The 56289-nt window shown below is 69.1% G+C and carries 57 protein-coding genes (2 of these 57 only partly in view); 11 read left to right on the forward strand and 46 right to left on the reverse strand.

Features of this window, described 5'->3' with window-relative positions; genetic code table 11:
- The 10 genes from ABZY89_RS04205 to pafA all read right to left on the reverse strand — a co-directional run.
- A protein-coding gene (locus tag ABZY89_RS04205) for a ferrochelatase (RefSeq protein ID WP_355224884.1) crosses the window boundary here: on the reverse strand, positions 1-112 show its beginning. Its footprint begins 995 nt before the window's first position; 112 of the gene's 1107 nt are visible here — the first part of the coding sequence; its start codon is at positions 110-112; its stop codon lies off the left edge, out of view.
- Between the two features lie 56 nt (positions 113-168).
- Complete coding sequence (locus ABZY89_RS04210; RefSeq protein WP_355224886.1) at positions 169-630, reverse strand: PH domain-containing protein; 462 nt, start codon at positions 628-630, stop codon at positions 169-171.
- A gap of 137 nt (positions 631-767) precedes the next feature.
- A complete protein-coding gene (locus ABZY89_RS04215) occupies positions 768-3560 on the reverse strand; it encodes a DEAD/DEAH box helicase (protein ID WP_355224887.1) in 2793 nt (930 codons plus the stop codon).
- A 30-nt stretch (positions 3561-3590) separates the two neighbouring features.
- Entirely contained in the window at positions 3591-4490 is a 900-nt protein-coding gene (locus ABZY89_RS04220) for a YegS/Rv2252/BmrU family lipid kinase (RefSeq protein WP_355224889.1), read from the reverse strand.
- A 17-nt stretch (positions 4491-4507) separates the two neighbouring features.
- Positions 4508-5353 (reverse strand): twin-arginine translocase subunit TatC, encoded by an 846-nt coding sequence (gene tatC, locus ABZY89_RS04225; protein ID WP_355224891.1) that lies wholly within the window; start codon positions 5351-5353, stop codon positions 4508-4510.
- An 8-nt stretch (positions 5354-5361) separates the two neighbouring features.
- Complete coding sequence (gene tatA / locus ABZY89_RS04230; protein WP_141804833.1) at positions 5362-5655, reverse strand: twin-arginine translocase TatA/TatE family subunit; 294 nt, start codon at positions 5653-5655, stop codon at positions 5362-5364.
- Between the two features lie 38 nt (positions 5656-5693).
- On the reverse strand, positions 5694-6701 hold the full coding sequence (locus ABZY89_RS04235) for a WYL domain-containing protein (protein WP_355224892.1): 1008 nt from the start codon (positions 6699-6701) through the stop codon (positions 5694-5696).
- Positions 6698-7654, reverse strand: coding sequence for a WYL domain-containing protein (locus ABZY89_RS04240; RefSeq protein WP_355224894.1), 957 nt, complete (start codon positions 7652-7654; stop codon positions 6698-6700). The genes ABZY89_RS04235 and ABZY89_RS04240 overlap by 4 nt, the downstream gene beginning before the upstream one ends.
- Positions 7655-7705: 51 nt before the next feature.
- Complete coding sequence (locus ABZY89_RS04245; protein WP_355224895.1) at positions 7706-8686, reverse strand: FKBP-type peptidyl-prolyl cis-trans isomerase; 981 nt, start codon at positions 8684-8686, stop codon at positions 7706-7708.
- A gap of 99 nt (positions 8687-8785) precedes the next feature.
- Entirely contained in the window at positions 8786-10147 is a 1362-nt protein-coding gene (gene pafA, locus ABZY89_RS04250; protein WP_350658726.1) for a Pup--protein ligase, read from the reverse strand.
- A 169-nt stretch (positions 10148-10316) separates the two neighbouring features.
- Between pafA and ABZY89_RS04255 the strand changes: the two genes are divergently transcribed.
- Positions 10317-11828 (forward strand): SulP family inorganic anion transporter, encoded by a 1512-nt coding sequence (locus ABZY89_RS04255; protein WP_355224898.1) that lies wholly within the window; start codon positions 10317-10319, stop codon positions 11826-11828.
- Between the two features lie 110 nt (positions 11829-11938).
- The gene (locus ABZY89_RS04260; RefSeq protein ID WP_355224900.1) at positions 11939-12379 is read left to right on the forward strand and encodes a VOC family protein; all 441 of its coding nucleotides are present in this window, start codon (positions 11939-11941) and stop codon (positions 12377-12379) included.
- A 69-nt stretch (positions 12380-12448) separates the two neighbouring features.
- On the opposite strand, the gene prcA is transcribed toward ABZY89_RS04260, so the two are convergent.
- The 4 genes from prcA to dop all read right to left on the reverse strand — a co-directional run bounded on the left by prcA (position 12449) and on the right by dop (position 15953).
- The gene (gene prcA, locus ABZY89_RS04265; RefSeq protein WP_355224902.1) at positions 12449-13291 is read right to left on the reverse strand and encodes a proteasome subunit alpha; all 843 of its coding nucleotides are present in this window, start codon (positions 13289-13291) and stop codon (positions 12449-12451) included.
- Positions 13288-14124 (reverse strand): proteasome subunit beta, encoded by an 837-nt coding sequence (gene prcB / locus ABZY89_RS04270; protein WP_355224903.1) that lies wholly within the window; start codon positions 14122-14124, stop codon positions 13288-13290. The genes prcA and prcB overlap by 4 nt, the downstream gene beginning before the upstream one ends.
- 3 nt (positions 14125-14127) lie before the next feature.
- Complete coding sequence (locus ABZY89_RS04275) at positions 14128-14325, reverse strand: ubiquitin-like protein Pup (protein ID WP_008356645.1); 198 nt, start codon at positions 14323-14325, stop codon at positions 14128-14130.
- A 116-nt stretch (positions 14326-14441) separates the two neighbouring features.
- Positions 14442-15953, reverse strand: coding sequence for a depupylase/deamidase Dop (gene dop, locus ABZY89_RS04280; RefSeq protein ID WP_355021332.1), 1512 nt, complete (start codon positions 15951-15953; stop codon positions 14442-14444).
- Positions 15954-16120: 167 nt separating this feature from the next.
- On the opposite strand from dop, the gene ABZY89_RS04285 reads away from it, so the two are divergent.
- Positions 16121-16747, forward strand: a complete 627-nt coding sequence (locus tag ABZY89_RS04285) for a GNAT family N-acetyltransferase (protein WP_355021331.1) — start codon at positions 16121-16123, stop codon at positions 16745-16747.
- 6 nt (positions 16748-16753) lie between these two features.
- Complete coding sequence (locus ABZY89_RS04290) at positions 16754-17377, forward strand: class I SAM-dependent methyltransferase (RefSeq protein ID WP_355224905.1); 624 nt, start codon at positions 16754-16756, stop codon at positions 17375-17377.
- Positions 17378-17394: 17 nt separating this feature from the next.
- Here the strand turns inward: ABZY89_RS04290 and ABZY89_RS04295 are convergent, their stop codons facing one another.
- The 7 genes from ABZY89_RS04295 to ABZY89_RS04325 form a co-directional block, all read right to left on the reverse strand.
- Entirely contained in the window at positions 17395-17736 is a 342-nt protein-coding gene (locus ABZY89_RS04295; protein ID WP_355224906.1) for a hypothetical protein, read from the reverse strand.
- Positions 17737-17755: 19 nt separating this feature from the next.
- Entirely contained in the window at positions 17756-17908 is a 153-nt protein-coding gene (locus ABZY89_RS04300) for a hypothetical protein (RefSeq protein ID WP_355224908.1), read from the reverse strand.
- An 89-nt stretch (positions 17909-17997) separates the two neighbouring features.
- Complete coding sequence (locus tag ABZY89_RS04305; RefSeq protein WP_355224910.1) at positions 17998-18987, reverse strand: zinc-binding dehydrogenase; 990 nt, start codon at positions 18985-18987, stop codon at positions 17998-18000.
- Entirely contained in the window at positions 18984-19505 is a 522-nt protein-coding gene (locus ABZY89_RS04310; protein ID WP_355224912.1) for a PadR family transcriptional regulator, read from the reverse strand. The genes ABZY89_RS04305 and ABZY89_RS04310 overlap by 4 nt, the downstream gene beginning before the upstream one ends.
- A 145-nt stretch (positions 19506-19650) precedes the next feature.
- A complete protein-coding gene (gene arc / locus ABZY89_RS04315) occupies positions 19651-21414 on the reverse strand; it encodes a proteasome ATPase (protein ID WP_355224913.1) in 1764 nt (587 codons plus the stop codon).
- Between the two features lie 136 nt (positions 21415-21550).
- A complete protein-coding gene (locus ABZY89_RS04320; protein ID WP_355224915.1) occupies positions 21551-22540 on the reverse strand; it encodes a tRNA (adenine-N1)-methyltransferase in 990 nt (329 codons plus the stop codon).
- Between the two features lie 45 nt (positions 22541-22585).
- Entirely contained in the window at positions 22586-23758 is a 1173-nt protein-coding gene (locus tag ABZY89_RS04325; RefSeq protein WP_355224917.1) for a site-2 protease family protein, read from the reverse strand.
- Positions 23759-23835: 77 nt separating this feature from the next.
- Between ABZY89_RS04325 and ABZY89_RS04330 the strand changes: the two genes are divergently transcribed.
- On the forward strand, positions 23836-24717 hold the full coding sequence (locus tag ABZY89_RS04330) for a PD-(D/E)XK nuclease family protein (protein WP_355224919.1): 882 nt from the start codon (positions 23836-23838) through the stop codon (positions 24715-24717).
- A gap of 91 nt (positions 24718-24808) precedes the next feature.
- Positions 24809-27079: an acyltransferase family protein gene (locus tag ABZY89_RS04335; protein ID WP_355224920.1), complete on the forward strand. Its 2271-nt coding sequence runs from the start codon at positions 24809-24811 to the stop codon at positions 27077-27079.
- A gap of 3 nt (positions 27080-27082) precedes the next feature.
- On the opposite strand, the gene ligD is transcribed toward ABZY89_RS04335, so the two are convergent.
- Positions 27083-28066, reverse strand: a complete 984-nt coding sequence (gene ligD / locus ABZY89_RS04340) for a non-homologous end-joining DNA ligase (protein WP_355224922.1) — start codon at positions 28064-28066, stop codon at positions 27083-27085.
- Between the two features lie 103 nt (positions 28067-28169).
- On the opposite strand from ligD, the gene ABZY89_RS04345 reads away from it, so the two are divergent.
- The gene (locus tag ABZY89_RS04345) at positions 28170-28685 is read left to right on the forward strand and encodes a SigE family RNA polymerase sigma factor (protein ID WP_355224924.1); all 516 of its coding nucleotides are present in this window, start codon (positions 28170-28172) and stop codon (positions 28683-28685) included.
- Positions 28682-29488 (forward strand): hypothetical protein, encoded by an 807-nt coding sequence (locus tag ABZY89_RS04350; protein WP_355224926.1) that lies wholly within the window; start codon positions 28682-28684, stop codon positions 29486-29488. The genes ABZY89_RS04345 and ABZY89_RS04350 overlap by 4 nt, the downstream gene beginning before the upstream one ends.
- Before the next feature lie 4 nt (positions 29489-29492).
- Here ABZY89_RS04350 and ABZY89_RS04355 read toward each other — a convergent pair whose 3' ends face one another.
- From ABZY89_RS04355 to ABZY89_RS04425, 15 genes are all read right to left on the reverse strand, one after another.
- Positions 29493-30953: a transcription antitermination factor NusB gene (locus ABZY89_RS04355; RefSeq protein ID WP_355224928.1), complete on the reverse strand. Its 1461-nt coding sequence runs from the start codon at positions 30951-30953 to the stop codon at positions 29493-29495.
- Positions 30937-31857 (reverse strand): methionyl-tRNA formyltransferase, encoded by a 921-nt coding sequence (fmt, locus tag ABZY89_RS04360; RefSeq protein WP_355224930.1) that lies wholly within the window; start codon positions 31855-31857, stop codon positions 30937-30939. Before fmt ends, ABZY89_RS04355 begins: the two co-directional genes overlap by 17 nt.
- A complete protein-coding gene (gene def, locus ABZY89_RS04365; protein ID WP_355224932.1) occupies positions 31857-32402 on the reverse strand; it encodes a peptide deformylase in 546 nt (181 codons plus the stop codon). Before def ends, fmt begins: the two co-directional genes overlap by 1 nt.
- Before the next feature lie 55 nt (positions 32403-32457).
- The gene (locus ABZY89_RS04370) at positions 32458-34536 is read right to left on the reverse strand and encodes a primosomal protein N' (protein ID WP_355224934.1); all 2079 of its coding nucleotides are present in this window, start codon (positions 34534-34536) and stop codon (positions 32458-32460) included.
- A 167-nt stretch (positions 34537-34703) separates the two neighbouring features.
- Entirely contained in the window at positions 34704-35903 is a 1200-nt protein-coding gene (gene metK, locus ABZY89_RS04375; protein WP_355224936.1) for a methionine adenosyltransferase, read from the reverse strand.
- 129 nt (positions 35904-36032) lie between these two features.
- Positions 36033-37244: a bifunctional phosphopantothenoylcysteine decarboxylase/phosphopantothenate--cysteine ligase CoaBC gene (coaBC, locus tag ABZY89_RS04380; protein ID WP_355224937.1), complete on the reverse strand. Its 1212-nt coding sequence runs from the start codon at positions 37242-37244 to the stop codon at positions 36033-36035.
- Between the two features lie 70 nt (positions 37245-37314).
- A complete protein-coding gene (gene rpoZ / locus ABZY89_RS04385) occupies positions 37315-37641 on the reverse strand; it encodes a DNA-directed RNA polymerase subunit omega (RefSeq protein WP_160022984.1) in 327 nt (108 codons plus the stop codon).
- A gap of 7 nt (positions 37642-37648) precedes the next feature.
- Positions 37649-38284, reverse strand: coding sequence for a guanylate kinase (gmk, locus tag ABZY89_RS04390; RefSeq protein ID WP_355224939.1), 636 nt, complete (start codon positions 38282-38284; stop codon positions 37649-37651).
- Positions 38281-38601 carry an integration host factor, actinobacterial type gene (mihF, locus tag ABZY89_RS04395; protein ID WP_168381123.1) on the reverse strand — a complete coding sequence of 107 codons (321 nt, stop codon included), beginning with the start codon at positions 38599-38601 and terminating at the stop codon, positions 38281-38283. The genes gmk and mihF overlap by 4 nt, the downstream gene beginning before the upstream one ends.
- A 163-nt stretch (positions 38602-38764) precedes the next feature.
- A complete protein-coding gene (locus ABZY89_RS04400; protein WP_355224941.1) occupies positions 38765-39214 on the reverse strand; it encodes a hypothetical protein in 450 nt (149 codons plus the stop codon).
- Positions 39215-39226: 12 nt separating this feature from the next.
- On the reverse strand, positions 39227-40054 hold the full coding sequence (gene pyrF, locus ABZY89_RS04405) for an orotidine-5'-phosphate decarboxylase (RefSeq protein WP_355224943.1): 828 nt from the start codon (positions 40052-40054) through the stop codon (positions 39227-39229).
- On the reverse strand, positions 40051-41091 hold the full coding sequence (locus ABZY89_RS04410) for a quinone-dependent dihydroorotate dehydrogenase (protein ID WP_355224945.1): 1041 nt from the start codon (positions 41089-41091) through the stop codon (positions 40051-40053). The genes pyrF and ABZY89_RS04410 overlap by 4 nt, the downstream gene beginning before the upstream one ends.
- Positions 41088-44423, reverse strand: coding sequence for a carbamoyl-phosphate synthase large subunit (carB, locus tag ABZY89_RS04415; protein WP_355224946.1), 3336 nt, complete (start codon positions 44421-44423; stop codon positions 41088-41090). Before carB ends, ABZY89_RS04410 begins: the two co-directional genes overlap by 4 nt.
- Positions 44424-44426: 3 nt before the next feature.
- A complete protein-coding gene (gene carA, locus ABZY89_RS04420; RefSeq protein WP_355224948.1) occupies positions 44427-45578 on the reverse strand; it encodes a glutamine-hydrolyzing carbamoyl-phosphate synthase small subunit in 1152 nt (383 codons plus the stop codon).
- Between the two features lie 156 nt (positions 45579-45734).
- Entirely contained in the window at positions 45735-46712 is a 978-nt protein-coding gene (locus tag ABZY89_RS04425) for an AIM24 family protein (protein ID WP_355224949.1), read from the reverse strand.
- 109 nt (positions 46713-46821) lie between these two features.
- On the opposite strand from ABZY89_RS04425, the gene ABZY89_RS04430 reads away from it, so the two are divergent.
- Both ABZY89_RS04430 and ABZY89_RS04435 read left to right on the forward strand, forming a co-directional pair.
- Positions 46822-47355 (forward strand): endonuclease V, encoded by a 534-nt coding sequence (locus tag ABZY89_RS04430; RefSeq protein WP_355224951.1) that lies wholly within the window; start codon positions 46822-46824, stop codon positions 47353-47355.
- Between the two features lie 166 nt (positions 47356-47521).
- Positions 47522-48523, forward strand: a complete 1002-nt coding sequence (locus ABZY89_RS04435; protein ID WP_355224953.1) for a PDDEXK nuclease domain-containing protein — start codon at positions 47522-47524, stop codon at positions 48521-48523.
- A gap of 3 nt (positions 48524-48526) precedes the next feature.
- On the opposite strand, the gene ABZY89_RS04440 is transcribed toward ABZY89_RS04435, so the two are convergent.
- Positions 48527-49114: an NUDIX domain-containing protein gene (locus tag ABZY89_RS04440; RefSeq protein WP_355224955.1), complete on the reverse strand. Its 588-nt coding sequence runs from the start codon at positions 49112-49114 to the stop codon at positions 48527-48529.
- A 157-nt stretch (positions 49115-49271) separates the two neighbouring features.
- Here ABZY89_RS04440 and ABZY89_RS04445 point away from each other — a divergent pair, with 157 nt between their 5' ends.
- Positions 49272-49463 (forward strand): type II toxin-antitoxin system VapB family antitoxin, encoded by a 192-nt coding sequence (locus ABZY89_RS04445; RefSeq protein WP_350715045.1) that lies wholly within the window; start codon positions 49272-49274, stop codon positions 49461-49463.
- On the opposite strand, the gene ABZY89_RS04450 is transcribed toward ABZY89_RS04445, so the two are convergent.
- From ABZY89_RS04450 to ABZY89_RS04485, 8 genes are all read right to left on the reverse strand, one after another.
- Positions 49447-49881: a hypothetical protein gene (locus ABZY89_RS04450; protein WP_355224957.1), complete on the reverse strand. Its 435-nt coding sequence runs from the start codon at positions 49879-49881 to the stop codon at positions 49447-49449. The genes ABZY89_RS04445 and ABZY89_RS04450 overlap by 17 nt on opposite strands.
- 106 nt (positions 49882-49987) lie before the next feature.
- Positions 49988-51610 carry an ABC-F family ATP-binding cassette domain-containing protein gene (locus ABZY89_RS04455; RefSeq protein WP_355224959.1) on the reverse strand — a complete coding sequence of 541 codons (1623 nt, stop codon included), beginning with the start codon at positions 51608-51610 and terminating at the stop codon, positions 49988-49990.
- Positions 51611-51736: 126 nt separating this feature from the next.
- Complete coding sequence (locus tag ABZY89_RS04460; RefSeq protein WP_256328404.1) at positions 51737-52087, reverse strand: DUF2200 domain-containing protein; 351 nt, start codon at positions 52085-52087, stop codon at positions 51737-51739.
- A 10-nt stretch (positions 52088-52097) separates the two neighbouring features.
- Positions 52098-52859 carry a methyltransferase domain-containing protein gene (locus ABZY89_RS04465; RefSeq protein WP_355224961.1) on the reverse strand — a complete coding sequence of 254 codons (762 nt, stop codon included), beginning with the start codon at positions 52857-52859 and terminating at the stop codon, positions 52098-52100.
- Positions 52860-52870: 11 nt separating this feature from the next.
- Entirely contained in the window at positions 52871-54160 is a 1290-nt protein-coding gene (locus tag ABZY89_RS04470; RefSeq protein WP_355224962.1) for a dihydroorotase, read from the reverse strand.
- Positions 54157-55098, reverse strand: a complete 942-nt coding sequence (locus ABZY89_RS04475) for an aspartate carbamoyltransferase catalytic subunit (protein ID WP_355224963.1) — start codon at positions 55096-55098, stop codon at positions 54157-54159. Before ABZY89_RS04475 ends, ABZY89_RS04470 begins: the two co-directional genes overlap by 4 nt.
- On the reverse strand, positions 55095-55670 hold the full coding sequence (pyrR, locus tag ABZY89_RS04480; RefSeq protein WP_355224965.1) for a bifunctional pyr operon transcriptional regulator/uracil phosphoribosyltransferase PyrR: 576 nt from the start codon (positions 55668-55670) through the stop codon (positions 55095-55097). The genes ABZY89_RS04475 and pyrR overlap by 4 nt, the downstream gene beginning before the upstream one ends.
- Positions 55671-55732: 62 nt before the next feature.
- Positions 55733-56289 carry the 3' portion of an NADPH:quinone reductase gene (locus ABZY89_RS04485; RefSeq protein WP_355224967.1) on the reverse strand. Its footprint extends 454 nt past the window's final position, so 557 of the gene's 1011 nt are visible here — the last part of the coding sequence; its start codon lies off the right edge, out of view; it ends in the stop codon at positions 55733-55735.

Here is a 56289-nt window from a genome sequence, read left to right on the forward strand (position 1 = left end):
GCGGGATCCCCCGCCCCCGGGTCACGTTCTCCAGGAACGGCACCACGTCCTCGGTCTTCTCCGGCCCCCCGAAAGAGACGAACAGCAGAGCATCGTAGGGAGAGACATCCACCCGCTCATGCTATTTCACCAGGTACGCCACCGACGAAACGGCCACGTCCGGCGCGGTCATCCGCCTCTGCTCGCTGGACCCGCGTACCAGAGCCGGGTGGCCAACTCTTGGTTGTCTCGCTGGATCTGGTGCTGCAGGCGTGGGTAGAGCCTCGAGGACGTCAGCCGCACCGTCGCACGACCAGCAGCATCGCGGCAACGTACCCACTGCCAGGCCCAGGACGGCTCGACGACGGTGAGATCCGACCAGGGAATCACCCGTGAACCCAACGGACCAGACAGCCGCAGCCCCTCGGCATCGATCTCCAACCGGGATCGGGAGGCCAGGTACCACAGCGTGAAGATGACAGCACCTGCGACGAAGAGGATCCCCATCACGGGGCCCAGCGAGAACGCGACCACGCCGCGGGATGCGAGGAACATCACCGTCCAGATCGCCATTCCCCACGCAAGCCCGACGCCGAGATGGACCGCCCACGATCGTCCGACGAAGGCGACCACCTTCTCTTGCTTCTGCACGCGCTGACCCTAGCCATCCCAGTGATCGGTGTCCTCGGAACGCAAGACCTCGCCGAGGCGTCAGAAATCGGGCGCCAAGAGTCGATTCTCCGCGCCCGGGAATCGACTTCTCGGCGTCAGAAACTGACGTCTCGGCGTTATTCGACGACGGATGAGTAGGCGACTACGCCTCGCTTGATCAGGTCCATGGTCTGCCTTGCGGTGCGGCGGAGGGGGGTGTCGCCGGCGGCGTCGGCGACCTGGCCGCAGAGGTCGATGAGCTGCTTGACCCAGCGGACGAAGTCGCCGGCGGCGAGCTCGACCTCGCTGAGGACGTCGTCGAGCTCGTCGCCCTCGGCCCACCGGTAGGCGGCCCAGGCGAAGCCGAGGTCGGGCTGGCGGAGGAAGTCGAGCTTGTGGTCGCGCTCGAGGGCGTCGAGCTGGCCCCACAGCCGTACGGTCTCGGCGATGACGTCCTTGACCCGGCCGCCGGGGAGGCGGGGCGGGGTGGCGTCGTCGGCGCGACGGGCCTCGTAGACCAGCACCGAGAGGGCAGCGGCGAGCTCGGAGGGGGTCAGGTCGTCCCAGAGGCCTTCGCGGAGCGCCTCGGCAGCGACCAGGTCCATCTCGGAGTAGAGCCGCATCAGGTGGGTGCCGCGCTCGGTGACCGTCTCACCCTCGAGGTAGTCGAGCGCGACCAGCACCTCGCAGACCCGGTCGAAGGTGCGAGCCACCGTGTTGGTGCGCGCTTCCACCCGGCGGCGCAGCGTGTCGGTGTCGCGCGACAGCTTGAACCAGCGCTCGGCCCAGCGGGCGTGGTCCTCGCGGTCGGGGCAGTCGTGGCAGGGGTGCATCTTCAGCTCGCGCCGCAGCGCGGAGATCTGGGTCTCGGCCGAGCTCTTGCGCTCCTTGCGGGCGGTCGGCGAACCCTCATACGGCACCGGTCGCAGGTCGCGGGTCTTCTCCCGCAGCCGGGAGGCCATGTCGCGGCGCATCTGCGGGTTGCGGCCGTTGAACGACTTCGGCACCCGCAGCCGGGTCTGGGCGACGATCGGCACGTTGAAGTCCATCATCGCCAGGCGCCGGGCCTGCCGGTCCTGGGTGATCACGTAGGGACGCGGCCCTTCGGGGTCGAAGCCCGGGTCGACGACGACGGCATAGCCGGCGAACTTGCCCGTCGGCACGTCGATCACGTCACCGATCTTCAGCTTCGAGAGCGACTCGATGATCTCGTCGCGTCGGTCGGCACGCCGCTCGCGGGAGGAGGACTTCTCGACGTCGGAGATCTTGCGGCGGATCGCGGCGTACTCCATGAAGTCACCGCGGTCACACGTCGCCGCCTCCTGGTAACCGTCGAGCGCGTCCTCCGCCTTCCTCACCTGGCGGGCCAGCCCGACGACCGCCTTGTCGGCCTGGAACTGAGCGAACGACTGCTCCAGCAGCTCGCGCGAGCGCGCCCGGCCAAACTGGTGCACCAGGTTGACCGCCATGTTGTACGACGGCCTGAAGCTCGACCGCAGCGGATAGGTGCGCGTCGATGCGAGGCCAGCGAGCTCGCGCGGGTTGAGCCCCTGCTGCCAGAGCACGACGCCGTGGCCCTCGACGTCGAGGCCGCGACGGCCGGCACGGCCGACGAGCTGGGTGTACTCCCCCGGCGAGAGGTTGACGTGGGCCTCGCCGTTCCACTTCGAGAGCTTCTCGATGACCACCGTGCGGGCGGGCATGTTGATGCCCAGCGCGAGGGTCTCGGTGGCGAAGACAGCCTTCACCAGGCCGCGCAGGAACAGCTCCTCGACGACCTGCTTGAACGCCGGCAGCAGCCCGGCGTGGTGGGCGGCGACGCCGCGGGAGAGGCCGTCGATCCAGTCGTGGTAGCCGAGGACGTGCCGGTCCTCGTCGGGCAGGTCGGCGCAGGCCTCCTCGACGTAGGCGAAGATCTCGTCGCGCTCGTCGGGCGTGGTCAGCCGCAGGTTGGCCTGGATGCACTGGCCGACCGCGGCGTCGCAGCCGACCCGGGAGAAGACGAAGTTGATCGCGGGGAGCAGGTTGTCACGCTGCAGGGCAGTGATGACCTCCACGCGCGACGGGATCCAGACCCGCCTCCCGTTGCCCACGCGCCGGTTGCCCCCAGAAGAGTCACGGCCCTTGCGCTTGTCCTTGGGCGTACGCCGGTCGGTCATCCGTCCGGCCGCCCAGTCGTCGCGCGCCAGCCTCATCAGCTCGCCGTTGACCGGGGCGCCCTCCTTGACGAACCCGGCCGCCGCGTCGACGTCGGAGGAGGCGAACAGATCCATGATCCGCCGGCCGGCCATCACGTGCTGGTAGAGCGGAACCGGCCGCTTCTCCTCGATGATCGTGGTGGTCTCACCACGCACCGTGGTGAGCCACTCTCCGAACTCCTCGGCGTTGGAGACGGTCGCGCTCAGCGAGACGACCGAGACCGACTCGGGCAGGTGGATGATGACCTCCTCCCAGACCGCGCCGCGGGAGCGGTCGGCGAGGTAGTGGACCTCGTCCATGACCACGAACCCGAGTCCCATCAGGGTCTGCGAGCCCGCGTAGAGCATGTTGCGCAGCACCTCGGTGGTCATCACCACGACCGGCGCCTCGCCGTTGACGACGTTGTCGCCGGTCAGCAGGCCGACCTGGTCGGGGCCGTAGCGCTTGACCAGGTCGTTGTACTTCTGGTTGGAGAGCGCCTTGATCGGGGTCGTGTAAAACGCCTTGCGGCCGGTCGCGAGCGCCAGGTGGATGGCGAACTCACCGACGATCGTCTTGCCCGACCCGGTCGGCGCGGCGACCAGAACGCCCTTGCCTTGTTCGATCTCCTTGCACGCCTCGACCTGGAAGTCGTCGAGCCCGAAGTCGTAGAGCGAGGCAAAGTCCCGGAAGACGGGGAAGTCCTTGTCACGCTTGAAAGCGGCGTACTTCTCCGCTGGCGAGGCGTCCATGGCCCCGAGCCTATCGACCGACACCGACAATCAGGCGCGCGGTGGCACCAGTACGCCGAGAGCGGACGGCACGCACTCGACGTCGAGCGGCAGCGGCCCGAGGCGCTCCCCGTCGCTGTAGGCGATCACACCGGGAGCCGAGGCCTTGATCCGGCGTGCGCGGATGCGTTCGAAGGCCGGATGGGTGAGGTGCTTGGCCTGGCGTACGCCCGGGAAGACGCGCAGGAACTCCAGCCGCGAGACCGGCTTGATGAGGATGGCGTCCAGCAGGCCGTCGGCTGGGTCGCAGTCCGCCGCGATCCGCAGGCCTCCCCCGTACGACTCGGTGTTGGCGATCGCCAGCAGCATCGCCTCCTGCTCGCGGACCGCGGTCGCGCCGGTCGCGTCCTCGATCTCGAGCCGGTAGGGCACCGGCTTCCAGCTGCGGATCACCGACAGCGCGGCGAGCGTGTAGCGAAGGTCGCCGTGGGGCCACCTCATCGCGTTGGCCCGCTCGTTGACCGCTGCGTCGAACCCGGCCGCCAGGACGGTCGCGAACCAGGTGTCCCCGCTGCGACCCAGGTCGATGCGACGGGGGTGGTTGCGTACGACCACGTCGGCGGCCGCCAGCGGGTCTCCGGCCGGGATCCCGAGCGCCCGCGCGAAATCGTTGCCCGTCCCGAGCGGGACGACGCCGAGGCTGACCTCGGTCTCGGCCAGTGCCTGGACCGCGACGTGGACCATGCCGTCGCCGCCGAGGGTCACGACCGTGTCGACCCCGTCGGCCGCCGCCTTCCGGGCCAGCTCGAGAGCATGCTCGGCGTCGTCGCCGATCAGGTGCTCGACCGTGGCCCCCGAGGCCACCAGCCTCGCGGTGACCGCATCGAGGATCTGGTCGGCGTGGCCACGGCCGGCGGTGGGATTGGCGAGCAGGGCGATCTGGCGCGTCACCCGGTGAAGACTAGTGGTCAGATCACCGACGGGACGTCAGGATCCCCGATCATGTCCTTGCGCTTGCTGGCCTTCCGCTTGTCGTGCGCCCGGGCGATGACCTCGGAGATCCCGAAGAGAACGACCATCGGGCCCGCCATGATCGTCATCGTGAACGGGTCACCCGACGGCGTCGCGACGGCGGCGAAGACGAAGGAGCCGACGATGATCCAGGCGCGATACTTGCCCAGGGCGGCACCGGGCAGGACCCCGATCCGGTTGAGCAGGATCACGAAGACCGGGATCTCGAAGGCGATGCCGAAGACCAGCAGCGTACGGCTCAGGAAGCTGAGGTATTCGCTGAACTCGACGATGTTCGTCAGGCCGTCAGGGACGAAGGCGAACAGGATCTCCAGGCCCTTGGGCAAGGTGACGTAGCCGAGCAGGACACCGAGGAGGAAGAGCGGGCCGGCGACGGCCACGAAGATCCTCGACATCTTCTTCTCGTGGGCGTGCAGGCCGGGCATCAGGAACGCCCAGATCTGGTAGAGCCAGATCGGCGCGGTGCCGATGAACGCGGCCAGGCCGCACAGCTTCAGGTAGAGCATGAAGCCGCCTGCGGCGCCGTTGACGGAGCTCAGCGAGGCGGCGCCGCCCTCCTGGTCCATCATCTTGACGGCCTGGAGGTACGGGTCCATGACCAGGTCGAAGAGCTGCTCGAAGAAGAACAGCGCGACGACGAACCCGACGACCAGGGCCAGGGATGCCTTGATCACCCGCGCGCGGAGCTCACGCAGGTGGTCGGAGAGCGCCATCCGGCCGTCGTCGCCGATGGGGTGCTTGGGGGTGCCGCTGAAGATCGCGACAACACCGGCGATGGACAAGGTCGGCCTCAGTTGCCGGAGAGGCGCTCGCGCTCGGCCTTGATCTCGGCCTCACGACGCTCGAGCTCGGCGATCCGCTCCTGCTCGGAGGCGGTCAGCTCGGCCGGCTTCTCGGCCTTGTCGCCCTTCTCCTTCTCGTCCTCGTCGCGAAGCCCCTTGGTCTCGGTCTTGAAGATACGCAGCGCCTGACCGGTGCCGCGGGCGAGCTCAGGAAGCTTGGCGGCGCCGAAGACGAGGATGACGATCGCCAAGATGATGAGCCACTCGGCTCCCTGCGGCATACCGATCAATGGAGTGAACATGAACTACCTCATCTACGTCTAGGGGGAACGCCAGAAGTCTACGCGCCCGTACGGTACAGGCCGAGTGCCTGCCGCGCAGACGCGGCAAACGATTCAGTGAACTCTTCCTGCTCGATCATCTCGGCGTAGGGCGCGAGCCGGAGCAGGAAGCGGGTGAGCCAGCGCTGGTCGTAGACCCGCAGCCCCACCTCGAGCCCGCCGTCGGGCAGCTCGACCGGGTCGATCACCGAGTAGTACTCACCGACCCAGCGGGCCTCCGGAGCCAGCCGCACCCGGACGACCGTGCCGTAGTCCGTACGCTCCAGCAACCCGGCCGCGTCCTCGGCGCTCGCGCCGTCCTCCGGGTCGGTGGCCACCGGGGTGTCGAGCACCTCGGCGCCTCTGATCCGGTCGAGGCGGAAGCTGCGCGGCGCCTCGGCGGTGTGACACCAGGCGTCGAGATACTCGATGTCGCGGATCGAGACCAGCGCGCGCGGATCGATGACCCGCGAGGACTCCTCGTCGCGTGCCGGGACCCAGTAGTCGATGCGTACCTGGCGGCCCTGGTCGATCGCGGTCGCGATCGCGGCATGGATCTGGACGAGCGAGGTGTCGACCAGCTCCTCGCCGGGGTCGACGCGCGCCGCGGCGCCCTCGGCGGCCGCCTGCTCGAGCTTGGCCAGCGTACGGTCGACGACCTCCTTCGTCTCCGCGCTCACCGCTCCGCCGCGCAGCGCGCGCAGCGCGACGATCACGGCGGTGGCCTCGATCGGGGTCAGCCGCAGCTGGCGGTCGAGGTAGTCGGCGTTGGAGATCCGGATGACCCGGTCGCCGTCGGGCTCGGTCAGCGCGTCGATGTCGACGTCGATCAGGTCGTCGGGATAGCCGCCGGGCAGGCCGCACATGAAGAGCACCTGCAGATCCTTGACCAGCTGCTTCTCCTCGACGCCGAGGTCGGCGGCCGCCTTGTCGAGGCGTACGTCGTCCTCTTGGGAGTAGAGGTAGGGCACCAACGTCAGCAGACGCCCGACCTGGCCCTTGGCACCGCTCGCACCCGTCGCACTCATCCTGCGGCTCCGTCCAGGCGCGCGACCAGCTGCTCCAGCCGCGTCCCGACCTCGCGGCGCAGGTCGTCGGGCTCCTCGACGTAGGCGTCGGGGCCGTGCCCCAGCACCGCCCCGACCAGGTCGGCCGGGACCCGGGTCAGCACGACGCGGTCCCAGTCGTCGCTGCCGTCGGGTCCCGTCACCCCGGACTCGGTGGAGTCGGCCGCCCTGCGGAGGGTGTAGCCGCTCCCCTGCCGCAGCAGCAGGACGGCCTTCCCCGTAGGCGGTGCCGGCGCCAGAGTCCGTGCGATATCGCGTACGTCCACCTCGCCCGGCACCTCGAAGGCATCGAACTCGCCGGCCGCCCGAGCCTCCCCCAGGACGCGGGAGAGCCGGAAGATGCGGGTGTCGTCGCGGTCGACGTCGTGGCCGACGGCGTACCAGCGGCCCGAGTAGCGCACCACGCCCCACGGCTGCAGCCGTCGATGGGAGGGCTCGGCCGCCCGCGACCCGCGGTAGTCGAACTCGACGATCTGCCGGTCCTGGGTCGCGGCCACGAAGACGTCGAAGGAGCCCTCCTCCGCGGCCAGCCGGGGCTGGACGATCTCCAGCGCCGAGACGTCGGTCTCGAGCCCGGCGGCGTTGAGCTTGCGTACGGCCTCCGTGGTCGCCTCCGCCATCGAGGCGTTCTCCCAGACCCTGGTGGCCAGGGCGACCACGGCGAGCTCGTCGGCCTCGAGGGTGATCGGCGGCAGCGCGAACTGCTCGGGGCTGACCCGGTAACCGATCTCGTCCTCGAAGAAGGAGTCGATCACCCCGGTCTCGATCGGCACACCGAGGCTGCGCAGCTCCTCCTTGTCGCGCTCGAACATCTTCTCGAACGCCTCACCGTGGGACGACGGGTAGAGGACCTCGCGGATCCGCTCCTTCGACACGTTGTCACGCTGCACGAGCAGCATGATGAGCAGGTTCATCAACCGCTCGGTCTTACCCGCCGCCACGGTGTTCTCCCCCTAGAGACTCTTCTACTGCGGCGCCGGGGTGGCTTCGGCCTTGACGACGTCGATGACGAAGTAGAGCGTGCTGTTGGCCGGGATCCCCGGCGTGCCGCCCTGGCCCGGCTTCTCCTCTGCACCGTAGCCCAGCTCCGGCGGGATCTGCAGCAGAACACGGCTGCCGACCTTGACGCCCTCCAGGCCGTTGGTCCAGCCCGCGACCACCTGGTTGAGGGCGAACGGCACGGCCTCCTTGCTGAAGCTCTCGTCGAAGGGCTTCTTCGCGCCGTAGGTCATGCCGAGGTAGTTGGCGGTGACCGTCTGGTCGGTGGTGATCTCCTCGCCGTCGCCCTCGGTGACGATGGCCCGCTTGAGCCCGTCGTCGGCCTTCGGCTTGGCGATGCCGGTGAAGTCGAACCCGGTCGGCTTGCCGTTCTTCTCGACGACCTTCGGGAACTCGGAGGCGTCGACGTCCTCCGGCGTCTTGTCGGCGGCAGGCTTCACCACGTCGACGACGACCAGCAGCGTGTCGTGGTTGCCGATGCCCATCTGCGGGTTGCCGCCCTCGCCGAGCAGATCGGCCGAGCCGACGATGGCCTCGATCCTGTCGCCGACCTTGGCGTCCTTCAGGATCGTGCTCCACGGCTTCTCCGCCGGGAGCTCCTCACCCTCGGGCGCCTGGCTCTCGTAGGCCCACTCCTTGTCCAGGGTGGTGGCGTTGCCGATGTAGATCTTGGCGAACACGCCGCGACCCTCCGGGATCTCCTCACCCTTGCCCTCGGTCAGCGTCTTGACCTTGGGGTCCTTGGGGTAGGCGATCGCGGACTCCCACTTCAGCGTGGGCGCCTTGTCGACCGAGGCCGAGACCGTGGCGCCGTCGAAGCCGGAGACGGTCTCGTCGCCGTACCCCGTCTTCTCCTCGCCGCCGCAGGCGACCAGAGCCGGGATGAGCAGGGTGACGGCCAGCGCGCTCAGCGCGTGGCGCAGACGAGGCCGAGGAGCAGTGGGCACAGTGCAAACCTTCGTGACGTGAAATAGAGATAGACGACAGCGGAGCACACCATATCCGCCCGGTGGTTACCCCGCAGCGAAGCCACCCCGGCAGAGGTGTCACATGCCGTCGATCAGCCGCTGGACGCGCTCGTCGTACGCCTTGAGCGGGTCCTTGCACAGCACGGTGCGCTGGGCCTGGTCGTTGAGCTTGAGGTGGACCCAGTCGACGGTGAAGTCGCGGCGGCGCTCCTGCGCCTTCTTGATGAACTCGCCGCGGAGCCGCGCACGGGTGGTCTGCGGCGGCACCGACTTGGCCTCGAAGATCTTCAGGTCGGTGGTCGCCCGCTTGACCGCGCCCTTCTTCTCCAGCAGGTAGTAGAGGCCGCGGTTGCGGTGGATGTCGTGGTAGGCGAGGTCGAGCTGAGCGACGCGCGCGTGGCCAAGCGGAAGGCCGTGCTTGGCGCGGTAGCGGTCGATCAGCTTCCACTTGATCACCCAGTCGATCTCGCGGTCGACCAGCGAGAGGTCGTCGGACTCGATCGCCTTCAGGCCGCGCTCCCACAGGTCGAGGGCGGCGATCATGGTCGGGTCGGTGATCTCCCGGCGGTCGACGAACTCGCGCGCCTTGGAGAGGTATTCGTTCTGGATGTCCAGGGCGCTGGCCTCGCGGCCGTTGGCCAGCCGCACCTTGCGGCGGCCGGTGAGGTCGTGGGCGATCTCGCGGATGGCGCGGATCGGGTTCTCCATCGTCATGTCCCGCATGACGACGCCCTCCTCGATCATCCGCAGCACCAGGTGGCAGCTCGCGATCTTGAGCATCGTGGTGGTCTCGGACATGTTCGAGTCACCGACGATGACGTGCAGGCGCCGGTACTTCTCGGCGTCCGCGTGCGGCTCGTCGCGGGTGTTGATGATCGGCCGGGACCTGGTTGTCGCCGACGACACGCCCTCCCAGATGTGCTCGGCACGCTGGGAGACCGCGAACCCGGCACCCCGCGGGGTGTGGGTGACCTTGCCGGCGCCGACGATCAGCTGGCGGGTGACCAGGAACGGGATGAGCACGTCGGCGAGCTTGGAGAACTCCCCGGCGCGGCTGACCATGTAGTTCTCGTGGCAGCCGTAGGAGTTGCCGGCCGAGTCGGTGTTGTTCTTGAACAGGTAGATGTCGCCGGCGATGCCCTCGTCGTGCAGCCGCTGCTCGGCGTCGAGGAGCAGGCCCTCCAGGATCCGCTCCCCCGCCTTGTCGTGGGTGACGACCGAGACCACGTCGTCGCACTCGGGCGTGGCGTACTCGGGGTGGGAGCCGACGTCGAGGTAGAGCCTCGCGCCGTTCCTGAGGAACACGTTCGAGCTGCGGCCCCAGCTCACGACCTTGCGGAAGAGATAGCGGGCCACCTCGTCCGGGCTCAGCCGCCGCTGGCCGCGGAACGTGCAGGTCACGCCGTACTCGTTCTCGATGCCGAAGATGCGCCTGTCCATACCTGAAACCCTAGACCGTCGACGGTCACTCCGGAGGCGTTCAGAGGTACGACACGGCGGGGCGCGCCGTCCACCGGCACGCCCCGCCGCGAGCCGGCGCCGGAAGGGTCGAATCTCACATCGCTCACAAAGCCGGCGACGAGGACGGCCAGCCCTAGGATTGCGGCTCGTGCCCTCACCGCCGTCTTCGTCCTCCGCCGGCAACCAGCCGGGCGTCCTCGCTGCGCTGCGTTCGCCGCGGCTGCTGCGTACGGAGGTACTGGCGGGTCTCGTCGTCGCACTCGCGCTGATCCCCGAGGCGATCTCGTTCTCGATCATCGCCGGGGTCGACCCACGGGTCGGGCTGTTCGCCTCGTTCACGATGGCGGTGGCCATCTCCTTCCTCGGCGGGAGGCCGGCGATGATCTCGGCGGCCACCGGCGCGGTCGCGCTGGTGATCGCGCCGGTGATGCGGGACCACGGCTATGACTACCTGATCGCGACGGTGCTCCTGGGCGGCCTGATCCAGATCGGGCTGGCGCTGGCCGGGGTGGCCCGGCTTATGCGCTTCCTCCCCCGCTCGGTGATGGTCGGCTTCGTCAACGCGCTCGCGATCCTCGTCCTCGAGGCGCAGATCGTCCACATGGTCGACGTGCCCTGGGCGGTCTACCCGATGATCGCCGTCGGCATCGCCGTCATCGTCGGATTCCCGCGGATCAACAAGGTGATCCCGGCCCCGTTGGTAGCGATCGTCGCGCTCACCGCCTTCACCGTCATCGGCGCGGTCGACGTGCCGAACGTCGGCGACCAGGGCAAGCTGCCCGACAGCCTGCCGACCTGGTTCCTCCCCGACGTACCTCTCACCCTCGACACCCTTCAGATCATCGCCCCTTACGCCCTCGGCATGGCGCTGGTCGGCCTGCTCGAGTCGCTGCTGACCGCCAAGCTCGTCGACGACATCACCGACACCCACTCCGACAAGACGCGCGAGGCCGGCGCCCAGGGTCTGGCGAACCTGATCACCGGCTTCTTCGGCGGCATGGGCGGCTGCGCGGTGGTCGGTCAGACGATGATCAATGTGAAGGTCTCCGGCGCCCGTACGCGCCTGTCCACCTTCCTCGCCGGCGTCTTCCTGCTCATCCTGGTCGTCGGCTTCGGCGACACCGTGGCGCTGATCCCGATGGCCGCCTTGGTCGCGGTGATGATCATGGTCTCGGTCAGCGCCTTCGACTGGCACTCGGTCCGGCCCGCCACCCTGCGGCGGATGCCGCTCTCGGAGACGGTGGTGATGCTCACGACCGTTGCGGTCACCGTCGCGACCCGCAACCTCGCGATCGGCGTCATCGTCGGGGTCCTGGTGGCGATGACCCTCTTCGCGCGCCGCGTCGCCCATCTGACCCACACGCACCGGGAGCTCGTCGAGGACGCCGACGGCAGCATGAGGGCCGTCTACCGGGTCACCGGCGAGCTCTTCTTCGCCTCCAGCAACGACCTCTACACCCAGTTCGAGTACGCCGACGACCCCGACGAGATCGTCATCGACCTCTCCGACTCCCACATCTGGGACGCTTCAACGGTCGCGACGCTCGACGCGATCACCCACAAGTACGAGGCCAAGAACAAGTCCGTACGCATCGTCGGCCTGAACCCGTCCAGCGCCGATCGGCACGAGCGGCTGACCGGTCAGCTCAGCGGTCGCTGACCTCGGCACTCGAATTCGTGCCGCGCACCATGTAGAGATCGGCGCGCCGGCCTCGTTCCCTCGTCGAAGGCACCCGCCACAACGACGAGCACAGTACGAGGATGGCAGTCATGACACACCTGTTGAAGTTCGACCACATCGGCATCACCGTCGCCGACATCGACCTGGTCACGGATTTCTTCGTCGGCCTGGGCCTGGAGATCGAGGGACGTACGTTCGTCGAGGGCGAGTTCATCGACACCGTCTGCGGGATCCCCGGGGCACGCTGCGAGGTCGTGATGCTGCGCCCTCCGGGCGGCGACACCACTCTCGAGCTCGCCCGGTTCGTACGTCCCGACGATGTGCCCGGCACGCCCGAGGCGATGGCCAACATGCTGGGTCTGCGCAACGTCTGCTTCCAGGTCGACGACCTCGACGCGGTCCTCGCGGAGCTGGCGAAGGACGGCTACGGGTTGGTCGGCGGGGTCGGCGTCTACGAGGACATCGTGCGGATGGCGTACGTCCGCGGACCCGAAGGCATCGTCGTCTCACTCTCGGATCAGATCGGCTGACGCCTGGAAATGCGACGTGGGAGTGCTGAGGCCACACCAGGTGACCGCAGCACTCCCACGTCTCTGGACTCAGTCGAGCGGCGGGGCGATCGGCGGCTCGCCGTCGTCGTCGGCCGGCGGGGCCAACGGCGCGTCGCTGACCGGCTTCTCCGCCGGCTTGTCGGCGGGCGGCTCGACGGCGGCCGGCTCGGCCGGCTCGACCACCGGGGTCGCGACGGCAGCGCCGAGGATCTCGAGCAGCGTCGCCGGTCGGATCCTGCGGAACTTGCGCGGCTGGGTGCGGTTGCGGTCGAGGACCGCGACCTCGAGGTCCTTGGCGGCGATCTCGCGGTCGTCGGTGTCGGTGTGACCGAGCGCGGCGACCGCCAGCTTGATGGCGTCCTCGAGCGAGGCACCCTCGGTGTAACGCTCCTTGAGATATCCACCCACAGCCTCGGCGGCACCACCGATGGCGGCGAAGCCGTGCTCGTCGACGACCTGGCCGTCGTAGGTGAGCCGGTAGAGCTGGTCGTCCTCGGCGGAGTCACCGATCTCACCGACGAAGAGCTCGACCTCGTAGGGCTTCTCCCCACCCGAGGAGAAGATCGTGCCGAGGGTCTGGGCGTAGGCGTTGGCCAGGCCACGGCCGGTGACGTCGCGCCGGTCGTAGGCATAGCCGCGCATGTCGGCCAGCCGCACCCCGGCGATACGGAGGTTCTCGAACTCGTTGTAGCGCCCGACCGCCGCGAAGGCGATCCGGTCGTAGATCTCGCTCACCTTGTGCAGCGCCGCCGAAGGGTTCTCGGAGGCGAACACGATGCCGTCGGCGTACTGCAGCGAGACCAGCGCCCGCCCCCGGGAGATGCCCTTGCGCGCGAAGTCCGCGCGGTCGCGCATCAGCTGCTCAGGGGAGACATAAAAAGGAGTGCTCATCGGCCACCCTCCAGCTCGGCGATGGGACCGTCGGGCCGCTGCAGCCTGCCGGTGATGACGGCCTCGGCAACCGCCGCGACGTCGGCGTCGGGCAGCGTGCGCCCACCGTCGGCGGTGATCACGTGGACCAGCGGGAACAGCTTGCGGGACAGGTCAGGGCCACCGGTGGCCGAGTCGTCGTCGGCCGCGTCGTAGAGCGCCTGGACCAGAACCGCGACCAGCGTGGCCTCGTCGAGGTCGGGTCGGTAGAGCTTCTTGAGGGCACCCTTGGCGAACAGCGAGCCCGAGCCGACGCCGGAGTATCCGGTCTGCTCGTAGCGGCCGCCGGTCGGGTCGTACCCATAGATCCTTCCTTCGCCGGCCTCGGGGTCGAACCCGACGAAGAGCGGCACCACGACCAGGCCCTGCATCGCCATCGGGAGGTTGCCCCGGACGAGGGCGGAGAGCCGGCTGGCCTTGCCCTCGATCGAGAGCGTGGTGCCCTCGATCTTCTCGTAGTGCTCCAGCTCGGTCTGGAAGAGCTTGACCAGCTCGACCGCGAGCCCCGCGGAGCCGGCGATGCCGACCGCGGAGTATTCGTCGGACGGGAAGACCTTGCGCATGTCGCGCTCGGCGATCAGGTTGCCCTGGGTCGCCCGCCGGTCACCGGCGATGATCACGCCACCGGGGAAGGTGGCCGCGACGATCGTGGTGCCGTGCGGGGCGATGTCGCTCAGATTGCCCGGAACGGCGTCGCGTCGCGGGAGCAGCTCTGGGGACTGGGCCGTCAGAAAATCGGCAAAGGACGAGGTGCCCGGCGTCATGTAGGCAGCCGGGATACGGGATTCGGACATTCCTTACTGCCCGCCCTTCTGGATGAAGGACTTCACGAAGTCCTCGGCGTTGGTCTCCAGGACGTCGTCGATCTCGTCCAGGATGTCGTCGACGTCGGAGTCAAGCGCTTCCTTGCGCTCATTCACATCGGTCTCGGGCGCGGTCTCGACGGACTCCTCCGTCTCGGAGGACTTCTTCGGCTGCTTCTGCTCCTGTGCCATGTCTTCAACCTATCCACTAGCACCGACAAACCTGAGGAAACAATGCCCGATTTCGCTACGGGAGGAAGCAGAAGTCGAACGTTGGGCCGAGATGTGGCACGAGTCGCAATCGACGCTCAGGAACCGGTCAGCCGGTTGAACAGGTCGACGGCGGTCTCGGAGGAGTCGAGCAGGCCACCCACGTGCTTCTTGGTGCCCCGTAGCGGGTCGATGGTCGGCACCCGCTGCAGCGACTCGCGCCCGGGCAGGTCGAAGATGACCGAGTCCCAGCTGGCCGCGGCGACGTTCTCGGAGTACTTCTCCAGGCAGCGGCCGCGGAAGTAGGCCCTGGTGTCGGTCGGCGGCTCGTGCATCGCCTTCTCCACCAGGTCGTCGGTCAGCAGACGCTGGATCCGCCCGGCGCGGACGAGGCGCTGGTAGAGGCCCTTCTCGGGGCGGATGTCGGCGTACTGCAGGTCGATCAGGTGGAGCTTTGGGTCGTCCCACTCCAGACCGTCACGGTCGCGGTAGCCGAGGAGCAGCTTGTACTTGGCCACCCAGTCGAGCTCGGTGGCGCACTCCATCGGGTCGCGCTCGAGGCGGTCGAGCACCGACTCCCAGCGCTCCAGGACGTCCTTGGTCTGATAGTCGGCGTCGGAGCCGTAGCGCTCCTCGACGAACTTCTTGGCCAGGTCCAGATACTCCATCTGCAGCTGGACACCGGTCAGCTTGCGACCGTCCTTGAGCGTGATCAGCGTCTTCAGCGACGGGTCGTGGGAGACCGCGCGCAGCGCCGAGACCGGGCCGTCGACGCTGAGATCGCGGGTGATGTAGCCGTCCTCGATCATGGCGAGCACCAGCGACGTACTCCCGAGCTTGAGGTACGTGGAGATCTCGGCGAGATTGGCGTCGCCGAGGATCACGTGGAGGCGGCGGTACTTCTCCGGGTCGGCGTGGGGCTCGTCGCGGGTGTTGATGATCGGCCGCTTGAGTGTGGTCTCCAGCCCGACCTCGACCTCGAAGAAGTCGGCGCGCTGAGAGATCTGGAAGCCGTGCTTGGGGCGCTCCTGGCCGATCCCGACCCGCCCGGCGCCGGCGAAGACCTGCCGGGAGACGAAGAACGGGGTCAGGTGCTTGACGATGTCGGCGAACGCGGTCGAGCGGCGCATGAGGAAGTTCTCGTGCGCACCGTAGGAGACACCCTTGTTGTCGGTGTTGTTCTTGTAGAGGTGGATCTGCGGGTTGCCCGGCAGCCGCGCGGCAGCGCGGGAGGCGTCGAGCATCACCTGCTCACCGGCCTTGTCCCAGCGCACCGCGTCCAGCGGGTTGGTCACCTCGGGGCAGGAGAACTCCGGGTGGGCGTGGTCGACGTAGAGCCGGGCGCCGTTGGTGAGGATGACGTTGGCCAGCCCGAGATCCTCGTCGGTGAGCTGGCTGGGATCGGCCACCTGCCGCGACATGTCGAAGCCGCGCGCGTCGCGCAGCGGCGACTCCTCCTCGAAGTCCCAGCGCGCTCTCCTCGCCTTCAATGTCGAGGATGCGTACGCATTGACGACCTGGCTCGAGGCCACCATCGGGTTGGCCTGGGGCTGTCCGGCCACGGAAATTCCGTATTCGACCTCCGTGCCCATCACCCGTCGTACGCTCATGCCTGCAAGGCTACCGGCCACGTGCACGAAGGCACGTGAGCATCCATACGCCACGCTGAGGTTTGCCCGAGGTTGTTCGGCTGGGCGGCACCAGGAGGAGACCGCTAGTGAAACGCGATGTCCGGGGGTATGTCGTCGGCGGAAGCGGGTCATGGTGAGGTTGGGCCATGGGAACTCCTGAGATCCGGCGGGCAACCGCCGACGACCTCGACGACATCTTCTCGATCTGCCTGCTCACCGGGGCATCGGGCGAGGACGCCACCGAGTTCTACGACGACCCCCGACTGCTGGGGAACATCTACGCCGCTCCCTACATCGTGCTGCGTCTCGGGCTCGGGTTCGTGGCGGTCGACTCCGAGGGCGTGGTGGGCTACGTCGTCGGCACCCCGTTCACCCGCGCCTTCGAGAAGGAGTGCGAGGAGGACTGGTGGCCCGCGCTCCGCGTCGTCAACCCCGATCCGGGGCCCGATCACGACCGGAACGACTGGAACGCCCGGCTCCGCTCCCAGATCCACCGCCCGCCGCGGATGCTGGGCGAGATCCTCAGCGAGTTCCCGGCACACCTGCACATCAACCTGCTCCCCCGCGCCCAGGGCCAGGGCGTCGGCAAGGAGCTGATCGGGATGATGCTCGGCGCCTTCCACGTCGCCGGCGTACGCGGCGCGCACCTCGGCGTCGCTGCCGGCAACACCCGCGCGATCGGGTTCTACCGGCGCATCGGCTTCACGACGCTCGTCGAGGGCGAGGATTCGATGCTGCTCGGTGTCCAATGGACCGGAGAGATGGAAGAGTGAGCTCTCATGGGACTCTGGGAAGCGCGGGTGGTGCCACACATCGTGGACCGCACCTGCGGGATCGAGCAGCTCGAGCCGCTGCGCCAGCAGGCCTGTGACGGTCTCCGCGGCCAGGTCGTCGAGATCGGCTTCGGCAGCGGGAGCAACATCGGCCTCTATCCACCCGCGGTCACCGAGATCATCGCCGTGGAACCGTCCGACGTCGCCTGGAAGCTCTCGGCCACGCGTCGTTCGGGCTCATCGGTCCCGGTGAGCCGCGTCGGCCTCGACGGCGCCCGGCTCCCGCTCGCCGACGCCTCGGTCGACACGGGGCTGGTGACCTTCTCCCTGTGCACCATTCCCGACGTCACCGGCGCCCTGGCCGAGCTTCGCCGCGTCCTGCGCCCCGGCGGCACCATCGGCTTCGCCGAGCACGGCCTCTCCCCCGACCCCGGCGTCGCCCGCTGGCAGCACCGCCTCGACGGCCTCCAGCAGCGCCTCTTCGGCGGCTGCCACCTCACCCGCGACATCCCGCGGCTCGTCGAGGCCGCCGGCTTCACCCTCGACCGCCTGGAGCAGTCCTACCTCCCCGGGCCGTCGCTCTCGCGGCCGTGGGGGTATCTCTCGGTCGGGCGCGCGGTTCCTTCGTAAAGGCGCGCTCAGCGCTGTCAGCGTTTCCGCGTACGCAGCGCGTGGGCGACGTTGACGCCGACGAGGCCGACCCAGGAGATCACCAGGGCACCGAGGTTGTCGGTGACGCCGAGGGTGATGCTGATCGGGATGCCGGCGACGGCCGACCCGGCGCCCAGGACGAACTGGAAGACCGAGGTGCGCGACTCGTTGCGCTCGGCGAGGGTGCGGGCGGCGGAAGTGGCGCCGACCCGCTCTTGGACGGTCTTCTCGATGCGGTCGGCGAAGCCGGCTACCAGCTCTGCGTCGAACGCATCGCCCAGCTCATGGCGGGTCTCCAGCCCTGCCTCGATGTCCTTGCGCGCCATCTCGTCTGCCACGTCGATCAACCTTAGGGGATCAGATGCCGGGGTCGATGTCCCCGACGTTGTGCTGAATATTGGTTCGCTCGGTTCGGCCGGACAGCGCCGCGATCAGCGCCACGACAGTTACCACCACGACGACTATGACGAGTGCCACTACTCCGGCAACGATCAGCAACCACGCTGCCATCTGGCTCCCCCATTCTCACCGGCGCGCGAACGCTCAAACACTAGCCCGCGAGCCGTCCACCCGCAGCCGAATAGACTCCGCTACCGGCTTCAAACGACCACGACGAGCTTCCCGCTGGCCGTCCCGTCCTCCATCCGCTGATGAGCCTCACGGATCGTGTCCAGGTCGTACGTCGTGTCGATCGGCACCACTGCACGACCGGCGGCCACATCATCGAGGAATCCCTGAAGCACGTCGACCGGGAGATCGTCGGCCTCACCCGCGTAGGCGGTGAGCCGAACACCTGTGGGGAGATAGTCGATCGGGTAGAACTCCTCGACGGTCCACACGTTCGAGAGCATCCCGGTGAAACAGACCGTGCCGTGGACGCGGGTGGACCGTAGCGTGTCGGGGAGCGTCGGCGTACCGATCAGCTCGATCGCGCCGTCGACCCCTTCAGGAAGCAGCCGCCGCACCTGGGGCGCGACGTCGCCGTCGTCGACGAGCACGTCATCGACCCCGATCGCCTCGAGCGCTTCGGCCTTGGCCGCGCTCCGAGTCGTGGCGAGAACGCGAAGACCCTTCCGCTTGGCGAGCACCGCCGCCGCCATTCCGACCGACGAGGTGCCGCCTCGGATGAGAAGGCTCTGACCAGGCTCGATGTCGACTCCGACGGTCAGGGAGCCGTACGCCGTCTGCAGCATCTCCGGCACGGCCCCCAACGTCGCCCAGTCGAGGTCGGAGCGGAACGGGATGACCTGTGCCGCGGGAACGCAGGTGTATTCGGCGTAGCCACCGTCGAACGTACGTCCCATCCCACCCATCATCGTCATCACCTGCTGCCCGGGCTCGAACTCGCCGCTCGGCGCAAGATCCACGACGCCGGTGGCTTCGATGCCCAGCACACGCGGGTACGTCACCGAGTCCCCGGCGAGCCCCAGTCGGGTGTGCAGCTCCGAGCGGTTGAGCCCGAACGCCTTGACCCGGATCCGCACCCAGCCCGGTTCAGGCTCCGGAAGCGGCAGGTTCTGGACCTGCAGGGCCTCCACCGGTCCGGGCGCCTCCAGCACAACAGCTCGCATGGTCTCGCTCGAGTTCACGAGTCGATCTCCTCTCTGATCCAGGCCCTCTCGGCGGCACTGGTGGCACGAGCGGTCAGCAGGAGACCGCGTCGGTAGGGGTCGGCGACCTCTTCGGCCCGAACCGGACGGTCGCCGTCGTAGAAGAAGCTCGCCGGCGTCTCCAGGAACTCCAGTCGTCGGCGAAGGACCGCGTGCTGGTCGGAACGGTGTGGCAGCAGCGACAGGAAGGTGAGCACGACGAAGAACCGGCTCGCGTCGGTGATGTCGTGGCCGTCGGCGGTGCGAATCGCTTCGAGCAGGTGAGCCCGCCCTGCATCGATCAGAGTGAGCGTGTGCCGACCGGCCCGGCCGCGCCCCGGCTCGGACTTCTTGACCACATAGCCGTTGCGTTCGAGTCGGTCGGTCGCGGGATAGAGCGTGCCGTCGCTGATGCGGCGGGTGTGGCCGTACAGCTGCTCGATCTTCCGGCGCAGCTCGTAGCCGTGCTGAGGTCCTTCGGCCAAGAAGCCGAGGACCATGACGTCGATGATGCTCACGCCAGAACCGTACCTCGATTCGAGGTATTGTCCTAGCGTTCCCGGCTTGGGAATCAGCACCTTGGCGGCGCTTCCATGGCAGCAGACGACAATCGGCCCGCCACCCTTTTCGCAGGTGGCGGGCCGATTATGCGGTCGGCACAGGTTACAGATACTGACCCGTGTTGGAGACCTGCTCGATCGAACGGCCGGGCTCGGTGCCCTGCTTTCCGGTGATGAGCGTGCGGATGAAGACGATCCGCTCGCCCTTCTTGCCGGAGATGCGGGCCCAGTCGTCGGGGTTGGTGGTGTTGGGGAGGTCCTCGTTCTCCTTGAACTCGTCCACGCAGGCCTGGAGCAGGTGCTGCACCCGCAGGCCCTTCTGGCCGGAGTCCTCGCCGGAGTCCAGGAACGACTTGATGGCCATCTTCTTGGCCCGGTCGACGATGTTCTGGATCATCGCGCCGGAGTTGAAGTCCTTGAAGTAGAGGATCTCCTTGTCACCGTTGGCGTAGGTGACCTCCAGGAAGCGGTTCTCCTCGGACTCCGTGTACATCCGCTCGACGACCGTGCGGATCAGCTCGTCGACGGTGGCCTGCTTGTCGCCGTGGAACTCGCCCACGTCGGTCGGGTGCAGCGGCAGGTCGGGGACCAGGTACTTCGAGAAGATGTCGCGAGCACCCTCGGCATCGGGACGCTCGATCTTGATCTTCACGTCCAGACGGCCCGGGCGAAGGATCGCCGGGTCGATCATGTCCTCACGGTTGGAGGCGCCGATGACCAGCACGTTCTCCAGAGCCTCGACACCGTCGATCTCGGAGAGGAGCTGCGGGACGATGGTGTTCTCCACGTCGGAGGAGACACCGGTGCCACGCGTACGGAACAGCGAGTCCATCTCGTCGAAGAAGACGATCACCGGGGTGCCGGCCGCGGCCTTCTCACGAGCCCGCTGGAAGACCAGGCGGATGTGGCGCTCGGTCTCACCGACGTACTTGTTGAGGAGCTCGGGGCCCTTGATGTTGAGGAAGTAGGACTTGCCGTCCGCTCCGGTCTTCGCGGCGACCTTCTTCGCGAGGCTGTTGGCGACAGCCTTCGCGATCAGGGTCTTGCCACAGCCCGGAGGACCGTAGAGCAGCACACCCTTGGGCGGCTTGAGCTGGTGCTCGATGAAGAGGTCGGGGTAGAGGTACGGCAGCTCGACCGCGTCCTGGATCTGCTCGATCTGGCCGGCGAGGCCACCGATCGACTCGTAGGAGATGTCGGGCACCTCCTCCAGGACGAGCTCCTCGACCTCGGACTTCGGCACCTTCTCGTAGACATAGCCCGATCGTGGTTCGAGCAGCAACGAGTCACCCGCGCGGATCGCGTCCTGCAGGAGCGGCTCAGCAAGACGTACGACCCGTTCCTCGTCGGCATTGGCGATCACCAGGGCGCGCTCACCATCGGCGAGCAGCTCCTTGAACATCACCACCTCGCCGACCTTCTCGAACTCCATCGCGGCCACGACGTTCAGCGCCTCGTTGAGCATGACCTCCTGGCCATAGCGCAGCTCGTCGAGGTCGACGTTGGGCGATGCGGTCACCCGGAGCTTGCGCCCACCGGTGAAGACATCGATCGAGTCGTCCTCGTTGCGCTCGATGAAGGTGCCGAAGCCTGCTGGCGGCTGTGCCAGCCGGTCGACCTCCTCCTTGAGCTTGATGATCTGGTCACGGGCATCCCGAAGCGTCACGCTGAGTCGCTCGTTCTGCGACGTCACGGCGGCCAGGGAGCGCTGCGCGTCAGCGAGCCGCGCCTCCAGGCCACGCGAAGATCCGGGCATCTCGGTCAGTCTGTGCCGCAGGTCGGTCACCTCAGCTTCGAGGAAACGGACATGACTCTCAAGCTCCTCGGGGCTGCGCCCCTCGGAATGGAATCCATCGGATGTCGACATCAGCACACCTCCTCTACTCCCTCGACCCTACAAGGGAGAGGGGCAGGAGAGGAGAAGGATTTACCGGTGTTGGACACTATTCGTCGACAACCGCCAAGTTCGTGTCAACACGTGGCACACGTTCTGCAGAGTGGACTCAGTCCACTTCGGTGCCATCCTCTGGCAGAACCTCCACGACGGGCTCGGGAGCCGGCATGTCGGCCGGCCGCGGGCCGGAGTAGTCAGGTCCGTACGCCCCGGGGGCAGGCCGGCGTGTCTTGCGCGGCGCGCGCTCGCCCGGCGCAAGCCTTCGGGCCGTCACCAGGAAGGCGGTGTGGCCGATCATCTTGTGACCCGGCCGGACCGCGAGACCCTCGACGTGCCAGTCGCGAACGAGCGACTCCCACGCCTGCGGCTCGGTGAAACCTCCGTGGGCGCGGACCGTCTCGACGAAGCGGGACAGCTGGGTGGTGGTCGCGACGTACGCGCAGACCATGCCGCCGGGGTAGAGCGCCTCGGCCGCCGCGTCGACGCACTCCCACGGAGCGAGCATGTCGAGGATGAGCCGGTCGCAGCGGATCTGCTGGCGCGGCAGCTCCTCCTGGAGGTCGCCCAGGTTGAGCGACCAGCTCGGGTGGGACTCCCCCGCCGGGGTGCCGAAGAACTGGTCGACGTTCTTGCGGGCGACCTCGGCGAACTCCTCGCGCCGCTCGAAGGAGGTGACCTTGCCGAACGGGCCCACCGCGCGCAGGAGCGAGCAGGTCAGGGCACCGGAGCCGACCCCGGCCTCCACGACGGAGGCACCCGGGAAGATGTCGGCCATCGCGACGATCTGGGCGGCGTCCTTGGGGTAGACCACGGCGGCGCCGCGCGGCATCGAGACCACGAACTCCGACAGGAGCGGGCGGAAGACCAGGTACTCACCTCCGGTGGAGGCGGTGACGGTGAAGCCCTCTTCGCGGCCGATCAACTCGTCGTGGTCGATGTGGCCCTTGTTGGAGAAGAAGCGCTTGCCGGCGACGAGCTCGAAGTTGTGGCGGCGACCCTTGGTGTCGGTCAGCCGCACCCACTCGCCCTCGCGAAGTGGCCCGCGGTGCACGCCCGCTCGGGCCTCTGCCGGAATGTCTGGAATATCAGCGCTTGACACCCGCCGAGGCTACCCGTTCTTTCGGCCAACCCGGCAAACCGCGGCTCAGGCTCCCGCGCGGAAGGCCGCGTCGACGTCGGAGGTGACCAGTACGCCGTAGATCGAGCCGTCGGGCTCGACCAGGAGGTATTCGGGTGCCGGCGTCTTGGAGATCGCCTGGATCAGGGACTCCCCGTCGATGTCGGCTGGGAGGGTGAGGCCGTCCTCGAGCTGTCGAGTGACCGTCGAGGTGGCCATCCAGGGACGACGGTCCTCCGGGGTCGCCAGCAGCGCACCCTCGTGGACGAGACCGATCGGCTCGCCGCCGCTGCTCACGGTGACGATGCTGCCCGCCTCGGCCTCCTGGGCGCGGCGTACGGCCTCGGCCAGGGGCAGGTCGGCAGGCACGGCCAGGGTGCGGCGGGCCAGGTCGCGGGCGACGAGGAGCGGGAGCCGCATGCGCGCCCTCGCTGACATGATCGCCGCGGAGGCACCGCTCCAGAGGAAGACGCCGATGATGACGGCGAGGATGTAGTCGGTGAGGTCGGGCTGGACGCCGAGGATCTGTCCCTGGATGAAGGGCCACAGCAGCACGACGACCGCCAGGACCCGGCCGGCCCAGCCGGCGACGATGTTGCCGCGGTTGATGTTGCCGGTCGAGGCCCACACGCCCGCCTTGAGCAACCGGCCGCCGTCGAGGGGCAGGCCGGGGACGAGGTTGAGCACGCCGACGAAGAGGTTGGTGAACCACAACCCGGTGATGAACAGGCCGATCAGGCCGCCGGGGGTGAGGAACGAGACGCCGAACGCAGCGGCGGCGACGGCCAGCGAGACCAGCGGTCCCACGACAGCGATCCAGAACTCGTCGCGTGGCCGTTTCGCCTCCTTCTCCACGGCGGTCGCGCCGCCGAGGAAGTGGAGCATGATCGCGCCCACGGGGTAGCCGAGTCGCTTGGCGACGACCGCGTGGGCCGCCTCGTGCAGAAGAACGGCGCCGTATAGAACGACCGCGAACGCGAAGCCGGCGACGTACGTCAGCCAGCCCAGGCCCGGCTCCACGGCATCGATCCGGGGCGCCATCAACCAGGCGATCAGAGCCGCGATGAGGAACCAGGACGGCGTCACCAGGACGTCGCTGCCCGCGATGGAGCCGACCTTGATCGTGCCCGGGACTCGGGAGGTGGGCTCCGCCTCTTCGACCGGCTTGTCGCCGCCGGGGCGTGGGTCAGGGTCTGCCACATCCCGAGCGTACTTGAGCGGCGGTCGTCAGGTGGTGCCGACCCGGATTGTCGGTGCTGGCGAATAGTGTCGACGTCATGAGCACCTCACCTGCCGAATCGCTGTCGACCCCGGTCGACGGCGTCAACGTGCTGGGGTCGCTCTCACCGAGCCGAGCGAGCGACTTCACCTCGTGCCCGCTGCTCTACCGGTTCCGCACGATCGACCAGCTGCCCGAGCCGCCCTCGGAGGCGGCCGCGCGCGGGACCGTCGTCCACAAGGTGCTCGAGGACCTCTTCGACCTGCCCGCTCCCGAGCGCACGCCCCGGCAGGCGAAGTCGATGGTGGAGCAGGCGTGGGAGGACGTACGCAGCCTTGATCCGGCCCTGGCGACGCTGTTCACCTCTGAGACCGAGGGGGCGGAGGAGGGCTGGCTGGAGTCGTGTCGGCAGGTGCTGCGGCGCTACTTCGACCTGGAGGACCCGCGTCGTCTGGAGCCCGCTGAACGCGAGCACTACGTCGAGGCGCTGCTCGACTCCAAGCTGCTGCTGCGCGGGTTCATCGACCGCGTCGACGTCGCCGCCGACGGCCGCATCCGTGTGGTCGACTACAAGTCGGGCCGCGTCCCCAGCGAGGCGTACGAGGCGAAGGCGCTGTTCCAGCTCAAGTTCTATGCCCTGGTGATCTGGCGCACCCGCGGCGTGGTGCCTGCGATGCTGCAGCTGATCTATCTCGGCTCGGGCGACATCCTGCGCTACGTGCCCGACGAGTCCGACCTGCTGGCCACCGAGCGCAAGGCCGAGGCTATCTGGCGGGCCATCCGCACGGCCCAGGAGACCGGTGAGTGGCAGCCGAACCCGGGGCGGCTGTGCGGATGGTGCGCCCACAAGTCGCTGTGCCCTGCGTTCGGCGGCACTCCTCCCCCGCTTCCGGCGACCACAGGCCCCGTCGCCGCCGGAGACGACGTCGATCTCGACTAGGGCCCGTGGCCGTGTCTCCCAAAGACACGGCCTAGGCGCGTCTACCAGGATCGGCCGGTTACGGGAGTTATCGTCGCGACGAATGTGACGAATGCGCTTGGCTGAGGAGGTGCGGCTGCTCGTGGGCTCGACGGACTCGTCCACCGGCTCGACCAGCGGGAGCGCGACCTCGTCTCGGCACCGTCCCGACATCCAGGGGCTCCGCGCGATCGCGGTGCTCGCGGTCGTCGCGCTGCACGTCGGCTTCGGATCGCTGACCGGCGGCTTCGTGGGCGTCGACGTCTTCTTCGCGATCTCTGGCTTCCTGATCACCCAGCAGCTCATGCGGCAGGTACGCACCGAGGGCCGGGTCAGCCTGCTCGGCTTCTACGCGCGCCGGGCCCGCCGGATCCTGCCGGCGGCGACGCTGGTGCTCCTCGCGACCGTCGTCTACGCAGCGCTCTTCCTCGGCTTCGTACGCACCCGGGTGATCGCCCTCGACGCGCTGTGGTCGGCGGCGTTCGCCGCCAACTTCCGGTTCGCGTCGCTGGAGACCGACTACTTCTCGGCGGCGCTGCCGCCCTCGCCGCTGCAGCACTTCTGGTCGCTTGCGGTCGAGGAGCAGTTCTACCTGGTCTGGCCGCTGATGATCCTGGGCTGCCTGTGGGCGATGAAGCGGCGCAGACAGAACGCCACCGCGGAGGGCCCGATCGACCAGCGCAGGCGCAGGCGTGTGCTGGTCATCGCTCTCGGCGTCGTCATCGTGGCCTCCCTGCTGGCCTCGGCGGTGCTGACGCGGACCAGCCCGGAGGCCGCGTACTTCTCGCCCTTCACCCGCGCCTGGGAGCTCGGCCTGGGCGCGATCGCGGCGATCGCGTTCCGTGACGACGGCCCCCAGGATGCAACCGCGCGGTGGCGGGCGCAGGTGCTCTCGGCGTTCGGGATGTTCTTCATCGTCTGCGCCTGCCTGCAGTTCAACGACGCGACCCCGTTCCCGGGCACGCCGGCGCTGGTGCCGGTGCTCGGCAGTGTCTTCATCATCGTGGCCGGCACGCTGTGGCACGGCCCGACGGTGGTCGGCCGGCTGCTGTCGGTGCCGCCGCTGCAGGTCGTCGGCAACTGGTCCTACTCGCTCTACCTGTGGCACTTTCCGGTGCTGGTCCTCGCCGAGCTGCAGCTGGGCCGCGAGCTGCGCTGGTGGGAGCAGGTTCTCCTCGTGGCGCTGGCGCTCGGTCTGGCGGGACTCTCCTACCACTACGTCGAGGAGCCGTTCCGGCGCGGCATCCTCTGGCGCCGTCCGGCGTTCGGTCGAGCCGCCACGCTGGGCCCAGTGGCGCTCTACCCGCTGAGCATCACCCTGGTCGCGGTGACCTGCTTCGGGGCCAACACCTACGCCACCGGGACCGCCCGCGACGGCTACCAGCCCGCGATCACACTGGCCGAGGCCGATTCCTCCGCGTCCTCCGGACCGTCCAAGCAACCCGACCGGCCCGCGTCGAGCGCCGCACCGCCCGCTGCCAAGGCGCAGGAGCCCGACCCGCTCCCGGCGCTGCTGAAGGCTTCGGTGCTCGCGGCCCGCAAGAACCAGGCGATCCCCACCAACCTGAAGCCGGGCCTCACCAACCTCTCCGACGACGTGGAGTCGGTCGGCGAGTGCAACTACTACTCGACGAACGTACGCAAGCTGTGCCCGCGCGGTGACGCCGACGCCGAGAAGACGATCGTGGTCATCGGCGACTCCCACGCCCGACACTGGACGCCCGCGGTCGAGGAGATCGCCGAGCGCTCCGGCTACCGCGCCTACATGCTGGCCATGCCGCAGTGCACCGTCTCGCTGGTCACCCCCGACAAGATCGACAGCACCGACCCGATGACGTCGTGCGACGACTTCCACGACTTCATGCTCTCCTCGGTCAAGAAGCTCCGCCCCGACCTGCTGCTGATCTCCTCGCGCCCGATCAGCGCCGCCTACCACGACTCCTCGGGCCGGCACACCGATCGCGCGGACGTACGCCGAGCCGTCTACCGCGGCTACCAGCGCCTGCTGTCCCAGGTGAAGCCCGCCGCGAAGCGCACCGTGTGGCTGCGCGACGTACCGGCGCTCGAGTTCGACCCGGCCACCTGCCTGAGCAGCAACAAGACGCTCTCGCCCTGCACCTACAAGCCACTCGAGAGCCAGCAGGACGGCGCCGACCTGCAGATGCAGGCGGCCAAGTCAGCTCGCGTCGAGACCGTCGACCTCGACGACATGTTCTGCGACAGCGTCGGCATCTGCACGACCGTCGTGGGCGACACCATCACCCATCGCGACGGCCACCACCTGACCGCGACCTACTCCAAGGAGCTCGGTCGCACCCTGGGCGAGCGCCTCAAGGTCTGGTGACGCTCACTCGGTGTCGTCGGGCTCGGGCGGAGTCTCGGCGCCGTCGCGCTCGTCCCGGTCGGCCCACTCGAGCAGAGGCTGGATCGAGAACGGATGGTCGTCGATGTCGGCGTGCAGGTCACCGATCTCCGCGAACCGGGCCGGCACCGTACGCATCGTGAAGTCACGCGGGTCGACGTCCTTGGTCTCCTCCCAGGTGATCGGGGTGGAGACCCTGCCGTCGGCGACGCCGCGGATCGAGTAGGCGCACGCGATCGTGTGATCTCGGGTGTTCTGGTTGTAGTCGACGAACAGCTGCGCCGGGTCACGGTCCTTGCGCCACCAGGCGGTGGTGACCAGCTTCGGTGCCCGGCGCTCGACCTCGCGGGCGAAGGCGTGCGCGGCGCGGCGTACGTCCTGGAATCCGTGCTCAGCCGGGATCCGGACGTAGACGTGCATCCCGGAGCCACCGCTCGTCTTCGGGTAGCCGACCGCGCCCAGCTCGTCGAGAAGCTCGCGTACGACGCCGGCGACGGTCTGCACGGTCGAGAAGGGGCAGTCGGGACCGGGATCGAGGTCGATGCGCCACTCGTCGGGCTTCTCGGTGTCCTCGCGGCGGCTGTTCCACGGATGGAACTCGACCGTCGACATCTGGACGGCCCAGATCACCGCACCGAGCTCGGTCACGCAGAGCTCGTCGGCGGTGCGGCCCCAGCGCGGGAAGTAGAGGCGTACGGTCTCGATCCAGTCGGGCGCCCCCTGCGGCAGCCGCTTCTGGTGCACCTTCGGCCCCGCCAGGCCCTTGGGGAACCGGTGCAGCATGCACGGCCGCTCCCACAGCGCGTTGACGATCCCCGGGCCGACGGCGAGGTAGTACTGCGCCACGTCGAGCTTGGTCGCCCCGGCTCTGCCATTTTCTTGGGATGGGAAGTAGACCCGATCGGGGTTGGAGATCCTGACGACGCGGTTGTCCACCTCGATCTCCACCGACGGCGATGCCTTGGCCATGCTCGCCAGCGTAGGCGCTGAGATGATGCGGTGAAACGAAACTCGCTCATCCGGATCCTCACGGGGGTGTCACGTGGACCTCACTCCGAGGCGTCGAAGGGATGTGAGCACATCGACCGTGAGGACCCCCGCCGAGGAGTTCGCCGACTTCGTCCATGCGACAGGTGGCGCGCTCTACCGCACCGCGCTGCTGCTGACCGGTGACCATCACCTGGCCGAGGACCTGACCCAGACGACGTACGCCCGGGTCTTCGCGTCCTGGCGTCGGGTCAGCAGGGCGGACAACCCGGCGGCCTACGCGCGACGTGTGCTCCTCAACGGATTCATCTCCCACCGACGGCTCCGGCGCAACGCCGAGACGCCGACCTCGACGCTGCCGGACGATCCGGGCAGCGATGCCGACCCCAGCGCCCGGATCGACCTGCTTGCCGCCCTCCAGCGGCTGTCGCCGACCGACCGGGCCGTGCTCGTCGCACGCTATTGGGAGGACCGATCCGTGTCCCAGACAGCTGCCGACCTCGGACTGACCGAGACGGCGGTCCGCACCCGCTCGAAGCGTGCCCTGGAACGGCTGCGCCCGCTGGTTGCGGACATCTTCCCGGAGAGGACCACCCGATGAACGACCCAGAGACCAGCTTCCGTACGGCACTGCACGAGCGTGTCGCCGACCAGCACCCCGACTACGCCAGGATCTCAGCCGGCGCGATCAGCGCGGGCTCACGCATCAGGCACCGCCGGCGCATCACCGTGACCGTCGGCGCCGCTGCGGCCATCGGCGCCTTCGCCGCAGGTGGGCTGGGGCTTTCTCAGTTCCTGAACACGACCGCGGTCGACCAGGCACCCCTCGGCGCCGCAGGCGCACCGTCCGCGTCGGCCTCGCCGTCGGCAGCGCCGCTCGCCTCCGGCCAGAGTCTTGACCTCGGCGACGGTGTCACCGGACAGGTCGTCACCAACGACGAGGCGAGGACGATGGACATCACGGTGCAGGCGGTCAGTGGTCTTCGGGGCGCCGGGACCGGCTTCACGATCGTCCTGTCCGGGCTGGCCGGCGCGGTCGAGCAGAAGTGGAGCAACGACACGCTCCTCGAGGACTATCCCGGCATCAGGATCGCCACCGAAGGCGCGCGCAAAGGGCTCGTCGACAAGGTTCCCGTCGAGCAGCCACCCGGTTGGACGTGTGAGTGGTCGCTGATCGACGACAAGGCCTCCTGCACGTCCGAGGACGGTGGCGTGGCCGGCCTGGTGATCCGCGCGGCGAAGGACTACCAGGTGTGGAGCACCAGCCCCGACAAGGCCGGCCCCGGCTCGGGTTCCTACATCACCCCGGTCCACGGCGACATCTTCATCAGCGTCCAGAGCGGGGAGGGCACCACCGACGCCGAGCTCGAGGCGCTCGCGAGCTCGCTCCGGTGGACCGACTGAGCCGCTACGGGTTGCGCCGCAGCAGCGCCAGGAACATCGCGTCGGTGCCGTGACGGTGTGGCCACAGCTGCACGGTGCCTGCCATCGGCCCGGCGCTGTCGGGCACCGTGCCGGCCGTGGCTCCGATCGGCTCGAGGGTGACATCGGATCGGCCCTCGAGCACGGTCTGCACGACGCCCTTCGTCTCGGCCAAGACCGGCGAGCAGGTGGCGTAGAGCACGACACCGCCCGGCCGGGTCAGGTCGATCGCCCGGTCGAGCAGGGAGCGCTGCAGGTCGACGAGTACGTCGAGGTCGGCTGTCGCGCGTCGCCAGCGTGCCTCCGGACGGCGGCGCAGCGCTCCCAGGCCGGTGCACGGGGCGTCGACGAGGACCCGGTCGAACGTCGCGTCCTTGAACGGCGGCCTGGTCCCGTCGCCGGCCACGACCCCGGCGGACCCGTCCACGTACGTGCCGGACGACCGGTTGGTCAGGTTGGCGAGGACGAGTCCGGCACGGTGCGGCTGGCGCTCGTTGGCGACCAGCGCAGCGCCCTGTTGCGCTGCCAGGGCGGCGAGCAGCGCCGACTTGCCGCCGGGCCCGGCGCACAGGTCCAGCCACGACTCCGTCCCTGAGTCCTGCCGGCCGAGGTCGGCCTCGGCAAGAGCGATGGCGACGAGCTGGGACCCCTCGTCCTGCACCCCGGCGCGCCCTTCCGCGACCGCGGCGATCCCGGCCGGTGAGCCGGAGTCGAGCGTGACTCCGAAGGGCGAGTAGGGCGTCTGCGCACCACCGAGCTCCTCGACCGTCGCCCGCCCGGGACGAGCAACGAGCGTCACCGACGGCGGCACGTTGTCAGCCTCGAGCAGCGCGTCGACCTGGTCGCGGCCCACAGCCTCGGCGAGCCGCTGGACGACCCAGCGCGGGTGGCTGAAGGCGACCGCGGCCCAGCCATCGTGGTCCTTCTCGCGCGCGGGCGCCACCTCGGCGACCCACTCGTCGAGGGACTTGCGGGTGACCTTGCGAAGCACGGCGTTGACGAATCCCGCCGGACCCTGACCGACCTTCGACCGGGTCAGGTCGACGCTGGTCGAGATCGCGGCATGGTCGGGCACCCGCATGGACAGCACCTGGTGTGCGCCCAGCCGCAGCACGTCGAGCACCTTCGCCTCGACCTTGGCCAGCGGCCGGTCGATGCAGGCGGCCAGCACGGCGTCGTACGTCCCCTGCTGCCGCAGCGTCCCCGAGGCGAGCTCGGTGGCGAAGGCCGCGTCGCGACCTTCCAGCCCGAGTCGGCCGAGGACGTGGGGCAGCACCAGGTTGGCGTACGCCTCGTCGACCCGCACCGCCTTCAGCACCTCGAACGCGGCGAGCCGAGCCGGATCGGCGGGCTTGGTGCTGCCTCGCGGACCCGATCGAGCCGGTCCCTGGGGCCGCCGGCCGGGGCCTGAGCGCCTACCCGGCTGTGACCTATTCGAAGGCGACACCGGACTCCAGACGTACGCCGCGGGCCCAGTCAGCCGCGGGCATCTCCTTCTTGCCGAAGGCCTTCACCCGGCCGAGGCGGACCGCCGTGGTGCCGGTGCCGACGAGGACCTCGTTCTTGCGGACGACGAGCTCCCCGGGAGCCACCGTGTCCTCGGCGATCGTGACCGGTCCGACCTTGAACCGCTCGCCGTCGAGCAGGGTCCAGGCTCCCGGCGCGGGGGTGCAGGCGCGGATCTGGCGGTCAATGGCGACGGCGTTCTGCGTCCAGTCGATCTGGGCGTCCTCGACGGTGATCTTGTCGGCGTAGGTGACGCCTTCGGTGGGCTGCTCGCGCGCCTCGAGGGAGCCGTCCTCGATGCCGTCGAGCGTGGACACCAGCAGCCGGGCCCCACCTTCGGTGAGCTTCTCGAAGAGCGACCCGGAGGTCTCGTCGGGCGCCAGCGCCTGGGTCATGGTGCCGAAGACGGGGCCGGCATCCATCGCCTTCACGATCCGGAACGTGGTGGCCCCGGAGATCTCCTCGCCGGCCCAGACCGCGCGCTGCACCGGAGCGGCGCCGCGGTAGGCGGGCAGGAGCGAGAAGTGCAGGTTGACCCAGCCGTGCCGCGGGATGTCCAGCGCCGACTGCGGCAGCATCGCACCGTAGGCGACCACCGGGCAGCAGTCGGGCTCCAGCGCCTTCAGCTCCGCCTGGAACTCGGGCTCGCGGGGATGCTCCGGCTTGAGCACCGGCACCCCCAGCTCCTCGGCGCGCTGGGCCACCGGCGAGGGCACCAGCCGCTTGCTGCGCCCCTGGGCGGCATCGGGGCGGGTGACGACACCGACGAGCTCGTGGCGCGAGGCGGCGATCGCGTCCAGCGAGGGGACGGCCACCTCGGGCGTACCTGCGAAGACGACCCTCATCAGAACCCGAACCCGTTCGTCGCGTGCGGCGAGACCTTCACCGTGGGCTTCTCCAGGCCGAACCACTCCGACTCCCGGATCTCCTTCATCGCGGCCTTGCGCGCGGCCTCGTCGAGCCGGTCGATGAAGAGGATGCCGTCGAGGTGGTCGGTCTCGTGCTGGATGGCTCGGGCGAGCAGCTCGGAGCCCTCGATGGTGACCGGCTCACCGTGCATGTTGAAGCCCTTCGCCACCACCGACAGTGCCCGGCGGCAGTCGAAGGTGATGTCGGGAAGCGACAGGCAGCCCTCTCCCCCGTCCTGCGTCTCCTCCGACAGGGTCAGGTCCGGGTTGATCAGGTGACCCACCTCGCCGTCGACGTACCAGGTGAAGACCCGCAGGCTCACTCCGATCTGGGGAGCGGCCAGTCCGGCGCCGGGCGCCTCGAGCATGGTGTCGGTCAGGTCGGCAACGAGCTTGCGCAGCTCCTTGTCGAAGTCGACGACCTCGATCGCTGGCTTGCGCAGCACGGGGTCGCCGAAGAGTCGGATGGGCTGGACTGCCACTGTTCTCCTAGGTGGTCGAGCGTGTCGAGACCACAATACGTGGGCTGAGCGTGGGTCAGAGCGTCGGCGGATCCACCTGGACCCGGACCGGGTCGAGCTTGCGCGCCGACCGCACCCGCTGCAGCTCCCCGAGCGCCTCGGTGAGTTTGACGCCGAGGGATCGCGGCACGCGTACGACCGCACGCAGGCGTGGCTCTCCGGTGGATGTGGGCTCGGCCGGGACCGGGCCCAGCACCTCCGCGCCGGGCGGCAGCGCCAGCAGGGTGAGCGCGTCGTCGAGCGCTCCGGGAGTGCCGGTGATGGTGGCCAGCCGCGACGCCGGCGGGAGGTGGGCCTCCTGTCGGGCGGCCGCCTCGCGCTGGGCGAACCCGGGCTGGTCCCAGCGCACCAGCGCCTGCAGCACCGACAGCGCCGGGTCGCCGACGACCAGCACCCGCCCACCGGGCCGCACCAGTCCCGCGGCGTTGCTCCAGCGGCGCAGCGCCTCCTCGTCCGTACGCAGGTCCGGCCGCCCCAGCAACAGCCAGGTGTCGAGCAGCAGCACCCCGGCATAGCCGCCCTCGGCGACGGGCTCGGCGCCGATGGTGGCGACCACGATCGCCGGTGTGCCCGGCACCGTCTGCTTGACCGCCCCCGCTGAGGAGGTCACCACCCGGACCCCGGCGAAGGAGCGGCCCATCTCCTCCGCCGTACGCGCCTCGCCGATGATCGGCGCCCGCAGCCCGAACCCGCCGCAGGCTCCGCACGCCCAAGCCGACTCGACGTGACCGCACCAGCCGCACGTCGGCGGCGCGGCCGGTCCGCCGAGCTGCAGCGGCCCTTGGCAGGCCGAGCACCTGGCCGGCGTACGGCATCGGTCGCAGGCCAGCGAGGCCGCGTATCCGCGCCGCGGCGTCTGTAGCAGGACAGGTCCGGTGGCTAGTGCCGCCCGGATGATCTCGTGCGCCTCGCGAGGCACGCGGGAGGCGCGGGTGAGCGGGTCCTTCTCGAGGTCGAAGTCGGTGTCGCCGGTGATCTCGATGCTCACCCGCTCGCGGGCCAGCGCCCGGGTGGGCCGGATCTCCTGCGCCCAGCCGGTCTCGGCCAGGAACCCAGCCTCCACCGTCCGCGCGAAGCCACCCACGAGCGCGGCCGCCTGCTCCTGCTCGGCGCGCAGCAGCAGTACGTCGCGCGCGTGTGGGTAGGGCGAGCGCTGCTCGGCGAGCAGGTCGTCGCCGTCATCCCAGACGACCACCAGCCCGAGGTCGCGTACCGGTGCGAAGGCGGCCGCGCGGGTGCCGATCGCCACCTTCACCGCGCCCCGGGCGACCCGCAGGAACTCCCGGTAGCGCGAGGCCGGCCCGGCGTCGGCGGCCAGCACGGCATGCTGCCCCTCCCCCAGCACCTTGGTCATCGCGGTGTCGAGACGGGCGAGGTCCTTCCAGTCCGGCACCACGACCAGCGCGCCGCGTCCGGAGGCGAGCGTCGTCGCGGTGGCGTGAGCGATCAGGTCGGCGTGGTCGGTGCCGGCCGCGGCGTGCCAGACCGCGCGCGGCGCACCGCCGGAGGCCAGATGTCGTAGGAACGCGCCCGCCGGCTCGTGACCCGCCCAGGCCGCGGCCGCGGCCGCGGCGTCGAAGGGCCGCCCGGCCGGGGCGACCGCTGAGGGTTCCTTCTCGGTCGAGGCGTGCCGGGGCGGGATCGCCAGCCGGAGCACGTCGGCCCGGGCACCCGCGTAGCGCCGGGCGACCGACTCGCTCAGCGCGGCCACCTGCGGCGTGAGCACCGGCTCGGAGCTGACGACCCGCTTGAGCGGCTGCAGGTTCGCGTGCTCGGAGGATTCCGCCCGCCCCACGACGAAACCGTCAACGTCCTTGGGGCCGAACCGCACCTTCACCCGGACCCCGGGCTGCGCCTCCTCGTCCATCGAGGCCGGGACCGCGTAATCGAAGGGCCGGTCCAGGTGGGCCATCGGCAGGTCGACCAAGACCTTGGCGACCGGATCGACCTCGGCGATCGACGCCTCCGCGGCCTTTCGTGCCCGCGTCGCCGCCGCCTTCGCCCGCCCCTCCTTGACCCGGTCGCGAACCAGCCCGGGCAGCTCAAGCTCGGCTGCCCCGGCTGCCTCCTGCGGTCCCCGGCTCACAGTGGTCATTTCTACCAGCCGCCGCCGACACCTCCACGGCGCCGACCCCTCGAAAACGCCGCCGGCGCCCGTCTCTGGTGGGACGGGCGCCGGACTTCTCAGGCTTTTCCTGCACTTCTCAGGTGTTGCAACGCCAGAGAAGTGCAGGAATACCCGGTTAACCGGGTATTCCTACGTCAGGCGCCAGCAGCAGCCTTGAGCGCGTCGGCGCGGTCGGTGCGCTCCCAGGTGAACTCGGGAAGCTCGCGGCCGAAGTGACCGTACGCAGCGGTCTTGGCGTAGATCGGGCGGAGCAGGTCGAGGTCGCGCAGGATCGCGGCCGGGCGGAGGTCGAAGACCTCGAGGACGGCCTTCTGGATGTTGGCCTCGGGCACGGTGTGGGTGCCGAAGGTCTCCACGAAGACGCCGACGGGCTGGGCCTTGCCGATGGCGTAGGCGACCTGGACCTCGGCGCGACGGGCCAGGCCCGCGGCGACGATGTTCTTGGCCACCCAGCGCATGGCGTACGCAGCCGACCGGTCGACCTTCGACGGGTCCTTGCCCGAGAAGGCGCCGCCGCCGTGGCGGGCCATGCCGCCGTAGGTGTCGACGATGATCTTGCGGCCGGTCAGACCGGCGTCGCCCATTGGACCACCGACCACGAAGCGGCCGGTCGGGTTGATGTGGAGCTTGTAGCCGTCGAAGGGAACCGACGACTTGAACTGCTCGAGCACCGGCTCGATGACGTACTTCTTGATGTCGGCGTGCAGCTGCTCCTGGGTGGTCTCCTCGGCGTGCTGCGTCGAGAGGACGACGGTGTCCACACGCACGGCGCGGCCCTCGTCGTCGTACTCGATGGTGACCTGGGTCTTGCCGTCGGGACGCAGGTAGTCCAGCGTGCCGTCCTTGCGGACCGCGGTCAGCTTCTCGGCCAGCGTCTGCGCCATCTTGATGGGCAGCGGGAACAGCTCGGGCGTGTCGTCGCAGGCGTAGCCGAACATCAGGCCCTGGTCGCCGGCGCCCTGCAGGTCGAGCTCGTCGACCGAGCTGTCCAGGCGGTGCTCCTCGGCGGTGTCGACGCCCTGGGCGATGTCCTGGCTCTGGGCGCCGATGGCGACCTGGACACCGCAGGAGTGGCCGTCGAAGCCCTTGAGGGAGGAGTCGTAGCCGATGTCCAGGATCTTCTGGCGCACGAGCTGGGCGACCGGCGCGTACGCGTCGGTGGTCACCTCGCCGGCGACGACGACGAGGCCGGTGGTGAGCAGGGTCTCGACAGCCACCCGGCTCTTGGGGTCGTGCTCGAGCAGGTAGTCGAGCACGGTGTCGCTGATCTGGTCGGCGATCTTGTCCGGGTGCCCCTCGGTCACCGACTCCGACGTGAAGAGACGTCCGGTCACGTGTAGCTCCGTTTCAAAGGTTCGTGTGGGTTGAACAGGTAGGCAAACGTCAATCGTTCTGGTCGACAAACATAGACCCCGAACCCCAGGACCGTTGGGGTGGTCCTCATCGTGGCGCGTGGCGTGTCGTCAGTTTGTACGTTGTTCATCCAGGCGTAAGGAGATCTGGTCCCAGATCACCTCTGCGAGGGCGGATTTCGCCCCTTCCTGCACGTCGACGTGGCCTCCGTCGGCGCCCAGGATGACTGCCTTGTTGACCTCGCTGCCGAAGACCGCGCCGCCGCTGACGTCGTTGACGACGAGCAGGTCGCAGCCCTTCCGCTTCAGCTTGGCCGTGGCGAGCTCGAGCACCGAGCCGGTCTCGTCGCCCGTCTCCGCCGCGAATCCCACGATCACCTGACCGGGCTTGGTCCGGTGGTGGGAGATCTCGGCCAGGATGTCGGGGTTCTGCATCAGCTCGATCGTCGGCGCCGACCCGTCGGCGGCCTTCTTGATCTTGGCCTCGCTCACCCCGGTCGGCCGGAAGTCGGCAGGGGCGGCGGCCATGACGACCGCGTCCGCACCGGTGGCCGCGGAGACCACGGCGTCGCGCAGCTCGGCGGTCGTGCCGACACGTACGACCTTCAGGCCGGCCGGGTCGGGCAGGGTCACGTTGGCGGCGACCAGGGTCACCTCGGCACCGCGGGCGGCCGCGGCCCGGGCGATGGCATAGCCCTGGAGCCCGGACGAGCGGTTGCCGAGAAAGCGGACCGGGTCCAGGTACTCCCGGGTGCCGCCGGCGGAGACGACGACGCGATGACCGACGAGGTCGGCACGCCCGCCATGGGCGAGGACGGCACGGGAGAGCTCGAAGATCTCGGCCGGCTCGGGCAGGCGGCCCTTGCCGGTGTCCTTGCCGGTCAGCCGGCCCTCGGCAGGCTCGATGACGATGTTGCCGCGCTCGCGCAGGGTGGCGACGTTGGCCTGGGTCGCCGGGTGCTCCCACATCTCGGTGTGCATCGCCGGGGCGAACACGACCGGGCAGCGCGCGGTGAGCAGTACGTTGCTGAGCAGATCGTCCGCGAGGCCGTGGGCCGCGCGGGCGAGCGTGTTGGCGGTCGCGGGCGCGACCACGACGAGGTCGGCCTGCTGCCCGATGCGTACGTGCGGGACCTCGGTGATGTTCTCGAAGACGCCGGTGGCGATCTCCTTGCCCGACAGCGCCGCCCAGGTGGGGGCGCCGACGAACTCGAGGGCGGCGGCCGTGGGGACCACGGTCACGTCATGGCCGGACTCGGTGAACCGGCGTAGCAGCTCGGCCGCTTTGTAGGCGGCGATGCCGCCGGCGACCCCTAAGACCACGCGCGGCCGCTCCCCCTCGAGGGGAGCGGCCGAAGTGGTGCTGTTGGTGGACAGCGGAGGACCTGGACGATCAGGCGTCGCCGGCAGGCGCCTCGGCAGCGGCAGCCTGAGCCGCAGCCTGGGCGGCCAGCTCGGCCGGGTCGATGTCCTCGCAGGTCAGCAGGTCCTCGTTGATCTCGCGCAGCGCGATCGAGAGGGGCTTCTCCTGAACGTGGGTGTCGACCAGGGGGCCGACGTACTCGAGGAGGCCTTCGCCGAGCTGGGAGTAGTAGGCGTTGATCTGGCGAGCCCGCTGGGCGCTGTAGAGAACCAGCTTGTACTTGCTGTCGGTCTTCGTCAGCAGGTCGTCGATCGAGGGGTTGGTCACGCCCTGGGCGTCGATCTGAGGGGCAGCCACGTGAGCCTCACTTGTCGGCTTGGTCGGATTTCTTGCTCGGAAGCCCGAGCGTCATCAAGGTTACCAACTCATCGGCTGCCTGATGAACTTCGTGGTTCACGATCGTGACGTCGAACTCCTTCTCCGCCGCCAGCTCGACCCGTGCTGTCTCCAGGCGGCGCTCCCGCTCGGCCTCGGTCTCGGTGCCTCGACCGACCAGCCGGCGTACGAGCTCGTCCCAGCTCGGCGGGGCCAGGAAGACGAAGATCGCCTCGGGCATGGTCTCGCGCACGAGCCGGGCGCCCTGCAGGTCGATCTCGAGCATCGCCGGGCGTCCCTCGGCCAGCGCCTTGTCGACGGGACCACGAGGAGTGCCGTAGCGGGCCATGTTGTGGACCGTGGCCCACTCCAGGAGCTCGCCACCGGCGATCATCGCGTCGAACTCCTCGTCGGAGACGAACAGGTAGTGCACCCCGTTGACCTCGCCCGCGCGAGGCTTCCGGGTGGTCGCCGAGACGGACAAGAAGACCTCGGGGTGGTCGTCGCGCACCGCCGCGGAGACGGTGCCCTTGCCGACCGCAGTCGGACCGGCCAGGACGACCAGTCGCTTCTCGTGGCCTTCGCCGGCGCCGGCCGGGGTCTTCTCGTCCGTCATCAGACTCATCGGCGAGCGAACTCCTCGACCAGCGCGGCCACCTGCTTGGGGCCGAGGCCCTGCACACGGCGGCTCATCGCGATGCCGAGACGCTCCATCATCTGGGTTGCCCGCACCTCACCGAGGCCGGGGTGGGAGGTCAGCAGGTCGATGACCTTCATCTTGCCGACGACCTCGTTCTTCTTCCCTTCCTCGATGACCTCGAGGACGGACATGCCGCCAGTGCGGACCTTGTTCTTGACAGCAGCCCTCTCCTGGCGCGAAGCCGCGGCTTTGACGAGCGCGGCAGCGCGCTGTTCAGGGGTGATGTCCGGAGGCAGAGCCACGAAGACTCCCTTTCACGATCAATGTGTAGTCGACAGGGCAACCGGGTCGCGCGGTACAGGGATCGTGCCCCCCGGCTGAGCGCTGAAAGTAAGCGCTCGCGCCAATCTAGCCATTACGTTGCCGGGGCGGCAATCGGGGTCGCCTAACTGGTGTCCATTCGGTTCACAGGGTCAAGGACGTGTGACACACGTCCCGGGCCTGCTGCTGGACGCGTACGGACGCCTCCTGCGTCTTCGTGCTGCTCACCTTCGTGGCCGCGTCGGCGATCTTCTTCGCCTCGGCTTCGCTGACGCCCTCGGGCGGCTCGCCGTTCTCGAAGTCGTCGGCCGAGACGCCGGCGTCCTCCAGAGCCGTGCTGAGCCCCGAGATCGCCCCCGTGAGCGTCTTCCAGTCCTTCGCGATGTCGTCGGGCGCGTTGCGCTCGAGGTCCTCGAAGATCGGCAGGGCGGCGATCAGCCCGCCGGTGCCGTCCTCCCCCAGGGTGTTCGTCAGCTGCTCCTGGTGGCCTCTGAGTGACTCGCAGTAGTCGTCGATCGGATCACCGCACGAGCTCAGGCCCGTGGCGAGGATCGGCAGGACGAGGAGCTGAGCGGCCATCCGGAGACTGGTCATGGCGCCAGTGTCTCAGCCGAGCTCGTCTCGCAGCCTCAGGGCCTCGTCGCGCAGCGCGGCCACGTCCGGGCCCTTGCGCAGCAGTCCGCGGCTGGTGCTGGCGACCACGTTGGCGTTGGCGGACCCGAAGATCCGGGCGAGGTCGCCCGGGGTGCCGCCCTGCTCACCGAAGCCCGGAGCCAGGATCGGTCCGTTGAACCCGAAGTCGTACGCCACCCCCGCACCGTCCGATCCGTCGATCGTCGCACCGACGACCGCACCGAAGGAGCCCAGCGGAGTCTCGGCCTCGTTCAGCCGGCGCAGGTGGTCGAGCATGACCCGGCCGACGCTACGCCCGTCCTCGACCGTCGCGTGCTGCACCTCGGGGCCCTCCTTGTTGGAGGTCAGCGCGAGCACGAACAGCCCGGCGTCGAACTTCGTGGCCGTCTCGACGAACGGGGTCAGCGAGCCGAAGCCGAGGTAGGGGCTCACGGTCACCGCGTCGCTGCCGAGCGGGCTCGCGGGATCGAGGTAGGCGTCGGCGTACGCCTGGCTGGTGGAGCCGATGTCACCGCGCTTGATGTCGAGGAGCACCAGCGCGCCGGCGGCCTTCGACTCGGCGATGACCCGCTCCAGCACCGCGACGCCGCGCGAGCCGAAACGCTCGTAGAACGCGCTCTGCGGCTTCACGACGGGGACATAGGGGGCCAGGCCCTCGACCGCGGTCAGGGCGAACCTCTCCAGGCCGGCGAGGTCGTCGTTCAGGCCCCAGTCGAGGAGCAGCGAGGCGTGCGGGTCGATCCCGGCGCAGAGCCGCCCCCGCTCGGCAAGGGCGGCGGCGTAGCGGGCACCGAAGCTCATCGAGCAACTCCGTTCGCGATCCGGCGGGCGTAGCCGGGACCTTCGTAGATGAACCCGGTGTAGCCCTGGAGCAGGTCGGCACCGGCGGCGAGGCGCTCGCGGGCGTCCTCGACGGTGGCGATGCCACCGACCCCGACGAGGGTCATCTCGGGGCTGACCCGGCTGCGGAGCAGCCGCAGGACGTCGAGCGCACGCGCCTTGAGCGGGGCGCCGGAGAGACCGCCGTCGCCCGCCGCGGTGATCTCGGCGGGCGCCGAGGCGAGGTGCTCGCGGCCGATGGTGGTGTTGGTCGCGATGATCCCGTCCAGGCCGATCGCGCCGGCCAGGTCGGCGACCTCGACGACGTCGGAGTCCGCCAGGTCGGGCGCGATCTTGACCAGCAGCGGGACCCGGTGCTTGGTGACCTGGTCGGCGATGGAGCGGACGTGCTCCAGCAGCGGCTGCAGCTTCTCGACCGACTGCAGGCTGCGCAGGCCGGGCGTGTTGGGCGAGGAGACGTTGACCACCAGGTAGTCGGCGTACGGAGCCAGCAACCGGGCCGACTTGGCGTAGTCGGCCTCGACGGCCGCCTGGTCGTCCTCCGGGACGAGCTTCGTCTTGCCGATGTTGATGCCGAGAACCGGCCCGCCGGCCGCCGTGCCACGGCGCTCCACGCGGCTCGCCAGCCTGGCCGCGACCGCCTCGGCGCCGTCGTTGTTGAAGCCCATCCGGTTGATCACCGCACGGTCGGCGGGCAGCCGGAAGAGGCGCGGCGCCGGGTTGCCCGGCTGCCCCTCCCCCGTGACCGTGCCGATTTCCACGTGCCCGAAGCCGAGCCCGCCCAGCGCGTCGATGCCGACCGCGTTCTTGTCGAAGCCCGCGGCCAGGCCGATCACGTTCGGGAAGGTGAGCCCCATCGCGTGCACCGGGGATCCCGGCGTACGTGTCCTGGACAGCGCCGGGCCGGCCGCACGGATCGCGGCGAACGCCTGCTGGTGGGCACGCTCCGGATCCGTCTTCGTCAGTACCTTGTCGAACAGGGTCCGGTAGGCCTTCATGTGGCGGACACCCCGCCGTCGTGGTGGCCGACGACGTCGCGCCACTCCTGCAGGCTGCGTACGTCGATCTCACCGCGCCGCAGCGCCTCGATGCCCTGCACGGCGGCGCCGAGGCCCTGGACCGTGGTGATGCAGGCGATGTTCGCCATCACCGCGGCGGTGCGGATCTCGTAGCCGTCCATCCGGGCGGACCTGGCGTTGGAGGTGCCGTTGGGGGTGTTGATGACCAGGTCGACCTCGCCGTCGAGGATCCGCTGGACGGTCGTCTTCTCACCATCGGGTCCGGTGCCCTCGGAGTGCTTGCGCATCAGCCGCGAGGGCACGCCGTTACGGCGCAGCACCTCGGCGGTGCCCTCGGTCGCGAAGATCTCGAAGCCGTGGTCGGCGAGCACCTTGATCGGGAAGATCATGGTGCGCTTGTCGCGGTTGGCCATCGAGACGAAGATCCGGCCCTGGGTCGGCAGCGGACCGAACGCACCGGCCTGGCTCTTGGCGAAGGCGCGGCCGAAGTCGGAGTCGAGTCCCATCACCTCGCCGGTCGACTTCATCTCCGGGCCGAGCACGGTGTCGACCTGCTGACCCTCCGGGGTGCGGAACCGGTTGAACGGCATGACCGCTTCCTTGACCGCGATCGGCTGGTTGGGCGGCAGCGCCCCACCGTCGCCGGTCGCCGGGAGCACACCGGCCGTACGCAGCTCCGCGATCGACTCGCCGAGCATCACCCGCGCCGCGGCCTTGGCCAGCGGGGTCGCGGTCGCCTTGGAGACGAACGGGACGGTGCGGGAGGCGCGCGGGTTGGCCTCGATGACGTAGAGCACGTCGGAGCCGAGGGCGTACTGGATGTTGAGCAGGCCGCGTACGCCCACGCCTTCGGCGATCGCCAGGGTGGCCACGCGGATGCGCTCGACCTCGGCGGCGCCGAGGGTGATCGGCGGCAGCGCGCAGGAGGAGTCACCGGAGTGGATCCCGGCCTCCTCGATGTGCTCCATCACGCCGCCCAGGAACAGCTCGGTGCCGTCAAAGAGGGCGTCGACGTCGATCTCGACGGCGTCGTCGACGAACTTGTCGACCATCACCGGCTTGTCCGGGGTGACCTCGGTCGCGGCCTCGATGTAGGAGCGCAGCGCCTCGTCGTCGTAGACGATCTGCATGCCGCGCCCGCCGAGGACGTAGGAGGGACGCACCAGGACCGGGTAGCCGATCTCGGCGGCGATCTCGCGGGCCTCGTTGAACGTGGTGGCCATGCCGTGCTTCGGCGCGACCAGGCCGGCCTTGTGGAGCACCCGGCCGAAGGCACCGCGCTCCTCGGCGAGGTGGATGGCCTCGGGGCTGGTGCCGACGATCGGCACGCCGTTGTCCTTGAGCGCCTGCGCGAGCCCGAGCGGGGTCTGGCCGCCGAGCTGGCAGATGACCCCGACCACCGGTCCGGCCTGCTGCTCGGCGTGGACGATCTCGAGCACGTCCTCCAGGGTGAGCGGCTCGAAGTAGAGCCGGTCGGAGGTGTCGTAGTCGGTGGAGACCGTCTCCGGGTTGCAGTTGACCATGACGGTCTCGTAGCCGGCTTCGCTGAGCGCGAGGGAGGCGTGCACGCAGGAGTAGTCGAACTCGATCCCCTGCCCGATCCGGTTGGGTCCGGAGCCGAGGATGATCACGGCCTCCTTCTCCCGGGGCGCGACCTCGGTCTCCTCGTCGTAGGAGGAGTAGTGGTAGGGCGTACGCGCCTCGAACTCGGCCGCACAGGTGTCGACCGTCTTGTAGACCGGGCGGATGTTCAGCGCGTGGCGTACGCCTCGGACCACGTCGGCGGTCATGCCGCGCATCTTGCCGAGCTGGTAGTCGGAGAAACCGTGGCGCTTGGCGTAGCGGAGCACGTCGGCGGTCAGCTCGGGCGCCGCGATGATCTCCTGGGCGATCTCGTTGATCAGGAAGAGCTGGTCGATGAACCAGGGGTCGATCTTGGTGCTCTCGAAGATCTCCTCCGCAGTCGCACCGGAGCGGATCGCGTCCATGACCCGCTTGAGCCGGCCGTCGGTGGGGACCTTGATCTCCTCCAGCAGCGCGGGCTTGTCGAGCTCGACGACCTCCTGGGTCCAGTCGAAGACCGCCTCGGGCTTCTCCAGGCTTCGCAGCGCCTTCTGGAGGGCCTCGGTGAAGTTGCGGCCGATCGCCATCGCCTCGCCCACGCTCTTCATGTGGGTGGTCAGGGTCGTGTCGGCGCCCGGGAACTTCTCGAAGGCGAAGCGCGGGACCTTGACGACGACGTAGTCGAGGGTCGGCTCGAACGACGCCGCGGTCGAGCCGTTCGGCCCGGCGGTGATGTCGTTCTCGATCTCGTCGAGGGTGTAGCCGATCGCGACCTTCGCGGCGATCTTGGCGATCGGGTAGCCGGTCGCCTTGGACGCCAGCGCGGAGGAGCGCGAGACGCGGGGGTTCATCTCGATGACGATGATCCGGCCGTCGGCCGGGTTGACGGCGTACTGGATGTTGCAGCCGCCGGTGTCCACGCCGACGGCGCGGATGATGCCGATCGCCAGGTCGCGCAGCTTCTGGTACTCGCGGTCGGTCAGCGTCAACGCCGGGGCGACGGTGATCGAGTCGCCGGTGTGCACGCCCATCGGGTCGAGGTTCTCGATCGAGCAGACGATGACCGAGTTGTCCTTGCGATCGCGCATGACCTCGAGCTCGTACTCCTTCCAGCCGAGGATGGACTCCTCCAGGAGCACCTCGGTGGTGGGGCTGGCCGCGAGGCCGGCGCCACCCAGGCGCCGCAGCTCGGTCTCGTTGTACGCGAAGCCCGAGCCCGAGCCACCCATGGTGAAGCTCGGCCGGATGACCACCGGGTAGCCGAGCTGCTCGGCGCCGGCGAGCAGGTCGTCGATGCTGTGGCAGATGACCGACTTCGCGCTCTCGCCGCCGAGCTCGGCGACGATCTTCTTGAACTCCTCGCGGTTCTCACCGCGCTGGATGGCGTCGATGCTCGCGCCGATCAGCTCGACGTCGTACTTCTCCAGGATCCCGCGCTCGTCCAGCGCCACCGCGCAGTTGAGCGCGGTCTGGCCGCCGAGGGTGGCCAGGAGAGCGTCGGGGCGCTCCTTGGCGATGACCTTCTCGACGAATTCCGGGGTGATCGGCTCGACGTAGGTCGCGTCGGCGAACTCCGGGTCGGTCATGATCGTGGCCGGGTTGGAGTTGACCAGGACGACCCGGATCCCCTCCTCGCGCAGGACGCGACAGGCCTGGGTGCCGGAGTAGTCGAACTCGCAGGCCTGGCCGATGACGATCGGCCCGGAGCCGATCACGAGCACGGACTTGATGTCCTCGCGCTTGGGCATCGCTCAGACCTCCTTCGCCATGAGAGAGATGAACCGGTCGAAGAGGTAGGCGGCATCGTGCGGGCCGGCCGCTGCCTCCGGGTGGTACTGGACCGAGAAGCCCTTCAGCTTCCCCGTCTCGGCGTCCTTGAGCTCGAGGCCCTCGACGCAGTCGTCGTTGAGGTTGACGTGGGAGACGGTCGCGATGCCGTAGGGCGTCGTGGTCTCCTCGCCGATCGGGGCGTCGACGGCGAAGCCGTGGTTGTGGGCGGTCACCTCGACCTTGCGGGTGGTGAGGTCCATGACCGGCTGGTTGATCCCGCGGTGACCGTACTTCAGCTTGTACGTCCCGAAACCGAGCGCGCGGCCGAAGAGCTGGTTGCCGAAGCAGATCCCGAAGTAGGGGATGTTCTCGGCGAGGGCCGCCTTGAGCAGCTCCACCTGGCCGGTGGTCGCGGCCGGGTCGCCGGGGCCGTTGGAGTAGAAGAGTCCGTCGATGCCCCCAGATTCGGCATTGATGGCGAGGACGTCCTCGAGGGTCGCTGTCGCCGGGAGGACGTGGACCTCGATGCCGCGCTCTGCCATCCGCTGCGGGGTCATCTCCTTGATGCCCAGGTCGAGGGCCGCGACGGTGAACCGCTTCTCGCCCTTGGCGGGGACGACGTACGCCTCCTGGGTGCTGACCGCGTCGGAGAGGTTCGCACCGCTCATCTCGGCGCTGGCGAGCACCTTCTTCAGCAGGACCTCGGGGTCGGTCTCGATCGTGGAGATCCCGACCCGCATCGCGCCGCGCTCACGCAGGTGGCGGGTCAGGGCGCGGGTGTCGATCCCGCTGATGCCGACCACGGACTGGTCGCGGAGGTCGTCGTCGAGGGTGCGCTGGGCACGCCAGTTGGAGGGGACCCGGGCTGGGTCGCGTACGACATAGCCGGCCACCCAGATCCGACGGGACTCGGGGTCCTCGTCGTTCACGCCGGTGTTGCCGACGTGCGGGGCGGTCATCACGACCACCTGCTGGTGGTAGCTCGGGTCGGTCAGCGTCTCCTGGTAGCCCGTCATACCGGTGGAGAAGACCGCCTCGCCGAAGGTCTCACCCTCGGCACCGAACGACTCCCCCCGGAACGATCGACCATCCTCGAGTACGAGGAGTGCTTCTTTGTGGGCATGCAGCGGCACGCCGTACCTCCTTCTCCGCCTCACGGGACGGTGCTTAAAGGATGTCGGTCAACTTGCTGGTGACAGTATCAAGCAGATGCCGGTTGACGGCAGTTGGCGTCCGCCGCGTACGCCAGCACTGTGACGTACGCGGCATTCGCCGCTCTGCGGTCGGGCTCAGCTGTGCGAGTGGGGCGGCACGACCCCGCCCTCGGAGGGCTGCACGATGACGAATCCCTGGCCGTGGAAGGCCACCTGGAACGCCTCGCCGCTGCCGCGGCCGATGAGCGCACCGGCGGTCAACGACTTCTGCAGGCTGGTCTGCAGGCCGAGCGACCAGCCGACGACCGCGTTGGTGTCGGTGAAGGTCGGCGCATCGCCGGCGTTGAGGACGACCGGGTCACCCTCGGTGGTGACGGCGATCCAGCCGGTGCCGCGCAGCGTGGTGTTGAAGAGACCGCCGGTGAGCATGCCGGCGCCCTGGACCCGCTCGATGTTCCACTGCAGGCCGCCGGAGAAGGCGAGCACGTGGTCACCGTTGATCGAGATCCCGGAGTTGTTCAGCTGGAGGATGTGGACCTCCTTGGCCGCGTCGGCCAGGAAGACGTCACCCTGACCCTCGACACCCATCAGGCTGAGGCCCTCACCGGTCACGGCCTTCTTGAGGAACTTCCCCACGCCGCCGCCCTGGTACTTGAACTGCACGTTGCCCTGGTAGGCCACCATCGAGCCCTGGCGCGCCTGGAAGGGCTCCCCGACGCGTACGCGCAGGAGCCTCTTGTTCTGCAGCACCGCGCCGTCGCCCTGGATCTCGGCGAAGCGGCCGTCGATCAGGTCACCCGAGATTCCGGCGAACGGGTCGCCGGTGGGCTGGGCCTGCGCAGGCTGCTGCCCGTACTGGGCGGCCTGCTGACCGTACTGGCCGGACGCGGCTTGGGCCGGCTGCGCCTGGGCGCTCTCACCGTACGCAGCCTGCACTGCCTGCGCCGACCCGACCTGCGTCGGCGCCTCCTGCTCCACAGTGGCCTGAGGCGGCGTCAGGGGCGCCGTCGACTGCTGCCCGCCCGTGGAAACGTGCTCGGTCCACTGGCTCCCGTCGTAGTAGCGAAGCTCGGCCTGTCCGGTCGGGTCCGGGTACCACGCTGCGTCCGTCATCTCTAACCCTTGCGTTCACGGACCCACATCGGTCCTTCTCGACTCCATCCTGGCATGCGCTTGATGCGCGACTCACCGGTGTTCCACCCGGCCGCCCTATTCTGTGACCGTGACGACGAGGTTCGGTGCGACCGACGTCCACTACCCGCCATCCGGTGGGGGGCATGCCGCCCTGGTGGTGAGTGACGACGCTGAGTTCGGCTCGATCATCGGGCAACGTACGGCCTGGCTCGATAGCGTCGCCGACTACGCCCCTGGCAGGTTCTACGAACGAGAGCTGCCCGCCTTGACGGCCGTCCTCGCCGAGGCCGACCCGCTCGACGTACTCATCGTCGACGGCTACGTCGACCTCGACCCGACCGGACGGCCCGGCCTGGGGCGGCATGTCTGGGACGCGGGGCTCGCGCCGGCGGTCATCGGCGTCGCCAAGACCAGCTTCCGCGCCGCCACCCACGCCGAGCCCGTCCTCCGCGGTACCTCGACGAGGCCGCTGTACGTCACGGCCGCCGGAATCCCGCTGGCAGATGCCGCTCACCTGGTACGCACCATGGCCGGCTCCGCCCGCCTACCTGATGCCTTGCGAATCGTCGACCGCCTCGCCCGGGCCGCGCCTTCTCTCTCCAGCGACGAACAGATGATCTAATCAAGGCAACTCAGGCGATCACTCCGAAGTACCGGGCCAGCCAGGTCTGCGAGAAGGGGCCGCCAGTCGCGAGGGTAAGTAATAGCGCCACAGGCGCCTCCAGGAGCGGCGAACGTACCGCCTGCAATCGCAGGCGGTGATTCGTACGCCCCCAAGGAGAACGACCATGACCGACTCTGTTTCGCTGCCCGACGGCTACGCCACCTGGCTTAACGATCTCAAGACCCATATCCGCAGCGCGCAACAACAGGCGGCAGTCGCGCTCAACGCAGCCATGATCCGGCTCTACTGGGACATCGGCCACGAGATCGTCGTCAAGCAAGAAGCCGAAGGCTGGGGTAGCAAGATCGTCGAACGACTCGCCGGCGATCTGCGGCAGGCTTTCCCGGGGATGACCGGATTCTCACGCGCAAACCTGATGTATATGCGCTCGTTCGCAGCGGCCTGGACCCGGGAGGCAATTGTCCAACGCCCGTTGGACAATTTGTCCTGGGGCCACAACATCGAGTTGCTCAGCAAGCTGAAGAACACCGATGAACGGCTGGCGTACGCCGCCGCTGCACTCGAACACGGCTGGTCCCGGGCCGTGCTCGTCCATCACATCAGCCTCCGGACCCTTGAGCGATCTGGTCGAGCGATCAGCAACTTCGAACGTACGCTCCCGCCGACAGCGTCTGACCTTGCTCAAGAGATCGTCAAGGACCCCTACAACTTCGAGTTTCTCGGCGTCGGCGGCGAAGCCAGGGAGCGCGAGATCGAGAAGGCGCTGGTCGACCACGTCACCGAGTTCCTGGTCGAGCTCGGGGTCGGGTTCGCGTACGTCGGGCGTCAGGTGTCCCTCGAGGTCGGTGGAGAGGACTTCTTCATCGACCTGCTCTTCTATCACCTGAGGCTGCGCTGTTACGTCGTCATCGAGCTCAAGGCCGGGAAGTTCAGGCCCGAGCACCTCGGGCAGCTCAACTTCTATCTCGCGGCGGTCGACGGAGAGATGGCACATCCCGACGATGCTCCGACGATCGGGATCCTGCTGTGCCAGAGCCGCAACCAGGTCGTCGCGGAGTACTCGCTGCGCGGTTCAACCCAGCCGCTCGGAGTAGCCGAGTATCAGTTGCGGGCCAGTCTCCCGAGTATCGAGCGGCTCCAGCAGGAGTTGAGTGGTCCTGAGTGACGCTCAGGCGCCGAGGGTCTTCAGCTTGTCGAGCATCCGACCCATGTGCGGGTCGAACAGCCCCGGGTCGGCGGCGCAGATCTCGGAAGGTGTCCACCAGCGCACACCGGCGTACTCCCGCTCGTCCGGCTCCAACGGGACCTGGTGGTCGTGGGCGAGCACGAACCAGAGGCTGACGTCGGTGTGCGGGTCCGGGCGGTCGGGCCGGGTCGTGGTCACAGTGATGAACAACGGCCGCGGCCCGAGATCGGGGCGGAACCGTGCCTCGACGCCCAGTTCCTCGAGGCACTCCCGACGCACGGTGTCGGCGGGGTCCTCTCCCGGCTCGACGTGACCTCCCGACGGCAGCCACAGGCCCGACTTGCGGTGGTCGCCCAGCAGGATGTGGCCGCTGACCGGGTCGACGAGCAGGAAGTAGGAGACCAGGTGCTTGGCCGGCTCGGTCGGAGCGGTGGTGCGCCGGAAGACGTCATTGGTCACGCACAACCAGGCCGACGCGTCGGCGATGTGGCCGCTTTCGACCGAGTCCATCGGCTCGATCGAGTCCACCATGAACGTGATGTCGGTCAGCAGTCGGTCCTCCGGGCTCATGGTTGTGGACCATAGAGGCGAGCACCGACATCCCGGGCCAAGTGCGCCGCCGGGTGAGTGCGACACGATGTGACGGTTGTCGCAGGTCATTGCGTTGCATGGTTGTGCACCGCTAGCGTTTCGATGTTTCATCCAGATTTCCGTGCGGGGGTACGCAATGACCGAGACGTCGATCAGCATCGACGAAGAGCTGTTGGCCGAGGCGAGGAAGATCGCCGGGACGACGACCAACCAGGCTGCGATCGACCACGCGCTGCGTGACCTCGTCGAGCGTGAGGCCGCATCGGCGGAGTTCGACAGCATCGTCTCGCGCGAGCTCGGCGACACGAAGGTCACGCTGGAGTTCTGAGCTCGCCGAGTTCGTCCAACGGGACCGGCCAGAAGTCTTGGTCGGTCGCGAGATGGATGACGTCGACCGGCACCGCTGCCACCGCACACGCTCCGTAGAGATGGGCGGCGTTCTTCCGGTCCGACTGACTCGGTGGTCCACCGCCCGGCCGGCACAGCAGGAGCTCGACCCGGTCGAGACCCAGCTCATCGATCAGGTCGTGCAGCATCGCGGCGACATTGCCCGCACCGTCGTCTCCGATCTCGACAGGCACCTGCTCGATCTGGCACAGCTGTGGGAACGGAACGCCGTCTGCCCCGACGAGCATGAACCACAGCCGCGGCTCGGGCCAGCCGAGTGGATTGATCAGGCGTCGCCAGGCGGCCTCGACGTCGGCCTGGGTGCGGAGGACTGGAGCGTACGGAATCTTGTCGGTCATGGGTCAACGGCACCATGGCCCGTCGAGGACGACAACGACGATCTCGGCGCCTGTGGATAACTCTGCTCATCCACAGGGTTTCGCCCGCAAGTGGCCCGCCCGCGGCTCAGGGCACGAGACGGTGCTCCGGACCCGACCAGCGGCGCCGCAGCCAGCGGTCATGGGAGGCGACGACGATGGTGCCCGGGGTGATTCCGATCGCCTCCTCCAGCTCGCCTGCCAGGGTGAGCGAGATGTGGTTGGTGGGCTCGTCGAGAAGCAGCAGGTCCGGGCCGGTGGCGATGGCGATCGCCAGATCGAGCCGCCGACGCTGACCGACGCTCAGCGCGCCGACAGGGCGGTTGAGGTCGCGCGGGTGGACCAGGCCCAGGTCACGTAGCGGCACCTGGGTCGCCAGCACCTCCCCCACCGACTCCAGGTAGACGTCGGAGACCCTGCGGCGCAGGTCCCCGAACTGCGGGTCCTGGGTGAGCTCCTCGACATGGCGGGCGCTGACCTGGACCTCGCCCGAGGTCGGCTTCACGCGCCCGGAGATCACTCCGAGCAGCGTGGACTTGCCGCTGCCGTTGGGCCCGGTGATCAGCAGGTGCTCCCCCGCCGTGATGTCCAGGATCGGCAGGCTGAGCCGCTCCTCGACCACCAGGTCGCGTACGACGACCATCCTCCCGCTCGTGCCCGCGGCCGACAGCGCGGCGTTGAGCCGCAGAGGCGGCGGTGGCTTGCGTACCTGTGCCTCCTCGGCCTCCTCCAACCGGCGGTTGGCGTCCTTCTTGCGGCGGGCGACGGTGCGCTCGACGTTGCTGCCCTTGAACTTGTAGATGAACTTGTCGTTGTCGGTCGGGCCGCGGTTGTGGGCGATCGCGTCGTTGCCGATCTTGGTCGCGGTGCGGAGACGTTTGAGCTCGTCCTGCTGTTCTGCGTACGTCTGCTCCCACCGCTCGCGAGCCGCCTGCCGTGCCTCCTCGTAGGCACTCCACCCGCCTCCGAAGAGCCGGCCGCCGGCACCGTCGGTGCCGAAGGCGGTCGGGTCCAGGTCGAAGAGGCCGGTGGCGACCTCGTCGAGGAAGACGCGATCGTGGGAGGCCATCAGCACGACGCCGGGGAGGTCCCGCAGGAACTCCCCCAGCACCGCGACCGCCTCGTCGTCGAGGTGGTTGGTGGGCTCGTCGAGCAGCAGCGCGTCGGGACGGCGGGTGATCGCGGTCGCAAGCGCCAGCCTGGTCCGCTGGCCGCCGGAGAGCGTGCTGATCGGGCGCTCCCGGTCCAGGCCGCTGAGGCCGAGACGCTCAGCGGCCAGGATGGCCCGCCTGTCCGCGTCCCACGCGTCGTGGGCCACCGCGAAGTCGAGGGCGCTCGCGTACGTCTCGGCGACCTCGGGGTCGTCGAGACGGTCAGCGAGCGTCTCGACCGTGGCGACAGCCTCTCGGAGCGGACGCAGGGTGGTGGCGAGTACGTCCTCGATGCTCGCCGCGTCGCGGAACGGCGGCTCCTGCGGCAGCCAGACGAGGTCGTCGGGCGCCTCGAGCGTGCCGGTGCGTTGGGCGGTGCGCGGAAGCTGGTCTGCGATAGCGCGGAGCAGTGTGGACTTGCCGGCACCGTTCTCCCCCACCAGCGCGATCCGCTCGCCCGGGGAGACGGTGAGGTCAATCCCGGCGAGGACGGAGCCGCTGCGGAAGGAGACGGAGAGGTCGCGGACGACGATCGGTCCGGAAACGATGGAAGATGACATGAGAGCGCTGGCCTTCGGATTCGAGGACGACCCGCCGGGCATGTGCCTCGGGCGCGGGTCAGAGGTCAGCGCAAGAACTTCATGATGAGTAAAGAATACGCGGCGACGGCCACGCCGTCCAACCGGTTAACCGCGCAGGATCTTCTCCATCGCCTTGCCCTTGGCCAGCTCGTCGACGAGCTTGTCGAGGTAGCGCACCTGACGCATGACCGGATCCTCGATCTCCTGTACCCGCACACCGCAGACCACCCCGGTGATCAGCTCCGAGCTCGGGTTGAGGTCGGCCGCGGCGAAGAACTCCTCGAAGCTCGTCCCCGCCTCGATGTGCTTCGCGATCGCGTCGTCGTCGAAACCGGTCAGCCAGGTGATCACCTGGTGCAGCTCGGCCGTGGTGCGGCCCTTCTTCTCCACCTTCGTCACGTAGTGCGGGTAGACGGAGCCGAAGGGCATCTTGTAGACGCGCTCGAGGTTATCCACGCTCCCGAGCCTAACCCGGTCGCTCCGCGACGAGCTGGTACATCCCGGCGATACGCACGAACGGCTCCTGGTCGCACAGCTCGCGCTCGAGCTCGAGGAGGCGCTCGAAGTAGGCGGGGTCGTTCTTGGCGTCGTTGTCGGTGAGCAGGTCGTTGGCGATCCTGGTGCCGAAGCGGCCGGTGAGCCGCAGGCCCGCCGAAGCCAGCTCGGCCTCTAGGTCGCCCATCGGCACCTTGCGTACGTCATGGTCGAAGGTCACGGTGCGCTTGGTGTCCGCGCGCAGCTCGGTGAGCGCGGCCTCGGGTCCGCCCGTGACCAGCTGGCGCAGCACCATGCTCGCCGGGTTGGGGACCATCACCGAGAGGCGGCCGCCCGGGCGCACGGCGGCCGCGAGGCGGCGTACGTCTCCGGCGGCGGCCGACCGATAGTGCAGCACGAAGTGGCACAGAACGAGATCCCACTCCCCGTCGGGCAGGTCGTCGAGGCCGCCGACGAGCGTGGTCAGCGATGTGCCAGCATCCGCTGCCCGATGCTTCGCCTCGGTCAGCCAGGACTCCGACTGGTCGAGGATCGTGACGTCGTGACCGGCCAGTGCCAGCGGCAGCGCGTCCATCCCGTCCCCGCCGCCGACGTCGAGGATCCGCAGACCCTCACCCAGCTCCGCACACTGGCGCCGCAGAACCTCCTCGACGACGGTGTAGCGGATCCGGCCCCACGGGGTCGCGGTGTAGGCGCGCCACTGCTCGAGCTTGTCGGAGAAGACGTCGGTCATGGCGGTGGAGCCTAACCGGCGTAGGTCTGCTTCCCCCGCAGGTAGGTGGCGACGACGCGACCGGTGAGCTTGCGGTCGTGCCAGGGGTTGTTGCGGGAGAGCGAGAGCGAACGGTCGCGGTCCACGACGTAGGACGCGGCCGGGTCGATCAGGGCCAGGTTGGCCGGCTCTCCGACCGCGATCGGGCGCCCGTGCTCCTCGAGGCCGGCGATCCGGGCCGGAGTCGAGGACATGACCCGGGCGACGCCGGCCCAGTCCAGCAGGCCCGAGGAGACCATGACGGTCGAGACGACCGAGAGCGCCTCCTCGAGCCCGAGCATCCCGAAGGCCGCGTCGACGAAGGCGTGCTCCTTGTCCTGGCGAGCGTGCGGGGCGTGGTCTGTGGCGACCGCGTCGATGGTGCCGTCGGCCAGCGCCGTACGCAGGGCCTCGACGTCCTCGGCAGGGCGCAGGGGCGGGTTGACCTTGAAGGTCGGGTCATAGCCGGCGAGCAGGTCGGTGGTCAGCAGCAGGTGGTGCGGGGTGACCTCCGCGGTGACCGCCCAGCTGCCGTCCTTCTCCGCCTGTGCCTTGGCCCAGCGCAGCACCTCGACGGTGCCGGCGGTGGAGGCGTGGGCGACGTGGACGCGCGAGCCGGTGTGACGGGCGAGCATCACGTCGCGAGCGACGATGACCTCCTCCGCGACCCCAGGCCAGCCGGGCAGACCGAGCCGCCCGGAGAGCTCACCCTCGTGGCAGCAGGCCGAGCCGTAGGGCGCCAGCGACGGGTCCTGGGAGTGCTGGGAGATCACGCCGCCGAACGCCTTGACGTACTCCAGCGCCCGTCGCATCACCCGCGGGTCCGAGACGCAGCGGCCGTCGTCGGAGAAGACCTTGACGCCTGCCCGGGAGCGGTTCATCAATGACAGCTCGGCGAGCTCCTCACCGGCCAGTCCCTTGGTCACCGCGCCGACCGGGAACACGTCGGCCAGCCCGGCCTCGCGGCCGAGGTCCCACACCGAGACCGCGGCCTCGGCCGTGTCGGTGACCGGCGAGGTGTTGGCCATCGCCAGCACGGCGGTGTAGCCGCCGGCGGCAGCGGCCGCCGCACCCGAGGCGACCGTCTCGGCGTCCTCGCGTCCCGGCTGGCGCAGGTGGGTGTGCAGGTCGACCAGCCCCGGGAGGAGGACGAGGCCGGAGGCGTCGACCACCTCGTCGACGGTCGCGGAGAGCGTGCCGATCTCTCGGATCACTCCCCCGTCGACGTGGACATCGGTCGGCTCGGCCCCGAGGACGGAGACTCCCTTGATCAACAGGCTCATGCGGACTCCTCGCCGGCAAGCAGGTGGTAGAGGACGGACATCCGGATCGCGACCCCGGCCGAGACCTGGTCGAGGATCCGCGAGGAGGCGGCGTCGGCAGCCTCGGGAGAGATCTCCAGGCCACGGTTCATCGGCCCGGGGTGCAGGATCGGCGCGCCCTCGCGCAGCATGCCGAGCCGCTGCCGAGTGAGTCCGTATCCGACGGTGTACTCCCTCGACGTCGGGAAGTAGCCACCGCTCATCCGCTCCCGCTGGACGCGCAGCATCATCACCGCGTCGACCTCCGGCAGCACGTCGTCCAGCGAGTAGGAGGTGGCGAACCCGTCGGCCTTGGCCCACTCGGTGATGCCCGAGGGCATCAGCGTGGGCGGAGCGACGGCGGTCACGGAGGCTCCGAGCTTGGTCAGCGACTTCACGTTGGACCGGAACACCCGCGAGTGGGTCAGGTCGCCGACGATCGCGATCCGCTTGCCTTCCAAGGAGCCGGGTCCACCGAGCTGGCGCTGGAGTGTGTAGCCGTCGAGCAGAGCCTGGGTCGGGTGCTCGTGCATCCCGTCGCCGGCGTTGATCACGGGGATGTCGAGCCAGCCGGCCACCTGATGGGCCGCGCCGGAGGCCGAGTGACGCATCACCAGGCCGTCGACGCCCATCGCGGTCACGGTCAGCACGGTGTCGCGCAGCGACTCGCCCTTCGAGGTCGAGGAGCCCTTCGCCGACAGGTTGATCACGTCGGCCGAGAGCCACTTCCCTGCGATCTCGAACGAGGACCGGGTGCGGGTCGAGTCCTCGAAGAAGAGGTTGATCACCGTACGCCCGCGCAGCGCCGGGAGCTTCTTGACCTCACGCTTCTGGACGTCGTGCATCTCGGCGGCGGTCGCGAAGAGCTGCTGGATCTCCTCCGCGCTCACGTCGTCGATGGACAGCAGATGCTTCGTCATGCCGGAACCCCCTCGAGCTCCACGATGCGTACCTCGTCGATGCCGTCGATCTCCTCCAGGCTCAGCCCGACCCGCTCGGAGCGGGCGGTGGGGAGGTTCTTGCCGACGTGGTCGGCCCGGATCGGCAGCTGCCGGTGGCCGCGGTCGACGAGAACGGCCAGACGTACGACGGCGGGGCGGCCGTAGTCGGCCAGGGCGTCGAGCGCGGCTCGGACGGTGCGGCCCGAGAAGAGCACGTCGTCGACCAGCACCACGGTCTTGCCGTCGATGCCGCCGGGCGGGATCTCGGTGTGGTGCGGAGCGCGGGTGGGATGGGTGCGCAGGTCGTCGCGGTACATCGTCACGTCGAGCGCGCCGTGCGCGACCGGGTGACCCTCGGCGGCCTCGATCCGTGCGGCGATCCGCTTGGCCAACGGCACGCCGCGCGTGTGCAGACCCAGCAGCACCAGGTCTTCCGCGTCGCGGTTGCGCTCCAGGATCTCGTGGGAGATCCGGGTCAGCGCCCGGGAGATGTCACGGGCATCGAGCACGACGCGACCATCGGTCGACGGCTCGGGAACTACATCGGACAAGGTTGTGGTCTCCTTCTCCGCCTCACGGGACGGCTCGTTAAAGGATCGGCCCAACCCTATCCTCACTCCAGGTCGATCAGCACTTTCCCGACGGCACCCGCCTCGACCGCGTCGTGGGCGGCGGCAGTCTCCTCGAGCGGGTAGTGGTGAAGGGGTACGCCACCCTCCGGCCCGACGCGCAGCGCCCCTGCCGCGACGGCGGCGGCGACGTCGTCGGCCGCGGCCTGGATCTGCGCCTCCTCGATGCCGTAGAGCTGGATGAACTGGTAGCGCAGGTTGAGCGAGAAGGTGGCCCGCAGCGGCATGGTGAGCTCGTCGCCGCCGTTGTTGGCGTAGATCGCGATCGTGCCGCGCTTGGCGATGACCGCGCGGTCGAGGTCGTTGTTGACGGCCGGGGCGACCTCGACGATCTGGTCGACGCCGTCGGGCGCGAGCTCGCGGATCACGGCGGCCGGGTCGCCCTCGCGGTAGTTGACGATGTGGTGCGCACCCGCGGCCTTCGCCAGCGCCGCCTTCTCCGCGGAGCTGACCGTGGTGATCACCCTCGCTCCTGCCCACACGGCGAGCTGGATCGCGGCGTTGCCGACTGCTCCGGCCCCGCCGTGGACGAGGATGGTGA

Source organism: Nocardioides sp. NPDC006303 (assembly GCF_040613175.1).
GTDB lineage: Bacteria > Actinomycetota > Actinomycetes > Propionibacteriales > Nocardioidaceae > Nocardioides.

What these genes read in the sequence shown, in the direction of transcription:
- prcB (WP_355224903.1), bottom strand. Translation starts at nt 14,124, where the DNA reads ATGTCCGAATCCCGTATCCCGGCTGCCTACATGACGCCGGGCACCTCG.
- ABZY89_RS04410 (WP_355224945.1), bottom strand. Translation starts at nt 41,091, where the DNA reads ATGAAGGCCTACCGGACCCTGTTCGACAAGGTACTGACGAAGACGGAT.
- ABZY89_RS04215 (WP_355224887.1), bottom strand. Translation starts at nt 3,560, where the DNA reads ATGGACGCCTCGCCAGCGGAGAAGTACGCCGCTTTCAAGCGTGACAAG.
- ABZY89_RS04330 (WP_355224919.1), top strand. Translation starts at nt 23,836, where the DNA reads ATGAGCACCTCACCTGCCGAATCGCTGTCGACCCCGGTCGACGGCGTC.
- ABZY89_RS04275 (WP_008356645.1), bottom strand. Translation starts at nt 14,325, where the DNA reads ATGGCACAGGAGCAGAAGCAGCCGAAGAAGTCCTCCGAGACGGAGGAG.
- tatA (WP_141804833.1), bottom strand. Translation starts at nt 5,655, where the DNA reads ATGTTCACTCCATTGATCGGTATGCCGCAGGGAGCCGAGTGGCTCATC.
- dop (WP_355021332.1), bottom strand. Translation starts at nt 15,953, where the DNA reads ATGAGCGTACGACGGGTGATGGGCACGGAGGTCGAATACGGAATTTCC.
- pyrF (WP_355224943.1), bottom strand. Translation starts at nt 40,054, where the DNA reads ATGAGCTTCGGTGCCCGCTACGCCGCCGCCCTTGCCGAGCGGGGGCGG.
- ABZY89_RS04235 (WP_355224892.1), bottom strand. Translation starts at nt 6,701, where the DNA reads ATGAGTGCGACGGGTGCGAGCGGTGCCAAGGGCCAGGTCGGGCGTCTG.
- ABZY89_RS04335 (WP_355224920.1), top strand. Translation starts at nt 24,809, where the DNA reads ATGCGCTTGGCTGAGGAGGTGCGGCTGCTCGTGGGCTCGACGGACTCG.
- arc (WP_355224913.1), bottom strand. Translation starts at nt 21,414, where the DNA reads ATGTCGACATCCGATGGATTCCATTCCGAGGGGCGCAGCCCCGAGGAG.
- ABZY89_RS04285 (WP_355021331.1), top strand. Translation starts at nt 16,121, where the DNA reads ATGGGAACTCCTGAGATCCGGCGGGCAACCGCCGACGACCTCGACGAC.
- ligD (WP_355224922.1), bottom strand. Translation starts at nt 28,066, where the DNA reads ATGGCCAAGGCATCGCCGTCGGTGGAGATCGAGGTGGACAACCGCGTC.
- ABZY89_RS04435 (WP_355224953.1), top strand. Translation starts at nt 47,522, where the DNA reads ATGACCGACTCTGTTTCGCTGCCCGACGGCTACGCCACCTGGCTTAAC.
- ABZY89_RS04470 (WP_355224962.1), bottom strand. Translation starts at nt 54,160, where the DNA reads ATGAGCCTGTTGATCAAGGGAGTCTCCGTCCTCGGGGCCGAGCCGACC.
- fmt (WP_355224930.1), bottom strand. Translation starts at nt 31,857, where the DNA reads ATGAGGGTCGTCTTCGCAGGTACGCCCGAGGTGGCCGTCCCCTCGCTG.
- ABZY89_RS04370 (WP_355224934.1), bottom strand. Translation starts at nt 34,536, where the DNA reads ATGACCACTGTGAGCCGGGGACCGCAGGAGGCAGCCGGGGCAGCCGAG.
- ABZY89_RS04350 (WP_355224926.1), top strand. Translation starts at nt 28,682, where the DNA reads ATGAACGACCCAGAGACCAGCTTCCGTACGGCACTGCACGAGCGTGTC.
- ABZY89_RS04400 (WP_355224941.1), bottom strand. Translation starts at nt 39,214, where the DNA reads ATGACCAGTCTCCGGATGGCCGCTCAGCTCCTCGTCCTGCCGATCCTC.
- ABZY89_RS04300 (WP_355224908.1), bottom strand. Translation starts at nt 17,908, where the DNA reads ATGGCAGCGTGGTTGCTGATCGTTGCCGGAGTAGTGGCACTCGTCATA.
- ABZY89_RS04455 (WP_355224959.1), bottom strand. Translation starts at nt 51,610, where the DNA reads ATGTCATCTTCCATCGTTTCCGGACCGATCGTCGTCCGCGACCTCTCC.
- ABZY89_RS04240 (WP_355224894.1), bottom strand. Translation starts at nt 7,654, where the DNA reads ATGAACCTGCTCATCATGCTGCTCGTGCAGCGTGACAACGTGTCGAAG.
- ABZY89_RS04260 (WP_355224900.1), top strand. Translation starts at nt 11,939, where the DNA reads ATGACACACCTGTTGAAGTTCGACCACATCGGCATCACCGTCGCCGAC.
- gmk (WP_355224939.1), bottom strand. Translation starts at nt 38,284, where the DNA reads ATGAGTCTGATGACGGACGAGAAGACCCCGGCCGGCGCCGGCGAAGGC.
- ABZY89_RS04440 (WP_355224955.1), bottom strand. Translation starts at nt 49,114, where the DNA reads ATGAGCCCGGAGGACCGACTGCTGACCGACATCACGTTCATGGTGGAC.
- ABZY89_RS04450 (WP_355224957.1), bottom strand. Translation starts at nt 49,881, where the DNA reads ATGACCGACAAGATTCCGTACGCTCCAGTCCTCCGCACCCAGGCCGAC.
- ABZY89_RS04290 (WP_355224905.1), top strand. Translation starts at nt 16,754, where the DNA reads ATGGGACTCTGGGAAGCGCGGGTGGTGCCACACATCGTGGACCGCACC.
- pafA (WP_350658726.1), bottom strand. Translation starts at nt 10,147, where the DNA reads ATGGACAGGCGCATCTTCGGCATCGAGAACGAGTACGGCGTGACCTGC.
- ABZY89_RS04445 (WP_350715045.1), top strand. Translation starts at nt 49,272, where the DNA reads ATGACCGAGACGTCGATCAGCATCGACGAAGAGCTGTTGGCCGAGGCG.
- ABZY89_RS04475 (WP_355224963.1), bottom strand. Translation starts at nt 55,098, where the DNA reads ATGACGAAGCATCTGCTGTCCATCGACGACGTGAGCGCGGAGGAGATC.
- ABZY89_RS04465 (WP_355224961.1), bottom strand. Translation starts at nt 52,859, where the DNA reads ATGACCGACGTCTTCTCCGACAAGCTCGAGCAGTGGCGCGCCTACACC.
- ABZY89_RS04425 (WP_355224949.1), bottom strand. Translation starts at nt 46,712, where the DNA reads ATGACGGACGCAGCGTGGTACCCGGACCCGACCGGACAGGCCGAGCTT.
- prcA (WP_355224902.1), bottom strand. Translation starts at nt 13,291, where the DNA reads ATGAGCACTCCTTTTTATGTCTCCCCTGAGCAGCTGATGCGCGACCGC.
- carB (WP_355224946.1), bottom strand. Translation starts at nt 44,423, where the DNA reads ATGCCCAAGCGCGAGGACATCAAGTCCGTGCTCGTGATCGGCTCCGGG.